The following is a 57671-nucleotide window of genomic DNA, read 5'->3' as shown; positions in this document are numbered from 1 at the left end:
CGATCTCAAGCCGCGCGGCTTCCGCCATTCCATAATGGGTCGTGGAGGCGGGATGGGTCATGAGCGAACGGCTATCGCCAATATTATTGCTGATGTCGATAAGCTGTAGCCCATTCAACAGGCCATGCGCTTCCTTCCGCCCGCCCCCGACGTAAAGCGAGAAGATCGGACCGCAGGCGCTCATCTGGCTCATCGCAAGATCATGCTGAGGATGACTACGCAATCCCGGGTGCAGAATCTTTGCAACGCGCCCCTCAAGAAATCTACCGACCAACAACGCGTTCTCGCTTTGTTTGCGAATACGGAGGTCCAGCGTCTCCAGGCCTTTCAGCACGACCCAGGCGTTAAAAGCGCTAAGGGTCGGGCCGGTGTTGCGCGTGAACGGAAGGAGGGTGTTGATGATGAAATCTTGCGTACCGCAAATGGCGCCGGCAAGTACCCTTCCCTGCCCATCCATCATCTTTGTGGCGCTATATGCAACGACGTCCGCCCCGAAATCGAGCGGGCGCTGCATCACCGGGGTAGCAAAGGCGTTGTCGACCACCGACACAATCCCCTGCTCCTTCGCAAGGCCACATACCGCTTTTAAATCGACCACGTCCATCGTGGGATTGGCCGGGGTTTCAAAGAAAAACACCTTCGTAGTGGGCCGAATGGCTGCCCGCCAGGCATCGATATCGCGGCCGTCAACCACGGTAGTCTCGATGCCGAATTTGGGCAGGAGGGTATCGGTCAGCCAACGGCAAGAGCCAAAAAGGGCTCGCCCTGCAACGACATGATCCCCCGCCTGCAGCTGGCACAGTAGAGCCGCGGTCATCGCCGCCATACCGCTGGCCGTACAGCGCGCAGCTTCAGCGCCCTCCATCAGCGCAATCCGCTGTTCCAGCATTTCAACGGTCGGATTTTGCAGTCGGCTGTATGTCATTCCGGACTGTTCGCCCGCAAAGCGCGCCGCCGCATCCTCGGCACAGTCATAGGCATAGCCGGAGGTCAGGAAAAGCGCCTCGGACGTTTCGCCATATTCCGACCGCGCGGTCCCGCCACGGATCGCCTGTGTAGCCGGCCGCCATTTGGCAGTGATACTCCGGTCCTGACCAGATTTTCTTTTCATGTCTCAGCCTTATACGAGATTATCGCAGCGCTGCCAGAACAGCGTCTCCCATGCCCTTTGTGCTCATCGAGCCACCAAGATCGGCACTCCGCGCACCATTTGCCAATGCCTTGGCTACTGCCGCGTCGATCCGGTCGGCCGCCTCGGCAAGCCCCAGGGAATAGCGAAGCATCATTGCGGCGGAAAGGATAGTCGCCAGCGGATTGGCCATACCCTTGCCCGCAATGTCCGGCGCACTGCCATGGATCGGTTCATAAAGTCCTTTCCCATTAACATCGAGGGAGGCCGAGGCGAGCAGACCGATGGAACCGACACACATGCTTGCCTGATCGGACAATATATCCCCGAACAGGTTGCCGGTGACGATCACGTCGAATTGTCCTGGATTGCGGACCAACTGCATCGCGGCATTATCCACATACATATGCTTCAGTTCGACGTCCGGATATTCCGTCGCGACCTCTATCACCACGTCGCGCCACAATTGCGAGGTTTCGAGGACATTCGCCTTGTCCACTGAACAAAGCTTTCGCCGCCGCGCGCGAGCAGTGCGAAAGGCGCTATGCGCGATACGCCGCACCTCAGCCTCATTATAGGACATCAGATCATAGCCTTCGCGCAGGCCGTCGGCGGTTTTGCGCATCCCTTTTTCGCCGAAATAGACATCGCCGTTCAATTCGCGGACGATCATCAGGTCAATGGCGCTGGCGATCTCCGGACGCAGGGTGGAGGCATCAGCCAGTTCCGGAAACAGCTTGGCGGGGCGCAGGTTGGAGAAAAGCCCAAGTTCCTTTCGCAATCCCAGGATAGCTTGCTCGGGACGCAGCGACCGTTCCAAATTGTCGCAGTCCGGATCGCCTACCGCGCCAAAAAGAATGGCGTCGGCACGCTTCGCAAGCTCCAGCGTCTGGGGTGGAAGCGGATGACCCTGGGCCTTATAGGCAGAGCCGCCCACCGGCGCTTCCTCATAGGTCAGGCCCCACGAACCCATCGCATCCAGCACTCTGCGCGCCTCGGCGACGACTTCCGGTCCGATCCCGTCTCCAGGCAGCAACGCTATAAGCATTCCGTCAACTCCACATTCGTTCGGACTGCCCCTCAACTTCGGGGCTGGGGTCAGGTGAACAGGCCAATGCCGCAGCGAGCGACATCACGCAACCGCTCTTTTTAGCCTTTCCACCAGCCTGTCCCGCGATGCCAGCACTTCATGGCGCCGTTCGGTCATAACCCAACGTTCAAGGAAATGGCCCGTCAGACACAGTCCGTCAAATATATCAGGCCAGTCGGCCATGCCTCCTCCAGTAAGAAAGGGGGGCAGCCGAAGCAGTTGCCGCTCATAGCCTTTTGCAGCATCGGCGTTCACAGCAGCACCAGTCTTTGCGCTGACATAAAGAGGCACACCCTCTCCCGTGATGGCGCAGCGAGTGAGATTCAGCCCAAAGCCCAGCTCAACAAGAATGAGCAATTCGTAACGCACCAAAGCCACCGCCCAACCGCGCGCGGCGGGAGCGGCCTCAATCGCATCCAGCACCGCCCCCAGCGCCTGGTACAGCGAAGGATAAGGCTGCTCCTCGGGCAAGGCGGCGGAAGTGAGCGCGCAGCTCCATTCGATGGCGGCTGCAGGCAGTGGTTCGGCAAGCAAAGGGCCTCGACTATGTTCCAACTCGATGGTCAGGCTTGCAAGCTGTTCGCCGGTCCTGGCGCGAAATTCCGCCTGCACCAGATTGGCGGGCATCAGCACGGGGCGCAGCCGAGTCGACCGGCCGCCACGGACATAGCCCGCGACCAACCCATGTTCGTGCGTCAACAGCCGCGCAATTATTCCATGTTCGCCATGGTGGCGAATGGCGCAGACAATTGCGGCCGTCCTTATATGAGTCACCGACGTATCCAGGGTTGTAGGACAACGGAAACCATCATGTGGAACCGCCGTTTAACCATGAAAATAGTCATACACGGTTTGGGCGACCGCTTTTGAGACTCCGGGTGCGCGTTGCAAATCTTCAAGCGCCGCGTCCCTTACGGCTCGTGCGGTGCCGAAATGCATGAGCAACGCCTTTTTCCGCGCTGGCCCAATGCCCGGCACCTCGTCCAGCGAGCTGGTTCCGATCGCCTTGCTACGCTTGGCACGATGGGCGCCAATGGCAAAACGGTGGGCCTCATCGCGCAGGCGTTGCAGATAGAATAATACGGCGCTGTTCATCGGCAGCGTCAATTCCCGCCCGTCCGGCAAGTGAAACACCTCCCGCCCGGCATTGCGATCCGGTCCCTTCGCCACGCCGACCAGCACGACATCCTCAATTCCCAGTTCTTCCAATACGCCGCGAACGGCGTTCAACTGGCCCCGCCCGCCATCGATCAGCACCAGGTCAGGCCAATCGCCCTTTTCCCGCTCAGGATCCTCCTTTTGAGCCCTGGCGAAGCGGCGTTCCAACACCTCCCGCATCATCGCAAAGTCGTCGCCTGGAACGGTTTCAGCCCGTTTGATGTTAAACTTGCGATAGGCATTTTTGCGAAAGCCTTCCGGTCCGGCCACGACCATCGCTCCCAGCGCATTGGTGCCCTGGATGTGACTATTGTCGTAGATCTCAATGCGATCGGGCGGCCCTTCCAATGCAAAAAGATCGGCCAACTCCTGCAATATCTTACCCTGGGTCGTCGCTTCGGCCAGGCGGCGGTCGAGCGCCTCCACCGCATTACGCTGAGCCTGACGAATGAGTTTCATCCGGTCGCCGCGTTGAGGAACCTCAATACGAACCTTGGACCCGACACGTTCGCACAACGCCTCCGCTAGCAGATCGCATTCCGCCGGCGCGCGATCGGCAAGGATGAGCTTGGGCGGCGGCACTTCTTCGTAAAATTGCGCCATGAAGCTTTCCAAAACTTCTTCATCGGACACGTCGGCCGTATGAACCGGGAAAAAGCTACGGTGCCCCCAATTTTGGCCACCCCGAATGAAAAAGGCCTGGATACAGATCGAACCCGCCTTGCCCGCCATAGCGAAAATGTCCGCGTCGCCCAAACCCTCCGCATTAATCGCCTGGCTGCCCTGGATGAACGTCAGGGCCTTCAGCCGGTCACGATAAACCGTCGCCAGTTCATAATCCATGGCATCGGATGCAGCCTGCATGGCACTGCCCAGCTTGCGCTGCACTTTGGTGGATTTGCCAGCAAGAAAATCCTGCGCATCAGCCACCAACTCGGCATATTCGTCTTGACCAATGCGGCCCACGCAGGGCGCGGAACACCGCTTGATCTGGTATAGCAGGCAAGGTCGAGAGCGGTTGTTAAAGAAGCTGTCGGTGCAACTGCGCAGCAGGAACAATTTTTGAAGCGCATTGAGCGTCCTGCCTACAGACCCGGCGCTTGCGAATGGTCCATAATAAAGCCCTTTGATATTCCGCGCGCCGCGATGTTTCTGAATCCGGGGAAAGGCATGATCCTGGCGTAACAATATGAAAGGGAAGCTTTTGTCATCTCGAAGCAGGACATTGTATGGCGGCCTGAACCGCTTGATGAGCTGCGCCTCCAAAAGGAGCGCCTCTGCCTCGCTGTTCGTCGTGACAATCGTCATCGACCTGGTTTGAGCGACCATGCGCTGCAGGCGTTTTGAAAGGCGCTCTACCTGAACATAGTTGGTCACGCGATTTTTCAGCGCGCGCGCTTTCCCCACATAGAGCACGTCGCCCCGCGCGTCCTGCATCCGATAGACGCCTGGTCGAACAGGAAGGGTTTTCAGCGTTTCCCGAATGGCGGCGACGCCGGCGTCAAGGTCGGGTTGGCCCGACCCACGCATAGTGTAGGTAGCCTTTTCCTCGTTGAAACGGTCAGGAGATTGCGGGGAGGTCATAACGCCTATTTAGGCTCGGTTGACCGACGCGACTAGTATGCGTCGTCCGGATTGCGATGAGCCCGGTTGGATCGGCTTGCGCAAAATCTCCTCCGTTTGCCCCGAGCGATAAATCGAGGCACACTGGCCAAGGGCGAGCGTGTCTCTCGACTTGCCTCGACACGACGGGCATTGATGCAGATTGATGGCACGTCGCTGCAGAGAACTAGAAATGGTCGCACCGGATAGGTTGTGCGGACCGATCTCCTGCAGTCCAGGGTCGGGGACCAAATCGGCAGAAAAGGGTGGGCCCCCGTGTGAAGGGTCCAGCCAGCTTTCTACTAAAGCAGCTAGATCCTAGCTGTCTCGATTCAGTTCAACGACCCGAGCCCCTTGATGGCGCTATCGACAAGCGCCTTGTCGGAGGCTGCATCATGATGCTCGGCAATCAGCGTCTCAGCAGCGGCTGTCGCTGCTTGGGCCGCCCTGGCACGAACCTGGGCGATAGCCGTGCGTTCCGCCGCTGCAATCTTGTCTTCCGCCATTTTTTGGCGGCGGCCGATCAGATCGGTCGCGTCCTGCTTCGCCTGAGCCAGAATGTGATCTGCCTCTTCTTCGGCCCGAGCCCGCATATCTTCGGCTTCCTTGGCCGCTGCCGTCAACTTGGCCTCATATTCCGCCCGCAACGCTTCGGCTTCGGCACGCAGCTTTGCAGCTTCGTCCAACTGCTCACGAATGCCGGCAATCCGCTTGTCTAGCGCACCGCCAATGGCAGAAGGCACTTTCTTCCAAAGCAGGACCGCAATGAAAATGAGCATCGCCAGGCTGACCCAGGCGGTGGCGTCCAGGCCTAGCGCCTTGGGATCGGCATGCCCCTCCGGAGCTCCGGAGGCCTCAGTCGAAGCGGCGTGGCCCGCATGAGGCATATCTTCCGCCGTTACGGCGTGCTCCAGATGCTGTTCGACCTGCTGCAAACCGGCGTCGAGTTGTTCTGCTGCTTCAGCCATTGGCCAGTGCTGCCTTTACTGCCTTGGTGGCCGCGGCTGAATTTGCCTTTGCCCCGGAAACCTTTGAAACCATTTCAAGCGCCGCTTCAGCCGCCATGACTTCAATCTCCGTCATGGCTTGGCCAGTCGCTTCGGCAATGCGCGCCTCAGCCACCGCTAGCCTGTCCGCGATCTCGCCGTCCGCCTTGGCCAACCGCTTCTCAGCGTCCTTTACAGCCTTCCCCTTGGCCGCCAAGGTAATTTTCTGCGCAGCCGCTCGGTTTTCGTTCGTTTTCGCCCGATATTCTTCCTCGATTTGATCGGCGCGGGCATGTGCTGCCTTGGCTGCATCAAGATCATCGGAAATCCGCTTGTCGCGCGCTTCCACGGTCGATTCGATCTTTGGCATCATCCCAAGGCCAATGACCACGAAAACAAAGCCAAAGGTCACGAGCAACCAAAAAATTTGCGAAGCGTAAGTAGCGGCGATCTGGGAAATTTGTGGCATCGGACTGGTCCGTATAATGTCTGCCGGACGGCGAGCCGCCCGGCGGAAAATCAATTCGCTTTCGCTGTCTTAGGCAACGAAGATCAGGATCATGGCGACGACGAACGCCAGCAGACCCAGAAGTTCGGCCGCGGCGAAACCGATAAACAGGCGGCCCTGCTGACCGTCGGCGGCAGCCGGGTTACGCAGCGCGGATTCAAGGAAGGATCCGAATACATTACCCACGCCCAGTGCGGCCATGCCAGCACCGATAGCGGCCAGACCTGCACCGATCAGCTTTGCTGCTTCTGCGTCCATGATTATTAACTCCTTTTCTGAACTTGTTGAAATGTTGAAGAAATTTAGTGAAGGTTGACCGCATCGTTGATATACAACGAGGTCAGAAGGGCAAAAACATAGGCCTGGATCACGGCAACCAGCACTTCCAGTGCGCTGATGCCGATCATCAGTGCGAAGCTCGATACGCCCACGGTCAAGCCATATCCGATTCCGGCGTTGGTGCTGTTGATCACGAAGCCGCCAAGCACCTTCAACAGGACGTGGCCGGCGGTCATCGCAACGAACAGTCGCAGACCAAGACTGAACGGCCGCACCATGAAAGACACCAATTCAATCACGAAGATGAAGGGAATCATGGGCAACGGGGTGCCATGCGGCACGAAAAGCGAAAAGAAATGGAATTTGTGACGCCAGAAACCCACGATGAGCACGATCGAGAAGCTCATGATCGCCAGCACGCCCGTGACCGTGAAGTGGCTGGTGAAGGTAAAGGCGTGGAGGCCGACAACACCCAGCGGAAGCATGCCGAGCACATTGGCGAACAGGATGAACATGAACAGCGAAAAGACATAGGGCGTGTAGCGCTTGCCTTCCTCCCCGACATTTGCCCGCATCATCGAACTGATAAAGCCGGTCATGCTTTCCACTGCGGCTTGCCAGCGGCCCGGGACCAGTTGCCGCCTCATGCCGCCCAACATGAACAGCCACAGCAAAAACGCCGTGATGATCATCCACAAAGCGCTGTTGGTGAAGGCAATCTGATGCCCTCCCAGATTGAAACCGTCAAAAATCGTTTGCACCTCAAACTGGTGCATCGGATCGATCTTGCCTGATTCAGCTGCCACGCGTGAAAACCCCTGACGACATTTGCCCGTACAACAAAAGCGCCCTCATTCCTTCGGGCGTTTTGTGGAAATCCTTATGATGTTCCTGAAAGCCACGACGATCCCCAGGAAGAGGAAGGCCAACAGGAGCCAAGGAGCCGTTCCAATCAGCCGGTCAAGAACCCAACCGATCAAAAGGCCACCGACAATTCCCCCGATCAGTTCAGCAAGAACACGATTGCCGAGGCGGTATCCTTCGTCCACCCCCTGCTTGTCCCTGCCCGTCCTGACCTGTTCGTCCTGGCCAGCCTGCTTAAGCCGCTCTTTGAGCGAATCCAGCCGCTTGTCCTCTTCGATCGGGTCTTGCCCGGATTCACCCTTTTCCATCGCTGCACTCCGTTTCCCGCTGCGTTTAACAGCGGTTCTAGCATGCAAGACGGCGTTGGATCACCCGCCAAGGCGCGGCCCGTTTAGAAAGGGGAAGGAAGTAAGTCAACCGCTAGGTGGCGGTTGCAGGACCAAGGGAAAAAGCGACCGTAATGAGCAATTTGAACTATGTCCGACCAAGGGCCGAGCTCATCCCGCCGTCGCGCAATAATTTGGCAAAGCGATGGGCGCAGAGCCCTTCACTTGCCAACTGCCGTCGTTCAGACGGTAGGCCTGTCCGGATTGCACACGGCTGGACAAGGTCTTGCAACCTGTCGCTGCGGCCACATCGGCAACGGTGACGCCCCGTTTTGCGGCGAGATCCGTATAAGCTGCGCGGCGTTTGATGTTGATCGAGTCGACCTCAGCCTTGACGTTGGCAGGCACAGAACCCTTGATACCAAGATAACCGTCAGCTTGCTCGCCCACGGTACCGTTCGCCATTGCCTGCGCAACTATGGAAGATTGCGCGCTGGCGGATCCAGTCCAGGCAAGCGCAAGGCCACTCACCAGCACCACAGCGCCGGCCAGCATGAGCAAATGTTTCTTGTCGGTCTTCATTGCGGAAACAACTCCGGATTGTTTTCAATTAGCTCTTCAGCGTCCTTCTGCAGCTTTACGATCACTTCCTGCTGCACGCGAACGTTCAGATTTATCTCTATCGGTTTATCGGGAGCCTTAACCTGTATGCATCCCGCCACCAGCACCAAACCCAAGACAGAACTTACTCCCCGGCCATAGCCTTTAATCCTAAAAATCATATTGTTCATTCATTTGTCCCCTGTTCGCATAGTGTCGCTTTCGGCAGGCTGAACGGCAAGAGTGTTTTCGACCGTCGGCTGACGACCCTGGTCCGCCATGTAATTCTTGATGAGCAAGCTTGGGTCAACGAACGACTTTGCGGTATTGAGCAGCCCTCGGAAGGGCGCCTCAATGCGGATATTGAAGATGAACGGGAGCCCGGTGAACTGCCGTCCCAAGCCCATCTGGTCCGTTTCAACTGGGGCCTGGTTTACCCCGTTGAAGGCGACCTGGGTCACCACTTCCCCGTCAATATAGCCATCCATCAATATAGTGAGGCACTTATAACGTAGCGACTTCAGCGCATCGAAAGCCAGCTTCCCAAACATGCCCAGGTCCGCATTGGAGACTTCGCCCACATAAGCAAGTGTACCGCCCTGCCGCATTGTATCGCATGCCACTCGAAGCTGCTTCACATCGTCGACATAGAGCGGCGGGAGACCTTCCTGCCGCGCCACCAGTACCCCGCCGACAATGCGACCGCCGCTGGCATCGAAAACCATTGGCAACAGCCCGTCGAATGTTCCCGTGGCTGATATATTCTCCAGTTCAAGCTTGTTGATGAACTCTGCCGCCTGAAGGCCGATGATACGAAAAGTGAGGTAGCGCGGCTTTTCGGCGCTAAAGTCCAGGACCGTCGGCTCCAAAGTCAGCTGCCCGCCTGAAAATGGCCAAGCCCCAGCTTCTATCCGCACCTGCTGTCCAGGAAGAAGCTGATACCGAATGATACCGTCATTGGCCTCTATGCCGGGGTTGACGTTCGCAATTCGGAAAATTTGCCCTGGCGGCGTCTGCAAACCGAGCAGGTCGGAAAAATAGACTTCTCCCGACAGGCCCGTGACGGGTCCAAAAGCCGCCGCCAGGCTGATATCATCAGTCCGGAACCGGCCATCGCTCGACACGCCATTGGCGTCCCAGCGAATGTGGCCGCGTCCATTCACCACACCTTTGACATTTGCTACCACGCCCAGTGCGATCCGGGTAATATCCTCTGGCTGTAGCTGATTGCCGAAGGACAGCCCATCGACCAGCAGGTCTGCATGGCCGGCGCCAGTGCCCAGATCATGGGCGATACTTACCTTGGTCACCTCCGCGCTCGTTCGAAGTTCGAGCAGCGTGCCATTCGCTAAAAGCCGGCTGTCCTTCAGCGTGAGCGTAAAGTTCTTCGACAGCAGAGGGTTGAACCGATCCAGTTCCGCACGGTCAGCGATGTTGAGGCGACCATCAATCCTCAGGGCGCCACCGGCAAAGGCCCAGCGGCCCGTTGCTTCGGACATTGCAAGCGGTACATTGCCAATATGTCCGGCTCCGCCTTCCATTTCGCCTGACAAACCCGCAGGTGTGAAGCGCCCGGTAAGATGCGCAAGATCCAGGATTGTCGGCGCATCGGTCCCCAGCGCCACCTTTAAATCGCTCGCTGAAAATCCGCCATCGGGCATGCCGAAGCGAACATTGTCCGCCGCCAATAGCAACGGATTCTGTCCCAACCGGCCTCGCAACCGGGGCGCTGGCGATAAAGCCGCAAACACGAACCCTTCCGGACTCGATCGTACCATTGCCCCGCCCTTCGGTGGACAAAGCCGAAGCTGCGTCCGTTGTAGTGACAGGCTTTGATATTTAAACGCGGTGAAGGAGGCCGGTTGGCATTCCACGTTGATCCGCATGGCGCCTCCGGCCAGCCTGCCATCGACGGGCAGGGTCAACCCCTTCACCCCACCTCCCGGCAACGGACCATCGAGCCGCAATGTCGTCGTGAACCGGCTCCCGCCCCGGCCAGCCACAAAGCGCACCGGCGCCAGCCCAAGCCGCGCATTCTCAGCGGCATAATCTCGCATGAAGATTTGCCCATTGAGCGCACCCTGTCGATCACGCTTCAACCGAATGGCGGCTTGTGGAAAGCCGCCGCCCTCCACTCGGACGCTGCCATCCAAGGCGAGTTGCCCCTGGGGCCAAAACCAGGCCAAGCCGCTACCGCCAGTCAAATCGATATGCGCACCACTTCCGCTTTCAAAAGCAAGATCAGTCACTTGCAGTCGACCAATGCCATTGCGCTGTAGGAGCGCGAACGTCGCCTTGGTTTCATTATTCTTGCCAGCCGCTTCAATGGCCGACGCGAATTTGGCGGCTAGTGGCGCCAAGGGCGTTCCGGCTGCCGATCGCCGCAAACCCGCTGTTGGATTATTGCTCGGCAGATGCAATCCCTCAACTTTGGCGACACCTTGCATCCGTGCAAAACTGCCTTTCTTGTCGGATCCCACGGAGTAGCTGCCTTTAAAACCAATGGGGCCTGAATGCACTGACGGGTAGTTGAGGACGTTCGCTGCAATATCCAGTCGGCCCTTCATCGATTTGATGTTTCCATCAAAGGAGATGGCTCCGCCTGCGCCAGCCAGCCGCGCACTCCCGCCATCCAGGAACTGGGAGGAAAGGTCCACCCTCCCCCGCCAATGGTCCAATGCTTCGTTGAGCCGTATATCAAGGTCGGCAGCAGGCTTGACGGCCGACAATGCCGTTTCTGGACAATCAATGGTTTTCGCCCGCAACGGCCCTTTCATACGCGGTTGCCGCGCCGTCACAGAAAGATCGGCGTAGAAGGTCAGGCTGTCGCCGCGACAGCCTTGTACATCGGCCTCCCTCATGACCGCCGCCAGCTTCCCTTTGAAGCCGCCACGAAGATGACCCAATCCGTCCAACTTCATGCCAATGGGCCCTAGGGGCGTGTCCAATCGCATGCGCGCGTCGTACAGGCTCAGCTTCAGGTCCGGCAGGCCAAGCGGCGCCGTGGATTCCGGATCCCGAAATTTGTCCAGTTCGCCAAGAATAAGCTTTCCGTTGGCGATCCGGCCCCGCAGCCTGACGCCACCTGCCCGAACCGCCGTGACTCGGGGACTGAAAGCGCCAACCGCTAGATCCACTTCGACCCAATCGGCCTTGAGATCGGGCCTTTCACTGGGCCCAAGAACCAGATTTTCTAGCCTCTGAGTCCTCAGCCCGATTTGAACGAGGTCATAGCGGGCGGAAACATTGCGCCGTAGAAGCTCCCGGCTGATCAAATTATCGGCAATGGGCGTCCGTTGCGTCCAGACAGCCAGCAGGGCCAGCAGCAGGACGCCAAGCACCACCGCCCACCAGAAGATCCAGCGCCTTTGGGGCTCGTCCGCTTCAGCTTCAGGATTGTCCTGGGTCATCCCGTCATAACGCCCGGTTACCGCCCCTCGTTTCCACAGCGTAAGATTTCACGAGAATGACCTTGCCACAAGATGAACGCACATTTGGCATGACGATATCCCATTGAGCTTCGATCATATTGCGCTTAGCGCCTGAACTCATGGGGGATATCGAACCGAGCGGCAAGCAGGAACATCATGGCGTCGGCCATCGCGAGCGGCTGCGCCGGCGGCTGCTGGACGGTGGGCCGGATGCCCTGCTTGACCATGAACTGATCGAATATCTGCTCGCCTTGGCTATTCCACGGCGCGACACCAAGCCCCTTGCCAAGCAACTTCTGGCTGAATTTGGTGGGATTGGCGGGCTGCTGACGGCGGATGGTGAAGCCTTGGCGCGCGTAAACGGCATGGGCGAAACCAGCATAGCCGCTCTGAAAATTGCGCAGGCAGCGGCGCTGCGGTTGTTAAAGGCGGACATTACCAAGCTGCCAGTCCTCGCCAGTTGGCAGGCGCTGCTCGACTATCTGCGTGCAGACATGGCGCATATGACGGTGGAGCGGGTACGCGTGCTCCACCTAAACAGCCGCAACATGCTGATCCGCGACGAAAATATGGGAGACGGCTCGGTAGACCAAGCTGCTATTTACGTGCGGGAAGTGATCCGCCGCGCCATCGACCTTGGCTCGGCATCTCTGATCCTGGTGCACAATCATCCAAGCGGCGACCCCTCACCCAGCCCGCAGGACATCCAGGTTACCCGCAACATCATCGAAGCCGGCAAAAGACTGGGGATTGCGGTACACGACCACATCATCATCGGCCGCGAAGGCCATAGCAGCATGCGGGCCCTAGGACTTATCTGACTGGTAGAGGCGACGCGCTGTCGCATTCTTAGCGAAAAATGAGCGTCGGTAGCGCTGCCCGTTTAATCTTCGCCGTCACCATTGGCGAGCGGCAGGGTAAATTGAAATTCCATGCCTCCTGCAATGGAAGGCCTGGCGCGGATGCGTCCGCCATGAGCTTCGACAATGGTCTGGCAGATGGATAGGCCCAGGCCCATGCCGCTGCTTTTGGTACTGATGAAAGCTTGGAAGAGCTGATCCGTGATTTCGGGCGCAATGCCCGGTCCTGTGTCAGCGACCGAGATCCCCACGGTTTCGGGACCAAGCACTTCCGACGAGATCAGCAAATTCCGCGACTCGCAATCTTCCATCGCTTCGACGGCATTGCGGATAAGATTAATCAGGACCTGCTGAATCTGCACCCGATCTGCGAGGACAGTCTTGGCTAAAGGATCAAGATTGAACCGAGCTGACACGCCCTTTTCGCGAGCGCCGACCAAAGCCAGCGATGCTGCCTCATCAATCAAGGTGGGCAAATTCTCCAACCGCTTTTCCACTTCGCCCCTGGCAATAAATTCCCGCAGCCGGCGTACAATGCCGCCCGCTCTAAGCGACTGCGCCGCGATTTCCTGGAACAGCTCGTTGAGAATCGCTCTGTCTTCCGCCTCATCGCTGGCGAGGATCGGAACGGCCGCCTCGGCATAGTTCGCAATTGCAGTGAGCGGTTGATTGAGTTCATGCGCCAATGTCGACGCCATCGTGCCCATGGCGCTGAGGCGCGATACCTGAATCAATTCGGATTGAAGTTCCTGCACCCGAGCTTCGGTGCGATGCTTGTCGGTAAGGTCGCGCACAAATCCGGTAAAGAGCCGCTGATCCCCGCTGATGGCCTCTCCCACGGACAGTTCCATGGGGAAACTACTTCCGTCCTTCCGAAGGCCGGTAACTATGCGGCCTATGCCAATGATACGCCGCTCGCTGGTGTCGAGATATCGCCGAATATAGGAATTGTGCCGATCCGAATCCGGAGAGGGCATCAATATGTTCACGTTTCGGCCGACCAACTCCTCCTCATCATAACCAAAAGTCTTCTGCGCGGCCGCGCTGAAGGAAATGATATGGCCACGCTCATCTATCACGATCATGGCGTCAGGCACCGTGTCCAGGATTGACCGCAAGTGACGTTCTCGGCGCTCCACCGCTCGTTCCGAGGCATAGCGATCAGTGACATCCCGCACCACCTTCGCATAGCCGCGAAGATCCCCGCTATTGTCCTTCAACGGCGTCAGCGTCACGTCGGCCAAAAATTCGGTGCCGTCTTTGCGGACATGCCAACGCTGACCCGTCCATCCTTCCCGTGCCAGGGTTTGGACACCGTCATTTTCCGCCCTGACCGACGTTTCTTCCGATGACAAAATTTCTGCTGGCTTGCCTATGATGTCCTCGGCTGACCATCCGAATACACGTTCCGCACCCTTGTTCCAAATGGTGACGTGGCCCTTGGGATCGATCATGAAGATGGCATAATCCGTCGCCCCTTCCATCAGCAGTGCAAGTTCCTCGGCATATTGCCCGGCTCGGTTGGCTTCGGCATCGGCTGCAGTCCGATGAACCAGGGCGAGCAAATCGGCTCGTCCCGCCCGGCTAGCCAGGAGGACAATCCCTGCACATACAAACCCAAAGGTTCCAAGATGGACGACATCGGCGGTACCAAGTCCCCCTTCCCCATCGAAATGGAAATACCCGTAGACAAGCGCCAGGAAAACAGCCGCTATTGCCGGCTTCACACCAACATGCACCGCGCAAAGAAGAACCGGAAGGGTGAAGATGATGAACGGCGCCCTGGCGCCGAGCCACGGGTCCAGAAGCGACCGAAAACCGATGGCCAGAAGTACGGCCATAGCAGCAAAGCCATAACCATAAACTGTCCAAAGCCCGCTTTCCTGTTGCGCGCCAGCCGACGGTCGGGAAATCAGCCTGCCCCTCTTCATCAGCCGGAAGCTAGCCGATGAGTATCAGGCTGTACAGCAATGCCCCCAACAATTTCCGAAGCTTAGTGGTCAGGCGGCCTTCAGGCGATCAGGACGACTTGCCCTCCTCCTTAGCAGCAGGATGTCAGAGCGCGCCGTGACAATGCTTGTACTTCCGTCCCGAACCACAAGGACAAGGCGCATTGCGGCTGATGTCGAGGCCGGCATAGGGATTTTCATCCGTCTTGCCCTGAGCGTGCAGGACTGAGGAAGGGGATAGCATCGTCGTTACATAGCTGCCCAAACCGTCCGCGTCCGCCGTATCGTCTTCACCGGTAAAAGGATCGATATGGGAGGTGATGAAATCCGGCAGGACAGGTAGTTCGGGCAGCTCGGGTTCAGCCACCCGGAACTGCGCACGAGCCATGGTGCGGGTCACATCTTCACGGATGTTGCCCAACATTCGCTCAAACAGGGCGAAGGCCTCCTGCTTATACTCATTGATCGGCGTCTTTTGCGCATAGGCCCGCAGATGCACGACCTGCCGCAAGGCGTCGAGCGTCGCCAGATGCTCTTTCCAATGATGATCCAGCGCCTGAAGAAGGATGTTTTTTTCTACCATCCTCCAACTTGCTTCATCAATCGAGGCGGCCTTCTCGGCTACGGCCTCATTGGCGAGTTGCGCGAGCCGTTCCTCGATGATGTCCGGTTCCAGCGCGTCCTCGTCCATCCAGCTATCGATATCAGGCTCCAAGTCCAATATCTCGCCGACTGCATCCTTCAGACCGGTAACATTCCACTGCTCAGGATATGTGCCGGCCGGGCAATGGTCGGCAACGATGGCATTGACGGTTTCCGTACGCATATCGGTCACCACGTCGTCCACGGTCTCGGCATCCATAATGTCGCTGCGCTGTTCATAAATGACCTTGCGCTGGTCATTCATAACGTCATCATATTCCACCACTTGCTTACGGATATCGTAGTTCCGCGCCTCAACCTTCTTCTGAGCTGTTTCAATGGCTTTCGAGAGCCATTTGGAACCAATCGCCTCTCCATCGGCCATATTTTTGTTCATCATTCTGGCGAACAGAGTGTCAGGTCCGAAGATGCGGAGCAGGTCGTCGTCCAGGCTTAGATAGAAGCGGGAAAGACCGGGGTCGCCCTGACGCCCGGATCGGCCGCGAAGCTGGTTATCAATACGGCGGCTTTCGTGCCGCTCAGTACCGAGTACGAAAAGTCCGCCGGCTGCAAGCACTTCCTGCCGCTCCGCCTCAATCTCCGCCCTGACGCGTTCGATGGCGGCGTCGCGCTCTGCCCCTTCGGGTATGTCGTTCAGTTCATCATTCACCCGGAATTCCAGATTGCCGCCGAGTTGAATGTCGGTGCCGCGGCCGGCCATGTTGGTGGCGATGGTGACCGCCCCTTTCCGGCCCGCCTGCGCGACGATATGGGCTTCCTTCTCATGCAATCGAGCGTTCAGAACCGCATGCGGCACCTTTTCAGCCTTCAGGAACTCGGAAAGCATCTCCGACTTTTCGATGGACACCGTGCCGACCAGCACCGGCTGCCCGCCTTCAGCCTTTTCCTTTATCGCTCTGGCGATCGCCTGAAACTTATCGTTCGTGTTCTTATAGAATTCATCTTCCTCGTCGATCCGCTGCACCGGCAAATTGGTAGGAATCGTAACGACGTTCATCTTATAGATATCGAAGAATTCCGGCGCTTCCGTAGCGGCCGTTCCGGTCATGCCGGACAGCTTGGGATACATGCGGAAATAATTCTGGAAGGTGATGGAGGCGAGCGTCTGATTCTCGGGCTCGATTTGAACACCTTCCTTGGCCTCAACCGCTTGATGGAGGCCATCCGACCACCGTCGACCGTCCATCATGCGGCCCGTGAACTCATCGATAATGATGACCTTGTCATCCTTTACGATGTAGTCAGTGTCCCGCTTGAACATGACATTGGCACGAAGAGCCTGGTTCACATGGTGGACAACCTGAGTATTTTCAAAATCGTAGAGATTAGAGCCGACCAGAAGCCCCGCCTCTTCCAGCATGCGTTCGACCCTTTCGGTGCCTTCCTCCGTAAGGGTAACGGTACGCTGCTTCTCGTCCTTCTCGTAATTGTCGGGGGAAAGGAGCTTCACCACCTCATCGACCGAGATATAAAGCTCTGACTTATCGTCGGTGGGGCCAGAAATGATTAGCGGGGTCCGCGCTTCATCGATCAGGATTGAATCCACTTCGTCGACAATGGCGAAATTGAACGGACGCTGGACCATCTGGTCGCGTTCAAACTTCATATTATCACGCAGATAATCGAAGCCGAGTTCATTGTTCGTCGCATAGGTAATGTCGGCGCTATAAGCGATGCGACGCTCATCCTCCCGAAGATTGGGAACGATGACCCCCGTCGTCAAACCAAGAAAACGATAAACCTGTCCCATCCAATCGCAATCGCGGCGGGCGAGATAGTCGTTTACGGTGACGACATGAACGCCCTTACCTTCCAGGGCGTTGAGATAGGTCGCCAGAGTGGCCACCAAGGTTTTACCCTCGCCGGTCCGCATCTCGGCGATTTCGCCCCGATGGAGGACAATCCCGCCCACCATCTGCACATCATAATGGCGCTGGCCCAAAGTACGCTTGGCCGCTTCCCGAACGGTGGCAAAAGCTTCTGGCAGCAAGTCGTCCAGCGGAACACCGTTGGCCAGCCTTTCCCGGAAAATTTCGGTTTGCTGCCGCAGTTCCTCATCGGACAGTGCGGAAATCGTGGGTTCAAAGGCGTTGATCCGCTCGACGATCTTCATAACGGATTTGACGTAACGTTCGTTGGACGAACCGAAAATCGATTTGGCGATCGCGCCGAGCATGCCTGGTTCCTAAGCCTAAAAGGGGGCGCGGTTATCCGGCCGCCTGACCTGACCTAACCCCCGCACAAATATGGGGTGCGATGTAAGTTGGGGGGGATGAATAGTCAATTGACGAGACGCCATTACGATCGTCGGATGATAGCATGGATTTCAGGCAAATGCGGCCCTTCGAATGGTGAGAGCCTCAGCTCCCAATCCGTTCAGCAGGGATAGGAATGCCTCTGCACCCCATGCCCATTCAGGCGCCTTCACCCATGGTGCTGACAATGAGCTCCGCCCGCGACTTTACGCCCAACTTCTGAAAGATGCTGTGCAGGTGAACCTTCACCGTCCCTTCGGTCAAGCCGCATTTTTCAGCGATCATTTTGTTGCGCAAGCCCGAGCGGATAAGAGCGGCAATCTGCTTTTCGCGCTCAGTCAACACTGACTCAGAGGAAACCTTGCTCTTGGCCACCACCGAATGCAGAAGGGCCTGTTCCATGATGCCAGGATCGATACGATTGTCCCCCATGAGCACCGAGCGGATGCAGGTCAGCAACTCATCCGGATCGCTTTCCTTCAAAACGATGCCGTTGACGCCGAGACGCAGCGCTTCGATCGTTTGTTCCGGCTTGATACTGACGGTCAGGAAAATCACGGGCACGTCATTCCCCTGCTCGCGAATGGCCGCCAGGATCGCCAAACCGCCCCCGTCCTTCATGCTAAGATCAAGGATCAGGACGTCGGGCGCTTCAGTCTGCAGCCTGTACAAGGCGTCGCGCACGGATCGGGCGCAGCACATGATCTGATGACCGCTGGTCTCCAGGAACTGCTGCAACCCGTCCAAAAACAGGGGATGATCATCAACGATAAGAAGATTCGCCATTTCAGACCCGCTTTTCCGCATGTTTTAATGGTATTCTTATGGATAATAGCGCCTTATCGTTAATATTGTCGAAATAGGCGGTTCCCCCAAGCAATTTCAATCTGCGAGACAGGGAATTTGACTGAATTCCGTCGGTTTGCGCATGGCCATTTACCGGATGGTCGGCCTTGCTATCGTTTCTGAAAGCCATCAGCAAGGCGTCATCCTGCAGTGCAGCCGCGATTGTGACCTGCCGGGCAGCGGCATGTTGGACCGCATTGGCCACAGCTTCCCGTATCAGGAATTCCACCTCTATCGCCGTGGACCGGTCGATATCCACATCGGGATGATCGACGCATGCGCGACAGTCGATATTCCATTGAGCCGACAGCATTTCAGCGCAACTGGACAAACTGTCCGCCAGATTCTGCGAAACGCCGTTCGTCCGTTTGCTTTCATTCAAAAGCTGCCGGAGGCGTCCCTGTTCCGCAATGATCATATCCTGCAACCGCGTCAGGTTCTGAAGTTCGGCCGAAGGAAGATAGTTTTGAGCCTTGGGCACCAGCGTGGAAAGGCGCAGCCGCATCGCCGCCAAAGTCTGGAGGACGCTATCGTGCAAGTCGCCGCTCAACGCCAGACGGGCTTCGGCAAAGGCCCGGTCCCGCCAGGCCTGAAGAAAGAAGGACCGTTCAAAAAAGCTATCCACACTGTCAGACGCGACTTCGCAATGCGCCAGCAGATTAGGCGACCAGCCATGATTGCAGGCAACGAAAAAACGTCCGCACAAAGTGCCGGCATTGACAGCGAAACTGACGCCTCGGCGATACTTCAATAGCTGGTTCAAGTTGTCGACATAATCAGGAGCATTTGCGAATTTCAGGCTCCCGAAGCTGTTCCGGAAGAAGAGCCTGTCCGTATAAGAGGCAAAAAGAAAGGGTGCCGCCCTGACGCTGGGCTGCAACAAAAACCGCATTTCCTCCTCAGCGGCGGGAAAAGTTGGCGCTTGCCCGACGATCAGATCAGCGCAGTGCATGGCTCTGCTATCCACATCCTCCCACAGGAAGCATACGCTGCGTGCATGGAAGAACGTCGCCACCTGCTCCAAAAGAAATTCCATCGGCGGATCGCTCAAATTCCCGCCTGCCGCCTGAAGCTGGTCGCTCCAGCTTTTCACGCGAGCCTGATATAAGTGAGAGCCGATAACTGAGAGAGAAATAAGGCTGCCGATGAAAATCGCGGCGCTGTCGGTATAATCAGTAGCAAGTTGTGGCGAATAAGAATGCGCCAACGGCTCGTAACGGTTTCGAAACAGAAATGCTAAAATGAAGATCAGCGCGCCAATAGATGACACCGTCTTCCCCATGCGTTCATGACATGCCCATAATAATAACAGACAACCTAGGATCGCGGGCAATTCCAATAGACGGAATACAATAACAAAGGTCACGCAAACTAGAAAATCGCCGAGCAGGATCAGGGGGCGGACCAGCAGTTCATAGCGGGTGAACACCAAAAGCCCGGCCACGCAGATCAAGGTCCATATGGCATAGCCGGCAACGGCAGCTTGAGCGATACCGCGCATAGCAAGGTCGAGTTCCGCCAGACGAGCCATTTCGTTGGCGAGGGCGATGAGGAGTGCGATCCGGGCAAGGGTCACACTGACAATAGGAGACCGGCCGAGTTGAACGGTACATTTTTCCGCAAACAGGAAGGGTACCTTGGCAACTTCCCGCAAATCCGTTCCCCCCGACTCGAATACAGCTCCTTCGAGAATAGAGACTTTACCAAAAACTGCCGCTCAAACCTATGCTTTTTCAAGAAAAATATACAGTTAACGTCAAGTTGATTTAACCATTTTTGTAAACTTTAAGTAAATGTTCGATTTCAATGTATGAAATGAAATATTATGGTTAATCTGTGTTAAATATAAAAGACGAGATAAAGTAATATTGTGATAACCATAACCCATGTTATTTTTATCTACTAATATCGATATACCGTTCCATTTCAGAGACGAACCGATTAAAGCTATTTCGCGCTTCACATTTTGTTAGAAATTGAGGAACATTCTTTGCTGATGGAGCAAAAAAGGTTCTTCCAGCTTTTCAGCCAGCTACATGGAGCCCGTCGAACAGGCTTCCTGCTGGTGGCCTTGGCCAGTTCAGGCGCCTCCCCTGCGGTCGCCGCATCCTGCGACACGCCTTTTGCCGCTATCCAGCCTGCCGGAGGACAAAGCTCCGCTCCCAAAGTCACCAGCAAAAGCGAGGCCGTTTTACAGGGTGGCGTCAGCCGGCTCGAGCAAATTCGGGCTCAGCAGGGCAGACCAGAAACAGCGCTTCAGCCAGCAAGCTTTGCAACCGTCACCATGGGCGGAAAAACGCCTATGGTCGAGCTAGGTTCGGACTGCGCCGACAGGGAACCGAGGCCTGCCATTTTCATGAAAGAAGGCGGTCCTGCGGCTAAAAGCCAGATACGCCCGGGACAACCGGATGTCTTCGGAACCGTAGCGCTGCCGGTATCGCGCACCGCGCTGGACCAAAGGTGGCGGCAGGCCTCCGGCGGAACGCTGTCGGGCAGCGCTGGACCTTGGTCCCAAGTGATAGCGCAAAGCCGTCATCTATCGCGCGGTGTTCAGATCCAGGCGATCAACAACTGGGTCAACGCGCGGATTTCCTATGTGGAAGACACGCGTCAATATGGCGTAGCCGATCACTGGGCGCCCGCCGCGCAATCATTGGCGCGCGGGCGTGGCGACTGTGAAGACTTTGCCATAGCGAAGATGCAGATGCTCCGCGCCCTGGGCATACCAGCGAGCGCCATGTTCCTGGTCATTGCCCGCGACCTGGTGAGGCGTGCGGATCATGCGGTCCTTGCGGTTGCCGTGGATGGCGACCTGCTGGTGCTCGACAATGAGACCGATAAGGTCCTGTCATCGGATGATGTGAAGGATTATCGGCCCGTGCTGACCTTCAATGCTTCGGGCAGCTGGACGCACGGATACCGGACCGCACCGTCGGCCGCCACCTTGCGCTACGCTTCCCTCGGCCAGTAAACTCAGGATTCGTCAGTTATCACCGCTCCACCAAGGCCTCGGCTCGCGCTTTCATCACGGGTTTCAGCAGATAGGACAAGATGGATTTGCGTCCGGTGATGATCTCGACATCACAGATCATGCCGGGTGTGATCGGGAGACGCCGTTCTCCCGCAAGCAGATACGCCCGATCGGTTTCCACGACCACAGAAAAATAAGCTTCCTTGGCGACCTCATCATAAATGCTGTCTGCTGAAATCTGCACCACGCGGCCCGTAAGCCCACCATAGGTCGAGAAATCATATGCGGTGACTTTTACATTTGCGCGATCGTTCACCTTTATGAAGGCGATGTCGCTCGGCTTCACCCGTGCTTCGACCAGCAGCTTGTCGCCAAGCGGCACGACCTGCATGATCTTCTGTCCCGCCTGCACGAAGCCGCCCACCGTCGTTACCTGAACATCATTGACCACCCCATCGACGGGAGACCTCAGCTCGGCACGCTGCACCCGCCCCGCCGCCCCCCGCAGAGATTGGCTGTTGACGGCGATCTTCGTCTGAAGCTGGCTGCGTTCGTTCAATGCGTCCTGGCGGAATTGGAAATTTGCCTCGGCAGCTTGGGCCATAGCTTCGCGAACACCGGCGCTGGTACGGGAGACCCCCTCCCGCGCGGCGGCGAGGCGTCCTTGCAGGTCGACCAATTCTCGACGCGCAGAGAGCAGTTCGGTCTGGGGCACGATATTCTTGCGGGCAAGCGGCTCGATCATGTCGACCTGACGCTGGGCAAGAGCAACGCTGCTGACCAAGCTGCTGACCGTTGCCTGCGCTTCGCCTAGCTCGCGTCGCCGTTGCTCTACGCCCGCCTGCAATCCGGTGAGGCGGCTTTGCAGCGCGGACTGCCGAACAGCCTGAAGCTGGGCCTCCTCGGCGCAAGCTTCCGACCGCGCACCGTTTGAAGAAGGCGAACAGCCGGTGCTCTTCCCGGAGCCTTCACGGGACAGCCGATCAGCGCGGGCGGAAAGCAAATTGTTCTCGGCGGCGATCTGCCCCAGTTCGGATGCGGACTGAGTATCATCGAGGCGCACCAACAATTGGCCCTTGCGTACATTCTGGCCTGACCGGACCAGAATTTCCTTGATCGTGGCGGGCTCGGCGCTCTGCACCATCTGCATCTTGCTGGACGGTATCACCCGCCCCTGCCCCCGCGTCACTTCGTCGACCCGGGCCAGCGACGCCCACAATATGAAGAGAATGACAGCGGCAAAAGAGGCAACAATGACGCTTTGCGCTCCGTCCAGAGACCGCAGACGATTGAGAGACAGGGCCGGGGTGAGCATCATGGCGCAATTACCTCTGCGGATGTGACCGATTGTGCCGCATACACCTTCGTAAGCGCACTGGACGTGTGCGACGGCGCAGGAATATTGGGTTTCCACCCCTTGCTTATATCGATGCGGCCGCCAACGTCGTCCTGTGCCCGGCGCTCCGGCAGGGCCGCGACGGCCGGATAGTCGATTACCGGTTCCGCCTGTACCGCGGCATTGAACAATGGCACGGTCTCGATCCCGCTATAGGATTGTCCAAAAGCGCGAGGCATTCCCCACCCACCTGGCCAGCGGTAGAATATATGGGCGCCGATCTTGGCGATCTTCGCAAGTTCAGGGGCCCAGCGGGGCAGCACATAATTGGCGTGATAATGGGTCGCGAGGCCCACCGATTTCTCGACATAGCCATTTAGCGCATCATGAGCGACACGGCGCGCTTCAGCCCATGCGGCCGGTGCGGGCCTGCGCCCCAACGCGCCATCGCAGGTGAAGCTGAACTGACAAACAGGTCGAAGGGCGCCCTCATAAACGACGCCACAGACGCTATGCGGGAAGGCGGGATGACGGAGGCGATTCAAGACGGTTTGCGCAACCGCCCGCTTACCAGCAAGCGGTTCAAAACCGGCTTCATAATAGACCGCCTGGGTCATACAAAGTTCAGCCTTCTGCCGCTCCGCTTCCGAAGCGCGAGCCACTGAAAAGGGCGCGGCGGCCAAAATCTTTGCTTCGGAAAAAGGAAGCTTCTCATTGCCCTCAACCGCAGCTTCGCCCTTGCTCACAACCTCGGTTGAGGGTTCATGCGTCAATGCGATGAGGGCCTTGCGTTCGCCGATGTCGGGCATGGTTGCTTCGGCATCCGCTGCGACCGCGTGGGGTTTTGCGATTGATCCGATGCCGCCGACCCGTAAAACGGCCAGAAACAGAGCTGCAACCAACAATAGTCCCAATAGTGCTATGGGTGCACTGGCCAGTTTGTCACGGATGACCACCATTGTCAGCCTCCCAGTGCCTTGCCGGCCAAGGACGACAGGATCTTGTCCTTGGGGCCATCGGCTACGATGCGGCCCTTGTCGATCACGATCAGGCGGTCGACCAGCGAGAGCATCGCATTGCGATGGGTCGAGACGACAAGGGTCTGTTGTGGCGTCAGTGCTTTTTTGAGGTGATCGATAAACATCTGCTCCGTGCCGCTGTCCATCGCGCCGGTCGGCTCGTCCAGGAATAGCAGGCGAGAGGGTTCGACCAATGCGCGAGCGAGGACGAGAAAGCTGCGCTGACCGCCAGACAGCCTGGAGCCACGCTCGCCGACCTGCATGTCAAAGCCGCCCGCGTCCCCAGCGAAGAAGTAGTTCGCGCCCGATTTGGTGAGCGCCTCCACCAACCGACGCTCGTCGGCTTCCTGAGCGCCCAGCATCAGGTTTTCGCGGATCGTGCCGCTAAACAGCACCGCATCCTGGCCCACGAAGCGAAAGGCCGAGCGGACTTCATGGGCATGATATTGACGGCTGTCGAGCCCATCAATGCGGATCGCGCCCTCGGTCGGCTGATAAAGGCCGCAGAGCATTCGGCCCAAGGTCGACTTGCCCGAGGCCACGCGACCGATGATACCGATCCGCTCCCCATGATTGATATGAAGCGAAACGTCGTTCAGCGCCGGCAGAGAGCTTTCGGGATAGCTGAAGCAGGCATGCTCCATGGCAATGTCGCCATTGCGTATTTCGGGAAGAATGCTGCGGGCGCCAGCCTGACGCTCATCATCCATTTCCATCATGCCCTGCAGGCCTTCAAGCGTCGTAAAGGCCTGACGCGCGCGCGTGAAAAGGAAGGCGAATTGACCCACGGGAGCTAGCGAGCGACCAGCGAGCATGACGACTGCAATGATGGCGCCCATGGAAATGATGCCGGCATTGAAGAGGTAAAAGCCGCCGATAATCAGGCTGATGCTTGTCGTCTGCTGGCAGAGCGAGGCAAGGTTGACGCTGATAGCCGTCAGGCGACGCAGCTTTTCCTGCGTTTGCGCGCTCATTTCGGAATAGCGCTGCCAGCGTCCCAACATCCGTCCTTCGGCGCGACAGGCTTTCAGGGTTTCAAGGCCGCTGACTGCCTCTACCAGCGCGGTGTGCTGAAGCCCGGCGTCGGCTTGCGCCTCCAGAGCCGCTTTGCCCATGGCTTTTTGAAGGGAAAAGCCCGCCGTCGCCATGATAGCCATGGCCAGAAGCGGGACCACGGCGAGCCAGCCGGCTATCAGCGTGATCAGCGCCAGGAAGACGAACAGGAAGGCAAGGTCGACGACCAGCACCACCGTCGTTGAAGCAAAGAAATCCCGCACCTGCTCAAATTCGGACACGCGCCGCACAAACGCGCCGGTGCTCCCCTTGCGCGAGGCCAGCGGGATGTTCAGCAGCTTTTCGAATAGCTTTTGCGACAAGCGCGCATCAAGCTTGCGGCCCGTCTCGTCGATCAGTCTTGCCCGCGCAATGCGGAGCGCGAAATCCATCGAAAAAGCGAGCATGACGCCGATGGCCAATACCCAAAGGCTGGAGACCGCCTTGTTGGGAATAATCCGGTCATAGACATTCATCGTGAACAGCGGCAAAGCAAAGGCCAGCAGGTTGATGATTGTGGCAGCCGCGACGACGAACCCAAATGATTTGCGGACGCGCCATACCTCCTGCCAGAACCAGTGCTTCTTTACCTGCTGGTCCCAGGCAAGCTCGGTAGCGCGTTCCTTTCGATGGTCGGGCCAAACCGCCACTGCGTGACCGTCGAATATCCCGGTCAGGGATTCCCGGCTCGCCCACAGCGTTTCATCGCGGCCGGGGACGAAGAGCTTGACGTCCTCGCCCTCGATATCGAGCAACACCGCAGCCCGCCCATTCGTCAACTTCAGGACGGCAGGAACATGCTTTTTGCGCCACTTGGCAAGAGGACGAACGACAGGATCGCAGCCTAGCCCAAGCTGATCCAGCGCCGCCTCTGCCTGGTGGAAGGGCAGTCTTCCGTCTTCCGTCAGAGACAATCCCGCCTGGATGATGGTGGGCGAAGAAGGCCGATCATACAGCGTCGCGATATGCGCAAGGCAGTCCAGAACATCGTCATTGCCGCGATGTTCCTGATCGGCCCACTCCCCCAACTTCATCTTGCTTCTCCGATTTGCCTGCCGTTAGCGCGGATAACGCCGACGATGCAGTTCAGCAGGTTCCGTATCAGGAACGTCGAACCGTTCGCGAGCATAGGTCTTGACGCCCGTTGGCGGCGTGACGCCCAATGTTGCCATCAAATTATCCGTTGCGGCGAGTATCTGATATTCGGCAAAAAGTTGCGCGAGACGCGACGTTTCTGTCCGCACCTGTGCATTGAAGCGCGTATTCTGGGAGTCCAGAACATCGAGCAGCGAGCGGCGGCCAACGTTGAACTGCTCCCGATAGGAAAGCAGCAGGTCGTCCGACACCTTGCTCTGCTGTTCAAGATCCGTCAGGCGTACGCCCTCGATCTGCCAGCGGTTCCAGGCCTGTCTTACTTCTTCTTCGGCTTCACGAGTCAATTGGTGCAGGCGGAACCGGGCCTCACTGGCGCGACGTGTCATTTCCTGGACCTTGGCACGGTTGATTCCGCCATTATAGAGGTCCCAGGTAAGGACAACACGAGCCTGCAGGTCATTGGTGGTGCCGCGAAAACCGTCCAGATCCTCACCGACGCGGCCTCGTCCTTCAAGCGAGACACGGGGACCAAGTTCGGCCTCTGCCTTGTTCACCACCTGATAGGCGGCATCCACGTCCGCCTGAGCCTCGCGCACCTTGGGATTGCGATCACGTGCGGCAGCGACTGCATCGGCAACCGTCGGCGGCAGCGCAGCGCGCGGCGATTCGGGCACCGCGACTTCGCTGATCGAAATACCCGTCAACGTCATGAATGAAATCGCAGCGTTGTTCAGGTCTTCCTGCGCTTCCGTGCGGCGAATCTTGGCGGCCTGGAGCCGTTCCTCAGCCTGCTGCTGATCTGCAATGCTGATCGACCCAGACTTGACGCCTTCGCTCAGATCATTGGTCAGCAACTGGTGGAAGGTGACATTATCTTCTGCCGCCGCAACGATCCGCTGTTGAAGCATATAGTCGAGATACTGACGGGTGACATTGAGCGCGATGAACTCCGACCGTTCCTCGACCCTCAGCGCGGCTCCATCGGTGCGCGCTGCCTGGCGCTTGAGTTCTGCGCTGCGTGAACCGGAGTCGAAGAGCAGCTGTTCGCCAAAAACGCTGGCTTCCAACGGATAGAGCGACTCGTCCTCAAGGTTAAGCGCGCGGCGGGTGCGGTTTTCCAGTCGACGGACACCGGCCGAACCTTCGACCGAGATGCGAGGCAGGAATAGCCCCTGCGCCTGATCGCGCTCGAACTCAATGGCTTCCTTGTTCTGGATGGCCTGGCTGATCTCCGGATGGGAATCGACGGCGGCCTGTACGGCGGTCTTCAGATCCACCGGCTCGGCATGGGCGACCGTGGCGCTCAAAATCAGAGCGCCAGGGACCGCCATGAGCCATTTGTGCTTTTTGCTGACAGTCATCTTATTGCCCTCCCATTACCTGACCGCCTGTGACGGCGACGATTTCCACGCGGCGGTTTTGGGCTTCGCGTACCCCGTCAGCGGTTTCCACCAAGGACTGGCTTTCGCCGAGCGCTTCAGTGGTAACATCGCCAGAGGCAATGCCCGCCTGACCCATGATGGCCGCCACATTGGCTGCGCGACGCATCGAAAGGCCGTTGTTGTAAATGTCGGCGCCCGACTTATCGGTGTGGCCGATGACCTTGAAACTGGTCCATCCACATGATGTCCGCAGGCCCGCGAGCTGGCTGATCGTAGCTCCGGCTTCGGGAAGCGGGGTGTCGAGGTTCCAGTCAAAGAAGACCAGGGCCTTCATATCCGGCGGGCAATCGGCCGACGCCGTAGGCGCGGCAGGCATGGAAGGAGCAGCCGGCGGAGCGGTAAGGCGCGCAGAGGAAGCATCGCAGCGATTGACGCTGTCTTCATCCACTGTGCCCGATTTGAGGAACCCCAGCGCGATGCCGCACTGTGCCTTTGCCTCCGACGCCCAAGTGAATCTGGCATCGTCCGAACGACGCACGTCGTCAGTCTTGCTAGCCGTTACCGCCGCGTCATAACGAGTCTGCACCTCGCCCTTAAGTTCGGCCTTGCCCAGGTCAAGGAGCGGCGACCGTGTAACCGCATGAGCGGCGGGTGCAGCCATGAACAGTGGCGTCACTGTCATGGCTGCTATGCTTAGCAGCTTCATCCTCATTATTTTCCCCCAATCATCGTCAGTTCAAAATGCTAATCGTCATGCATGCGTGGTGGCGGCGACGGCGTCATGGCTCATCATCGCAAGGTCAAAGTGGAAGGCGGGAGCCGCCAACGCGAAGTCGTGAATTGCTTCCGTCGCGGGCGCAGCGGGAGTGGCGCCGCCTACCGGCTCTGCCTGCGGCAGTGCGTTCAGCAGAGCATCAATATCCGGACCATCGGCCGTTCCGCCCGCCAGAGCGTCCGCAAGGATAGCGGGAAGAGCCTTTGGCAAATCCACTGGCTGCTCGCCCTCGGCCACTTGCATTGCAGCCATCATCATAGGCGTCAGATCCACCGGCATTGGCGGCGGCGGAGCATCGGCCGTCACCGCATGATCGTCCTGAACCGGCGCGGAACTGTCCTCAACGCTCGACGTGTCTTGCAGCGAGCTGAGGCTGCTCTCGTCCCCTTCAGACTGGGCCTGATGTGTTTCGGCGGCCGGCGTGCTGACGGAATGATCACTGGCGGGATCGTCCAAAAGGCTGCTCTCCGGCACTGATTCGTCGGATGTGACCGTCGGCGCGCTCGTCTCGACCACAGGCGCCGCCACCGTCGAGTCCTGCTCGACCGCATCGCTCGGGGTCGTGTCGGAACTGTCGGCTGCGGCTTGTTCGACGGTTGCGATCAGGCTGGCCGCGACCAGGGCCTGATTTAGTCCGGTGTTAAGGAGCGTCCTTTCGTCGAGTTGAGTGGCGGTCGGCGTGCTGGTCGTGGCAAACGCCACGTCGGCGACAGCGCCGGTCTCACCATTGATTGTGTATGTCGCCTCACCGTGCACCAGGACATCGCCATTGGCCGCCATATTGCTCTGGCCATCAGAGACAAGACCCACGCTGGTGATGCCAAGGTCTGTCAGCGAATGAAATTCGCCCGCATCGACTACACCGTTGCTGTTGGCGTCCTGCCAGACTCCAAAGCTGGAGAATTCAGCGTCATCCGCGGTCAGGAAACCGTCATTATTGCTGTCATAAGCAAGGCGGATGCCATCGAGGTCAGTGGTGGCCCCCGCCGCGTCATCGGTGAAGACCACGTCATAGGCCTCACCGATTGCGTGAGCCAACAACCCGTCGTCAGGTGCAACCCAGGCGGTGTTGACCTCGCCCGAGCCATAGTCGTGAGTAACCCCGGCCGAGAGAGCGAGATATTCCACGCCGTCATGGTCAAGATCGATAGCAACGGGAGCGACGGGAGCGCTCAAATTGACTGCGATGCTATTGGACACAGTATCGCCGTCAGCGTCGGTCAAGCTGATGGGAACGCTGAAACTCGTGCCGCCGACCACAAAAGCCTCGATGCTGATGAAGCCCAGCTTGAACGTGTCTGTTCCTGCCAGCGCTTCGACCTGAACGGCGTTGAAGGGCGTCGAGGATATGATCTTGAAATCATAGTTATTAGGAAGGTTCAGTATCTGCCAGCCATTCGCCACAGCGGTCACGGAAATTCCCAGCCCGCTGTAATTTGCTGGAGCAACCAGCGTTCCTGCCGCATTGTAGATCTCAATACTGGTGACAGCGGAACTCAGGAAAGAGTCGTTGCCGTCACCATAAAAGACCTTGTCGCCATCGGCTTCCGTAGTCGTGCTGGGTGAAGCCTCACTAACGGTTACCGCCCGCACTACGAAATCGGCACGCTGCGGACCCGAAAGGCCACTCACGTCCTGCCGATAGCTGTTCGCGGTGTAATATTCGCCGAAATGCAATTCGGCATTGCCACCGCTGCCCGTCACGAATGAGTCTTTGACAAAATCGATGCGAATATGTTCGCCAGAGTCCATGCTCTGGCCGCTGCCGACACCGATTTGAGTAGAGTTGGTGTTTACAGTGTTTCCTGCTTGGGTGCTTAGAACCAGGTCATAGGGGGAGCTGGGAACGTCGATCGCCTTGGCTGTGACATTGCCGCCCCCAACGGAGGACAGGCTGGTAATGTTCTGCGTCGAGAGGATCGATATCTGTTCATATTGCGAAAAGGCATAGGTGCCGCTGGGCTGATCAAGATCAATCTTGAAAATGAGCGTCCCTGCCCCTGGCGTCGCGCTGGTACGCGCTTCCAAAATGCTCGGATCGTCGGAATTCACCGTATAATAGATGTTCTGCCCCTCAAAGGTCAGAGCCTTCCCATCCAAGCCCATCGCCTGAGTGCCGTTCGTGACATTGAAGGTCAAGGTACCGAGACCATCCGCGCCAATGCTGGGCAAATGGAGGAGATTGCCGGCGTCGGTGTAATCGGTGCCGGTGTTGACGCCGCTCGCCACCTCTGGAGCAATATTGTAAGCGTTAGGCGTATCGTCATCGAAGCTGATGTTGAGCACGCCATTGGCCGGCGAACCATCGCTGTCCAACAGCGCATAATTCAGTGCGATTGGCCCCGCGTCGTTTTCATTGCCGCCCACCGTGTGCAGGACATTGTCGACCAGCGTCACGGTGTAGTCACCATTGGCAGGGTTCACGGTGACGGTGAACAATATGCCGCGCGGACCTGTTGCGGTCAGCGTGTTCGTGCCCGCGTTCCAGACATAATTGACCGTTTCTGTGCCGACTGTCACGCTGCCATTGGCGAAAGCGAATGCCCCGCTGCCCGCCGCGCCGTCCCCGCCGTAGGAAAAGCCGAGATTGCCCGAGACGACTGCTTCATTGGGAACGCCGGTATAATCCCCCGTGCCGCCGCTGTTGCCGCCGCTGAGGCCTTCGTCGTCGACCGTCACGGACACGTTGCCCCCATTGGGGGTATTTGCGTCACCCTTGAAGACGAAACTCAGCAATGCAGGCTTGGTGTCGCCGTCCTTGTCGACCACCAGATAGGTGAAGTTGTCGACCGAGTTGGTAGGCACCGAGGCGTTTGGCGTGTATTTGTAGCTGCCATCAGCGTTGAGCGTCAGCGTTCCGTAACTGCCGACGATCGGCGCACCAAGGCTTCCCCCGCTCACGCTCGACACGACCAGCGGCCCGTCCGCTCCGGGCTGGTCATTGTCGAGGACATTGCCGGTCGAAAGCGGCCCGCCTTCGACAACGAACGCCAGATCGTTCGTTGCGATAGGGATATCGTCATCAACATTGATGCTCAGCGTTCCGGCGGCCGTGTCGCCATCGCCATCGGTGACCTGATAGTTAAGGACGAATGTCTGGTTATTCTCGTTCTGCGCTGAATCATGCAGAATCGGGGCATTTTGCGTGACGACATAGTCGCCGGTCGCGGCATTGAGAGTCACGGTCAACACCGTCGTCCCGCCCTGCTTCACCAACAGGTTGGAGCCCGACAATTCGTAGCTGAAGCCCGAAGGCGCTCCCGACGTCAGGAAAGCTATCGATCCGCCATCCGCGCCAAACCCATGGCCTAGCGTACCGCTGGTGTTCGCAGCATCCGGGTCATCGCCCGTGCCGCCGTCATTGCCGTTCGCCAATACATCGTCATCGAGTTGAACGACTGCATTGGATGATGCCGAAGGACCGTCATCCTTGAACGTCAACTTGTCGCCCAGGTCGATCGTTGCCGATGCCTGGTCGCCATCGCCGTCCGTGATGGTTGCCGTCAACGTGATGAGGTTCGCCGCCAGAAGCGACTTGGGATCATCATGCGCTGCGGACGCAGAGCCATCGATGTCATGCGCAACGGCACGCTTCTGATCCAGATAGACACCGCCGGCCCCATCCTCGGTCAGGGCGAACACGATTTCTCCATTCACTCCTGCGCGGCCAATGACCTGCTCGCCTTCCAGGCTCAGCACGACTGCCTGGCCGGTAAGGCTATCTACCAATCCGGTCGCACCGGCATTGATGCCAAGGGTGTAGACGATCTTGCCTGCACCATCGGCCCCGAAGTCAGATTCGAAGACATTGACGAAGCTGGCGTTCGCATCGACTGAGAGCGCGCTTTCATCGACGGTTAGGGTCGGGATCGCGCCTGCGGCGCTGATGGAAGGACCATCGTCCGCGAACTGGACGTTACCGCCCAGATCGAGGGCCACGGTCTCCGACGCCGTATCGCCGTCCTTGTCGGTGATCGTCGCGATGCCGACGAGCTGCACCAGGCCCGATGCCAGCGTTGCGAACTGATCGTCATAGGGCGCGGCGGTATCGCCATTGGGCAAGTGATCGATTTCGGCGAACTGCGTCAGGGTAACGACGCCGGTGCCGCTATCCACACCAAGGGTGAAGATCGTGTTTGCAGGATCTACATCACCGAGCGTTGCCGCCGTGGAACCAAACACGACGCCGCCATTCACAAACAGATTGATCGCCGCGCCATTGCTGGAAAGGCCCGCTGCAAGCACGCCGGTCAGGTTCAGCGAGTAGTTCCATGCCGTCGACCCAGCGCCGTCCGCGCCATGGTCGGAAGCTACGAGGCCGAAAGCGCCGCTAAAGTTCGCGGTGGATACAGCCGTGTCGCTCAAACCACCAATGGTCTGAACGTCCTGCGTTGTCAGCAGCACCGTGTCAGCATCCACGACCGAAGCATCGATGGAAGGACCATCATCTTCGAAACGCAGTGCGTTGCCGATGGAAATCGTCGCGCTGTCCGTATCCCCGTCAGCGTCTTCGACCGTCGCTGTCAATGTAAGGATGTTGTCCGCCGTCAAAAACGCGGGCTGATCCGCGCCGCTATCGGGCGAATGGAAGATGGCGCGCTGCTGATCCAGGGTCACAATGCCTGCGCCATCGACGGAAACCGTGAACACCACGAGGCTTGGCTGGGTCGCTACATAGCCTTCGACGACACCTCCCGCGGTGAGACGCAGCAGAACATCTGAACCCGTAGCGCTATCGACCAGACCGGAATTCACTCCCGCAGACACAACGCCAAGGGTATAAACCACCGGGTTCGCCGCAGCTGGGCCATCGGCATTATAGTCGATGGCAAACAGTGATCCGAAATCGGCCGTGTCGTTGCTGCCGAGGTCCGTTTCATCAACGGTCATCGCGTCCTCACCCGGTTGGGACGCCGTAACGACAGGCAGATCATCCGACACTTCGACATTGACGGCACCCGTTGCGGTATCGCCGTCGGTGTCGGTCGCTACAACACCAACCGAACCGAGCGTTTGCAGGTCGTCGGCATTGATGCCCGGGTGGGAATCGTAATTATTGTTCAGCGTCGCGGTCACCTGGCCGGTGTCGCCGACGCGGACCAGATCGAGCGTGACGACGATCGTTCCGCCATCCTTGCCGACGATCTGCGTGTCGGAGACTCGCGTCCAATCCAGGTTCCCGCCAAGGCTGCTTACATCAGCCGCAAAAGCAATTGACGCAATAGCGTCCGAACCTGGCAGGAACGTCACCGTTCCCGTCGCGCTGTCCGCTCCTGCGGGCGTCGAACCGTCGCTGAGATTCTGATCGTCAAGCGTCAAGGTGACCGGCTTGCCCACTTGCGGCTCAGCGCCGTCGAGCACCGTGATCGGCTGCTGCGCCGAGGACGTATCCCCGTCCCCATCGGTGATGGTGTAGCTGAAGGAAGCGTCGATCCCGGCTGCATTGGCCTGGTTGGAAACAGGAGCGAAGGTCCAGTTCCCGTTGGCCGTGAAGGTGTAGGTTCCTAGGGAAGTGGTGACCGGAGTCGTCCCGATGGCCGCCACATTGGTGGTGGTGCCATCGATCGTCACCGACGTCAGGCTGGCCCCATCCGCGCCCCTCACGTCATTGTCGAGCACATTGCCGCCGATCGCTGCATCGGCGTCTTCGGCAACGCTTTGGCTCTGTTCGGCAAAAGCTGTGGGTACGTCATCAACGATATTGATCGTGATCGTGCTGGTCGTGGTGTTACCGTTGGCGTCCGTCACTTCATATTCGAAGCTCTCGGCACCGTTGAGCGGCAAAGCGCCATCATCGGCGGTGATCCCGTCAACAGGGCTGGTCAGCGTATAGCTGTAGCTGCCATTTGGATTGAGCGTCAGGGTTCCAAAGCTGCCCGCGCCATTCCCAGTCAAGGCAAAGGTAAACGGCCCGGCGCCGCCGCTGACATTATCAGTCAGGGTGCCGGTTGCAGTCTCGCCATCGCTGCCGGAATTGCTGCCAACGCTATCGAGCGCAGCTTCGTCCACAGTGATGCTGTCCGTGCGGGCGGCAAGCCCTGCATCGGCAATGTCGATGGTCAAGGTCGCAGTAGAATGATCCCCGTCGCCATCCTCAATGGTATAGACGAACACGTCCGACGCACCGGCAGGCGGCACGACATTGGGGTTCGACACATAGATGTAGCTTCCGTCGGCGTGCAGCGTCAGCGTGCCATAAAGCCCCTCAATGGCCGAGCCAACATTGCCAGCGATCTCGCTGGTAGTGTCGTCTCCCGCTGCGCGCACGCCGACGACGCCGTCCCCACCGGCGAAACCATCTGCGCCATCCGTATCGTTCGACAGGACGCCGGAGGCAGCGTCCACCTCAAGCGTCGCGCCTTCGTCCACAGTGTTTGAATTTGCGGCGGCGGTCGGCACGTCATCGACCACCTGCACGTCCAGGCTGGCCGTATCGGACGACCCGTCGGTGTCGGTCACAACGACCGTATAGCTTTGGGTCAGGCTTCCGCCATTGCCGCCAGTGTGGAGCAACATATTGTCGTTCAGCACATAGCTGTAGCTGACAGTGCCGCCGATCACATCGCCGTCGGAGCCCATCACGGGCGTGAAGCCGGTAATGGTGAGCGATCCATAGGCGTTGCTGATGGGCGCGCCAGCAGTAAAAGTGTCCCCGGTAAAGATTGTCTGACCATTAATGCTTATGGTCGAAACGCCATCAACAGCATTCAGCGTAAAAGTGCCGGTTTGCGTCAACGCCGCCGCATCAGGCGACGAACCATCGCCAAGATTGGCTTCGAACAGAATTTCCTCTGCACCTTGGCCGTCAAGACCACCGATCCTGACGCCGTCGTCCGATCCTGCAATCGTGATCGTCAGCGTCGCGCTGGACATATCACCATCGCCGTCGGTAATCGTATAGCTGAACTGCTCCGTCAGGCTTTCAGTCGAGTCCAGACCCTGGACTACCCCATTTTCCGCATTCAGCGTGTAAACATAGCTACCGTCAGTGTTGAGCGTCAGAGTGCCATAAGCGCCTGGAACAGGCGAACCGATCGTGCCGCCGGTTTGCCCGAAGGATATGGCAGTGACCGTTGCGCCGTCTGCGCCGGGGGTATCAGCGACCCCGTCACTTCCGTTAGCGTCTTCGCCTCCAGAGCCGGTGAAGACATTCCCGTCTGCAACCAGCGGACCATCTTCGGTCACGCTGTCGATGTCGTTCAGCGCTTGCGGCACGTCATCAACGATCGTGATGGTCAGCGTCCCGCTATCCGTGTCACCGTCGACATCGGTCACGGTCACGGCAAAGCTGTCGGTGACATTGTCGCCCGAGCCGTTATCGGTCACCGCATAGCTGTAACCGATCTGCCCGTCCGCGATGGAGGTGATGGTCAAGATGCCGTGCTGGCCCTGGATGGTCTGCCCAACCTGGGTAACAACGACGTTATTGATGCTGACCGTCGCTGGGCCGTCAGGGGCCGTGTAGGTCATGACGCCTTGTGTTGTTTCCACATTCGCAGGCTCATTGGACCCAGGCGTTTCGCCGTCGCGATCGTCAATGCCAAGACCAGCTTCGTCCACTACGGTGCCAGGCTCACCAGGCCCAGGAATGGTTATGATGTCGACTGGCTGATCGTCGTCCTCATCCTCGGGCGCCGCAGGAAAAATCTCCTGCTGCTCGAAGGGCGGAAATGAAAGTTCGGTTGGGGGAAGCAAGTCGCCAAGATTGAAGGGATCGCCGATGTCGCCCTCGGCAGCCACGAAGTTGCCACCCGAACTTTGGGGGGATCCTGCCGCCGGCTGCGGTTCGTTCCCGATCAGCAGTGCAGCGATGTTGGCGGGAGGGATTTGAACGCCGTCGATGACGAGCTGAGGCACGAATATCGCACCATCGAGTATCACCATCTGCGTGCCATCGGGCAAAGTGACAATAAGATCGCGTCCGGAAACCCTGATCTGGTCAAGGCTCACCCCCTCCGGCAGTGCTACAGGCCCCGCAAGAGCGGACACGGCCTGCGCGTTTGCCGGCGGCGGCAACTGGCCAGCCTGGGCGGCCGCTAGCGCTTGCACTTCAGCGGTCGCAGCATATTGCGGCGACAACCGATCATCAGCCGTACGGCCATTATCGCGATCAATGTCCATTTTCCCACCCCTCAGTTCGCGAAGCGACAAGCTCGAACTGCGGTAGGAACGGGCGACTATCCCTGAACACGGCACACAGCCTGTCAGTAATGGTCGGCCGAAGACAGTCTACGACCTCTTCGATCCCTCCACTCAATCCAGCTTGTGAGAAGTGCCAGGCCCCCCCGACGCTTCGCATAAAAAGCGAAATTGGTCAGCGCCCCATGCAACCAATTACATTTCCCTAATATTCCATTAACTGGAGAGAGTCATCTCTAATTAGGGTTAACGAGCGGATTTCGTGGATTTTTCTTCACAAAGTTAAAAATGCTATATCTCATGGTATAGATGGAAAGGATTTTAGCTATAACGTTAGTTATAGTGCATATTAATGGATCTGCTTAACAAAAGGATAGGATCAAAGGCGTAACGAAGCTTAATCCATGAGTCGCTATGTGAAGTAACAGATCATTCGATCAGCTTAGGCTAATCGAGTATGTTTTACCGGCCTAAAGCCATTAGTATTGTCAAGCTGGGCTTCGTATCGCGCTAACGCGGTGGGCACGGCCTGCCTTCGTTTGATCAGCCGAGACCGTATTTCGCCAAATGCCCCATCATGCGGTCACGCAATGCATCGAGCGGGATCTGCTTTACCGCGCCCGCCATATCGGACGATCTTAGAATTTGCGCGAGGCAGGTTTGGCGTTGGCCCAACTCATCAAGGCTTTGAAGTGCAGGCAGATGGGCCTGTGCCAAGTGGGGGTCCAGGCACAGGGCAAGCCCCAGCTGTTCCATGCTGTGCCGCGCTGCTTCAAGCTCCGCCGCGATGGCGTTCATTACTGCAAGATGGTCGGCCGCTGCGTCGGCAGCGGCGGATATGTCGCCGTCATGTTTCATGGTCAGGCGGCCTTGGCCAGCGTCCCGGCGGCGCTCAGCGCGGCGGCCGCAAGCCCGTCGAGCGGAAGCTGCTGCCCTACTGCACCCTGGGCTACAGCGGCGGCAGGCGCTTCGTAGACCATGCAGCTGTCCTTGTCCTGGGCAAAGGTCTTGCCTCCAGCGCCACGCAAGGCCTTCAGACCGTTGGCCCCATCTCGACCCATGCCGGTCAGTATCATGCCGACCGCGTTTGTTCCTGCGGTCTTTGCGATCGTAGCAAACAGGAGGTCAGCAGAAGGCCGGAACCCCTGTACCGGATCATTTCCAAGCAAACGGATCGAGGCATCGGGCCAGCGGTCGATTACAGCATGTTTCGCGGGATCGGCAACGATGTAGACTGTGCCTTGTTCAAGCTTAAGCCCATCGCTTGCCACCACTACATTGGGTTTGATCTTTTCATTCAGCTTGGCGGTGAATGGCTCAGCAAAGCCAGCTTCCATCTGCTGCAGCACAATGGTTGGCGGGCAGTTGGGTGGGAAAGACGCCAGTAATTCCGCTATGGCCTCTACGCCGCCGGTTGATGCGCTCATCGCTACCAGCGCGCCGTTCCATTTATAGGCACGCTCGGAAATCGAGGCGACGGGAGCGGCTTCCTTCACCGCCTTGGCCTTCACCTTGCCACTGGCCGCCGCGATGACCAGCTTTCCGAGCTTGTCGACAATCTTGTCGAATTCTGCAGGTGTCGCCTGCTGGGGCTTGGGGAAGCAATCAACGGCGCCAAGCTCCAGCGCCTTGAAAGAGGTCTGCGCCCCCTTCTGAGTCAAGGTCGAAAGCATCACCACCGGCATGGGGTTGCTTTCCATCAGCTCTTCCAGGAACTCAAGGCCGCTCTTACCGGGCATTTCGACATCCAGCGTCAGCACATCGGGCTTTAGCTCTGAAATCATGTCTCTGGCCTCATCAGCATTCGCTGCGGCGCCGACAACATTGATCCCGCTCGTCCGCTCAAGCACATCGGTGAAAAGCGCGCGCATGGTGATAGAATCATCGACGACCAGAACCCGTGTACTCATTTCAGCTTTCCCCTATCGTTCGGCGCGAACAATTCAATTTTCGATCAGGCGGCTTCGGCGGTGATCATGTGCCGCGTTTCCGCCGCGAGATTATCGAGCGACAACACCATCACCATCCGGTCCTCCACAGCCACCAGCCCCTTCAGGAATGCCGACGCGCTGTCGGTGCTGAGGCTGGGCGGTGCCTGCATTGCATCCTCGTTGACGGTAACGATGTCGTTAACGGCGTCGACAATTAGGCCATGAAGTTGCTCGGCGATGCGAACCACGATAATGACGTGGCGGCCGGTGGGCTCTGTCAGGCCCCAGCCAAGGCGCGCTGCAAGATCGATGACCGGCAGGACATTTCCGCGCAGGTTGATGACGCCGCGCACATAGTCCGGAACGTGCGGTAGGAGCGTGCTGGGCGACCATGCCCGAATCTCGCGAATGGCCATGATGTCGACGCCCAAAAACTGTTCGCCAATCTGGAAGGTGATGAGTTGGTTGGACATTGATTATCCCCTAGCTTTTCGCACTTTGCATTAATGACAGACGCGGCGGACGGCGGCAGCCAGCTTGACCGGGTCGAATGGCTTTACGATCCAACCGGTAGCGCCGGCGGCGCGAGCCCGTGCTTTCTTGTCTTCAGAGCTTTCCGTGGACAGGACCAGTATCGGGCGGTCGCGGTGGCGTCCGTCGGAACGGACAGCGTCTATCAGGCCAAAGCCGTCCATCCGCGGCATGTTGATATCGGTGATGATCATGTCGGGCGTATTGGCCTTCAACCAATCGAGCGCGGCAACGCCATCCTCAGCCTCGGCCACTTCATAACCATGTTCGGTAAGGGCGATGCGCAGCAGCATCCGCATGCTGGGGCTGTCATCGACCGTCAGTATTTTCGTTACGGCAGTCATGGGTTACTCCATTTGTCAGAACAGCTCGACGTCGCCCACGGACGCAGCTTGAGTGATGATAGGCCGGGTTTCGACCGGTACTTCCTCGGCAAGGACACGGCACCTGGCCTGACCTTTCACCGCCCGGAAATCGACCCGCCTGGCCGCATTGCCGCCCAAATTGCTGAAGGTCAGCGGGATACCGTCGCGAGCAAGGAAATTTATCGCAAATTTTGAATTGGCTGAGCCGATTTCCTGCATCCCCGCACGCATATTGGCTCCGCCATAGAGGTGCGCCTTGATGCGGCTGCGGGAGGCGCCTGCTTTCAACATTTCGTTGATCAGCAGTTCCATGGCATAGGCCCCGTAGCGTTCCGACTGTTCCCCGAAGGCAAGGTCCCCGCCGCGAGGTTCGGATAGCAAAAAATGGTTCATGCCACCTACTCCCGCCAAACCGTCGAACAGACAGGCGGCAACGCAGCTGCCAAGCACCGTCGTCAGGACCACGGCAGGATCGCTGGTCACCTGCGTCGTGCCCTGGATGACGTTGATCCGTTTTTCCGTATGGCCGCTGCTGGCTGGCCGAACCGTGGTCATGAATGACATTTTTCAATGATCCTCCCCGCCAGGTTCCCAAGAGGAAGGACATGGTTGGCCGCGCCCATCTCCACAGCGGCGCGGGGCATGCCGTAGACAACGCAGCTGTCCTTATCCTGCGCGAAGGTTTCACAACCTGAGTTACGCATTTCCAACAGGCCTCGAGCACCATCGCTACCCATCCCCGTCAGGATGACCCCAACAGCACGGGAGCCCAACACCTTTGCAACCGAGGTGAACAGCATGTCCACGCTGGGCCGGTGACCGCTGACCGGATCGGAATCGATCAGGCGGCAATAGGGCCGCTGAGCCGAATGCACCGTCAGGTGACTATTGCCAGGCGCGATATAGACATGGCCGTTCTCCAGAAATTGATCGGCTTGGGCCAGGCTGACCCTTGCCGCACAATGAGCGTCGAGGCGGGAGGCGAGAGCCCCTGAAAAGCTGGAGCCGATATGCTGGACTATAAGGGTTGGCGGGCAATTGACCGGCCACCCCTGAAGCAACTGGATCAGCGCCTCGACGCCGCCCGTGGAGGATCCGATCGCCACGATATTGCCGTTGGGACGGAATTCGGTCTGCACCCGCGCGACTTGCTGCCGGGGCTCCAGCCGGCGGATCTTGCTGCGGGCAGCATGCCGGACGATGTAGGAAAGCTCATTGTCGTTGAACGGCCCTTGCGGCTTGGCGTAACAATCGACCGCTCCAAGCTCCAGGGCGCGCATGGTCGTTTCGGCGCCTTTATGAGTAAGGCCCGATATCACCACCACCGGCGTAGGCCGAAGAGTCATGATCTTTTCCAGAAATTCCAGACCGCTCATGCCCGGCATCTCTATGTCCAGAGTGACGACATCGGGATCCAGATCCTTGATCAGCTGTCTGCCCTCAAGTGCGTTCGAAGCCATGCCGACGACCTCGATATCGGGATCGCGGTTCAGGCTTGCGCTCAGCAGCGCCCGCATCGTTGGGGAGTCGTCGACTACGAGGGCTCTGACAGTCATCTCTCAATCTTTCTGTATGTGGTCGGCCCGACCGGCTCGCAAAGCTCGGCCGCTGGTCCTACCAGTCGTTCGCTATGACCGATGTAGAGATAGCCGCCTGGCTCCAGTGCCGCGCACAGGCGGTCCAGAAGCTTTGCCTTGGTGGGTTCATCGAAATAGATCATGACGTTCCGGCAGAAGATGATGTCGAACATCCCTTTTAACGGCCAATCGCCCATGAAATTTAGCTGACGGAAGCGCACGAGGCTTCGGACCATGTCGGACATGACAATATTAGGACCGTCGGCATTTACCCAGTTCTGCCGGAGGCGCGGCGGCATCTCATCTGCTACATGGGCCGGGTACGTCGCCGCCTTTCCGGCCGCTATGACATGATCGGCAAGGTCACTCGCCAAAATGGCAATGTCGGTGGCGGCGATACGCTGAGCCAACGCCTTGTCTTCTCCGAGCAGCGTCATGATCAGGGAATAAACTTCTTCCCCGCTTGAGCAGCCCGCCGACCACATCCGCACCCGCCCCCCCGCCAAGGCGCGTTTGATGAGCCCCGGCCGGACCTGTCGAGCGAAGTGTTCGAAATGATGGTTCTCACGGAAAAATTTCGTGTGATTAGTGGTCAGCGCATTGATCGTGCGCCGCCGCTCTTCCGCATCCGAATTCAATATCCCGATATATTCGGCAAAGGTCCTGCAACCCCTCTCCCGCAGAAACTTGGTGAGGCGCGAATAGATGAGCATTGCCTTGCCCTCTGGCATGACGATGCCGGCGTCGGCATAGACGAGTTTCGACAGAGCCCGGAAATCTTCCTGGCTATAATCGAAATCGACTGCGCCCTCGAACGCGCTCTTGGCGGACAGTGCGTTCATGCCGCCTCGGCAAGCCTTGAACGGCCAAGTTCTGCCGCAACGACGCTTTCAACGTCCAGGATGAGCGCCACCCGGCCATCCCCCAATATGGTCGCGCCCGCGACGCCGCCAATCTGCTGGAAGTTGGTTTCCAGGCTCTTGATGACGACCTGACGCTGGTCCTTGATGGCGTCGACCATCAGTACCGAGTGACCGGCCGTTTCCGATTCGACGACTATCAGCACCGCTTCTGTGGGATCGGTCGCAGCGCCTTCTATCCCCAGACGGCTGCCGACATGTTGCACTGGTAGGAACTGGCCACGAACGTTCAGCATGAACTTGCCACCGCCCAAGCGCCGCACCTCTTGCTGGCTGGGCCGCAAGCTTTCAACGATGTGCGTAAGCGGCACCACGAGCGTCTGGTCGCCGACGCCAACGATCATGCCGTCAGCAATGGCCAGAGTCAGCGGCAGGGCAAGCGTGAAGGTGCTGCCATGACCAGGGCGCGATGAGATGCTGATGCGGCCGCCGAGCGCCTGCACATTCTGCCGAACCACATCCATCCCGACGCCGCGCCCGGAGATGTTGGAGACGACCTGCGCCGTTGAAAAACCGGGCGCAAAGATGAGGTTGTCGATTTCCTCGTCGGATAGCTGGGCGTCAGGTGCAATCAGCCCACGTTCAGCCGCTTTCGCAAAGACGCGCTCGCGATTGATGCCGCGCCCATCGTCCGAAACGCAGATAAGGATGCGTCCACCGCGATGCTCCGCGCTTAACCGCACCACACCTTCGGCAGGCTTACCTGCGGCAATGCGTTCCTCGGGCGTTTCAAGGCCATGGTCGATAGCGTTGCGGATAAGGTGGGTCAGTGGCTCTCCAATGCGTTCGACAACAGTCTTGTCGAGCTCGGTGCCCTCGCCGTCCACGTCCAGCCGCACCCGTTTCCCAGTTTCAGATTCCAGTTCCCGCACGATACGAGGCACCCGACTGAATACCGACCGGATTGGCTGCGCACGGATCGACATGGCGCAATCCTGAAGCTCGCGCGTCAAATGATCGAGATCGGCAACTTCGGCGATCTGGGTCATTCCCTGGATGGAGAGCTGCTGCGCCAGCATGGCCTGCGTGATCACAAGCTCGCCCACGGTGTTCACCAACCGGTCCAGCTTTTCGAGGTCAACGCGAATGGTTTGACCGGCCTTGTTCGAAGGCGGCGGAGGCGCGGCGGAAGCGGATCCCGATATCGGCATCTCTTCCTTCGGCGCGCTTATTGCGGCGGAAGCCTCGATCGCAGGCGCGGAAGCTGTCGAGGTATCCACCGCGGCGGCAACCGGTTCCGGATCCGAAAGGACCATCGTTACGAATTCCGGCTCTTCAACGATGGGCTCGGCATCGACTTCTTCGATACGAAGTTCCACAGCCGGGCCGATAAAATCGAAAATGTCCGCGACGTCGCTGCGGGCGACACTAGAGGGAACGCGATAGTGCCATTCCAGATAGGTTGCTTCCGCGTCGAATGCATCCAGATCCGGTATATCATCGACATCCACGTGAACGCAGCGCGCGCCAATATCCACCAGCCCGCGCAGTAGCAGCAGCGGTTCGCTGCCGTTCATCATGGCAGCGGGCAACGGGCGAACGATGACCAGCCACTCCTTGTCCGTCGCCGCTTCGGCGACTTCCACTTCCGCAGCGGTTTCGGGCTGATCCAGCGAATTAAGCAGGCCGTCGAGGTCGAAATCCAGACCTGTGATTTCCGGCAAGGCGAGCTCGACGGGAACCTCGGCACTTTCCTCCGCCATATCTGCCGGTGCGCCCACCGATTCCGCTATTTCTTCCAGCTGACGGCTCATGTCCGCATCGTCAGGCGTTTCGCAATCGCCCTTGATCGCGTTCACATGGTCCGTGAGAATATCGAAAGACTTGAACAATACGGTCAGGAGTTCGGGCGTCAGCGGCCGGTCACCGTCACGGACCTGAGCCAGTACGGTTTCGAACTTGTGCGTATAATGCTGAAGCGCTGTAAAACCGAAGGCCCCGGCGCCGCCCTTGATGGAATGCACTGCGCGGAAGATGCTGTTGATCGCATCGCTATCCTGCGCGTTTGACTGGCAGGCGATCAGGCCGGTTTCGGCGCTGGCCAAACCTTCATCGCATTCCTGAAGGAAGATAAGCTGGATGTCGTCCTGGTTCATGTCCCTTGGTCCCCTCAAAGCGCCTGAACGGCGTGACCGGAAAGATGACGCTGCAATCCCGCGATCCGCACAGCGCCGGCAAAGGCGTCGCTCGGTTCCGCAATGGCGAATGACTGTTCCCGCCGAACCGAGGTCAGCGCCGCGCTCACCAGAAGTTGCAGGCCGCACTGGCCGATCTGGCGCACCTTGGCAGCGTTGATGATGAGACCGTCATTGCCTCCCAGTGCGTCCGACAGCTCCAGCGCGAGACCGGTCGCAACAGTCCGGTCGATTACGTCGGGCAGATTTATCGTCTTCATGGTCTATCCCCCCTGTTCTTGATTATCCCGCCCGGCGCATACGCGCCGTGGCTGTCCGGCCCGGCATACGGATATCCGGCATCGCGCCGCCGCCAATTTGGAAGCCATTGACGATCTGGGCCAGATGTTCCGCCTCCGACGCAAGGCTTCGCGCAGCCGCAGTGCTTTGCTGCACCATGGCGGCATTTTGTTGAGTGTTCTTGTCCATCTCTCGAACGGACTTGTTCACCTGTTGAAGGTTGGTTGCCTGGCTTTCGGTGGTGGCCGAAATTTCGGACACCAATGAGCGGACCTCACCGATCTTCACCACAATATGGTCAAGCATCTCTCCCGTGCGGCCGACGAGGCGCACGCCATTTTCGACCTGACCCGAACTGGAAGCGATCAGCCCCTTGATGTCACGGGCAGCATCGGCAGAACGCTGTGCAAGCGCCCGAACCTCATTGGCCACGACCGCAAAGCCCTTGCCCGCATCGCCGGCCCGCGCCGCCTCGACGCCTGCGTTGAGCGCCAGCAGGTTGGTCTGGAATGCAATGCCGTCGATGACGCTGACGATATTGGCGATTTCGGCCGACGATTTCTCGATGCCGTCCATCGCGCCGATCGCTTCCTGAACGATTTCGCCGCCAAGAGTTGCTTCGCGTTCGGTTTCCGTCACCGCCGTGCCGGCTTCCACCGTGCTCTGGGCGATCTCCTTAACCGAGCTTGTTACCTGATCCATGGCCGCTGCCGTCTGTTCCAGCGCCGAGGCCTGCTGTTCCGTGCGGCGGGCAAGGTCCTCACTGGCGTCGCAGATTTCCGCAGAGCCGCTATGGACACCTTCCGCGCTATTCGCGACGGAGCCAAGGACGCCACACATCTGTTCGGCCATGGCATTGAAATCGGCGGCGACCTGCGCATAGCCAGCGGGAACATCGTGCAAGCGGACGGACAAGTCTCCATTCGCCATTTTCCTCAATGCGCCGGCCATCTGCTGCATGACATGCTCGCGTTCGGCCCGCTGTGCCTCGAAATAGGCGGTAAGAGCGATGTCCAGGTCGAGCAGCGCGGTCTTCACCAGGGCGGCGATGCGCCTGGCGACGGCCTTCTGTCCCAAGGGACCTGCAACACCACTGCCGGCGGCTGCGGCGATAAGCTGTTCCAGCATCAGGGCATAGCCGCCGATGTACAAGCTCGGCTCCAACCCGATGCTGGAATGGATCGTTCCAATTCTTTCAGCGCCCTCATAAGAATGGACAGATGGAGGGCCAGAAAAAAGCCCGTCCCAATGATCCGCCTGCTTCGTGCTCGCCTGCTGCATTGCTGAGCGGGAGGGGAAATGGCGACTGGCTTCCGGCGTTGCGGAAACCCGGTCATAGAACCGGTCCAGCGCGGCAGGTGCGTGACGCCCGATCAGCTTTCTGATGGCTGGGAACTGATCAAAGTCGTTCCTGCCAAAGCCGTAGAAAGCAAGCCGACGATCCAGCTTCTCCCGGGCACTTGCCTCGCTTGTCATATTTATTCCCTCTAATTTTCAGTCAGCCAGGATAACGGCTGCAGGGGTGAGTTCTTGAAAAACCAGTGCCGAAGGGGGGCGACGTGCACAGGGCACCTCGCCCCTCACTTTCAGAACTCTGTCCAGTCCTCGTCGGCCGGTGCAGCCTTGAGGGCAGCGTTGCCGTTGAACGCGGCGACCGCGACTGGGGCAGCCGCAACCTTGCGGACGGCTTTGGGCCCGGAAACAACCGCTTTGGGCGGAGCGCGGCGGGCGGTGCTTGCGTGCCGTCCGACATTGAAGCTGCTGATGAGCTTCAACAGTTCATTGGCTTCCGAAGCGAGGCTTCGAGCGGCGGCGGTGCTTTCTTCAACCATAGCGGCATTTTGCTGGGTCGAACGATCCATGTCGCCCACCGCGCTGTTGACCTGCTGCAGATTGGCGGCTTGGCTTTCGGTAGAGGCGGAAATGTCGTTGATGAGACTCCGGACTTCTCCGACCTTCGCAACGATACGCTCCAGCATCTGGCCGGTCTGGCCTACCAGGTGCACGCCGCTTTCGACCTGCTCGGAACTGGTAGTGATTAACACCTTGATGTCGCGGGCAGCATCGGCGGAGCGCTGAGCGAGCGCCCGCACTTCGTTGGCGACCACCGCAAAGCCCTTGCCTGCATCACCTGCCCGCGCCGCTTCGACGCCAGCGTTCAACGCCAGCAGATTGGTCTGAAAGGCTATGCCGTCGATGACATTAATGATCTGCGCTATTTCCTGCGCGGACTTTTCAATGCCGTCCATTGCAGTCACAGCTCGCGAGACGGTCTGCCCGCCGTCTGCCGCTTCCTTGTGCGCCTCTGCTACTGCCTGGTTCGCGCTGATCGCACGCTGAGAGATTTCGCGAACGCCGGAGGTCACCTCATTGGTGGCAGCGGCGGTTTCTTCGAGGGACGCGGCTTGCTGCTCAGTACGGCGGGACAGATCCTCGGCCGCAGAGCTGATCTCGTTGGAACCGATGTTGATGCTGTCCGCGGTTTCCCTGACGGCGTGAAGCATCTTGCCCAGCTCTGCGATCGCCTGGTTATAATCGATGCGCAGCTGTTCGAATTCGCTGGGGAACGGGGTAGCAATATTGTGATCAACCTGGCCTTGAGCAAGGCGACGAAGGCCATCGCCCAGCGCCAGGACGACGCCATCGAGCTTCCCGCCTTCCGTGCTGGCTGTGCGTTCCCGATCCTGTGCCAATTCGCGAAACTTCACCATCGCCCGGGAAAGACGCCCGACACAGTCTTCATGATCGGTACGGGAAATCTGGATGTGGAGATTGCCTGCTGCCAGCGCCTCCAGATCTTCGACCGTGGATACATAGGGGTTCGCAATTGCGGCACGCATATACCAGGCGGCGGCAAAGCCACCAAGGACACTCAGCGCACCGAACAACGAAGCCCATCCGGACATCCCGTCATAGATAGCCTGAACCGCACCCAAATCCTTTGTGGCAAGCGCGTCGCCAAGCTGTCCATGACCCAAATAGGCCATTAGCGCCGATACGAAGATGAGCGAGCAGAAAAACCCGAAGGCGACCGTCAGCTTTTGACGAATGGGCGCCTTTGTCGCGAACCATGTTATCATTTATTCATACCCCCTCCGACCGCCTCCCCACCGCGGCGTGGAAAGCAGTTCTCAAAGACAATGGTTAACAGGACGTTAAGCCCTACCGGACGCCCAGCATTCCGGCGTCATCGACAAGATCGGATCAAACTGGGAAAGCTTTAGAGAGAGCACAAAAAAGCCGTTCGGTTTTTCGCCGCGGAAGGCTGTTGTGCTTTGGGGGAGAAGGCGCCGAAGTCTCAGTACCCGGCCAAACAGGGCCATTTATTCAGACGAAAGGCGAGGCCACCTGGCCATCTTCACTCGAACCTTCCGGGATCGTAGAGATCCGAATCGACTGGTGCAAGCGCGGCAGGGCGAGGCATGTCCAGCAGCAGCGATGCTCCGAGCTTCGCCCCGGCCGGAGCCGTCTGGATCCCGAACCCGCCTTGGCCAGCGAACCAGAAAAATCCCCGCGCGAGTGGATCGAAGCCGTAGACCGGCAGACGATCAGGGGCGAAGCTGCGGAGGCCCGCCCATCTGCGTTCGACGGCTTCGACTTTCCAGTCGACGACCTCCTCAAAACGAGCAATCGCCTCCGCAACATCCATCTCCTCGGCGGCAGCGTCGCATGGATCGGTCGGAGACTCATCATGGGGGCTCAGCCACAGACGGCCTGAGCCCTCGACTTTGAAATAAAAGCGACCGGAAATGTCGACGATGAGCGGCAAGTCTGCAGGTGGCGACGGGTTGGTGCGCAGTTGAACCACCGTCCGCCGAAGCGGCTGTATTCCGATGGGAGCGACCCCGCATAGGCGCGCCACCTCGTCGGCCCAAGCGCCAGCAGCGTTGACCAATATGCCTGCTCGGACAACACCTGCCGAAGTCTGCAATTCCCATTCATTGCCGGCTCGCTGGGCGGCCAGCAGACGGGTGCCCGAAGCAAGCTCCGCCCCCGCCTTTTTCGCGGCGCTCAGATAAGCCGCATGTAGACCCGCTACATCGATGTCGCTCGTACTTGGTTCGTCAATCCCGTGAATCCAATCGGGACGAATGCCTTCAATGCGCTGTTTGACAGCCACACTGTCCAACGGAGCAAGATCTATGCCCAGACTGCCATATTCCCGCAAAAAAGCTGAGATCGCACCCGCATCTTCTTTCCGGCCGATGTGAATGGCACCACGCGCACCAAGGAAGGATTGCGCCGAAAAAGCAGGCTCGGGCGCACGCAGAAAAGCACCCGAAGCAGTGGTCAGGGGCTGAACGCCGGGACCTCCATAGCTCTCGCTCCAGAAAGCAACAGATCGCCCGGTCGCATGATAGCCCGGCAGCGCCTCCATCTCCAGCAGCAGCATCGACACATAAGGCGCCACCTCCGCCGCAAGGCTCGCTCCGGCCATTCCCGCGCCTGTTATGACCACATCATAATATTTCATCGGGCCGGAGCCACTTCGTCAAAAAAGGCATCAATGCGAGCCAGCGCGTCGGACCGTATCGGATCCGCCTCCCGCAATATTTCATGTGCCGCCATCGCCCCATAGACATGAAGGCGGCTCTGCCCGATCCGGGCAGCGGCGCGACGGATGGAGCGAATGTCGACCAGCCGATCCCTTTCCGCCGCCAATATCAGCAGCGGCGTCGTTATGCGTTCCAATGCGTCCGACTCTTGCAGTATCGACAGGGAGCTATAGGCTTCATTCAACCAATGCCAACTGGGCGGACCAAGTTTGAGGTCCGGCCTTTCCTGATGCCAGAACATCTCGTCCGCATAGCGTTCATCGCAATGGGTGAGCAATGCCTGCCGGCCGGATATTCCCACCCCGGGCTTCTCCATATCCTTCCAGGCTCGTCTGCCAGGATCACCGAAGGCGCACATCAGTCTAGCAATGCAGGCGCCGAGCCAAACAGGGACGGGACCGCTGTTTATACCGAGCATTGGCGCCACAGCGACGGACGCATCTGGCTGCACACGCGTATTTTCAGACAGGCCCCGGATCAACAAATGTCCGCCCATGCTGTGCCCGATCATGACATGCGGGCCGGCGCGCTCAGAAATCCATTGGCGGAAGAAAGCAGCCAAATCTTCAAGCAGCACATTAAATCCGCACTTCGAGCGATTGCCGGAGGAGGAGCGGCCCGATCCCCCTTGTCCGCGCCAATCGAAACTGCTGATGTCCCATCCCGCGGTATGGAAGTGCCCGAAGGTCTCCAGATATTTTTCGAACATGTCGCCCCGGCCCGTGAGGAACAGTAACGAACCACGCCCTGCAGCAGGCCAGGTGAAACGACGCAGAGGCCATCCATCTGACGCCTGCCAATAATCAATGACGGTGCCTTCGGGATAGAACCGGCCAGCCGGCGTAAAGGGATTCATAAAATCATGGTTACGGTTTGGTAAGGCAAATCGTCTAGTCCATTCTCGCCATGGACCGTCAGTTTTTCATCCTGACCCTCGTAGCGGCGCTTTCCGCATTGTTGGTCATAGCCGCCTTTACGGACATTAAAAGCCGTATCATCTCCAATCGCCTGAATATAACCGTAGCCGCGCTCGCTCCCTTATTCTGGATCGCGACCGGGCTTCCATTGTGGCCAGGCATGTTCATCCAGATTGTGCTGGCCACCATAATCTTCATTTCATTCGCGCTCATGTTTGCTTTGGGCTTCATGGGTGGCGGCGACGTCAAGCTGTTGGGGGCGCTTGCGCTGTGGCTCCCGCTCCAACCAATGATGACCCTGTTGCTGGTCATGTCGATACTGGGGGGGGCGGTAACCGCTGTCACCGTGCTGCATCACAAGATCGGCCGCCATACTGGCCGCCCTGAGATACCCTATGGGGTTGCGATAGCACTGGCCGGCCTGTGGGTCGTTGGCGAACGTTATTTTAACCATTTTGCGTAAGAACGGTCGGCAAAGACATATCGACCCGTCTTTAGGAGGCGAAATTCGTCATGGATGGTAAGAAGATCATTTTGCTGGCCGGCGCGCTGATCATTGCGATCGCGACCGCGTTCATGGCTCGGAGCTTGCTGGGCAATTCCGGCGCGCCTCAGGCGACCGCCGCTAACATGCAGCCTGCTCTGGATGGCCCGCAAGTATTGGTCGCAACCCGAGCGCTGCCTGTAGGCACGATCATTGAACCGGACAGCTTCCGCTTCCAGCCGTGGCCGAAGGAGTTGGTCGAGCAGGTCTATTTCTTGAAAGGCGAGGCCGATCCGGCGACGCTTACTGGAACGGTCGTCCGCAATGCGATTACGGCCGGTCAGCCTGTAACGCAGGGATCGCTCGTAAAGCCCGGCGACCGCGGCTTCCTTGCGGCAGCGCTTGGCCCTGGCATGCGCGCCGTTACGGTTCCAGTCTCCGCCCAAAGCTCCGTGGCGGGTTTCGTCTTTCCCGGTGACAGGGTCGACCTGGTGCTGACGCAGACGGTCGCAGGCGGCGGCGATGGCGAACCTCTCAAGGTCTCCGAAACCATCATGCGCAACCTGCGTGTGCTCGCTACCGATCAGCGTACCAACGCTGTGGGTGAGGATGGCAAGCAGCAGGTCGTCACCTACTCCAACGTGACGCTGGAAGTGACCCCTAAAATCGCCGAAAAGATTGCAGTCGCGCAAACCATTGGTTCGCTTTCCCTGTCGCTTCGTTCGATCGCGGACAATGCGGCTGAACTGGAGCAGGCCATAGCCGCTGGCGATGTAGATGTCCCCGAAGGCGACGACCCCGCTGCTGAAAAGCGTATGATGCTGGCAGTCGCCAGCCGCCCCGTCGACAAGGGGTCCACCTTCGCAACCGGCGCCGACGTGTCACGCTTCCAGCGCCGCTCGGTCCCAGGCAAGTCCGCCGAGGGTAGCGGCGGTACTGCAACAAGCGATGCCACAGGCATGATGGCCGTCGCCGGTCCCGTCGTTCGCGTCGCACGCGGAACCGCAGTCACTGTGGTTCCGGTCGGAGGGAAATAAGATGAATGTCATGAAGACCAAAATTGGCCGCGTCAGCGGAACCGCACTGGTCGCCACTCTGGCCTTCGCCTCCGGGCAGGGAACGCCGGTGCAACTCGCCTCCGCCCAGACGCGGGCGAGTATCGGTCAGGACGCTCTGGTGCTCTCTGTCGGCGGCAGCCGGGTGGTGAACCTATCCGCTCCGATGTCGGACGTGGTGATCGCCAATCCCGAAGTCTTGGACATTCACGTTCGCTCGGAAAAGCAGCTCTACCTTATTGCCAAAGCGCCGGGTGAAACCAACCTGTTCGTCACCAGCAAGACCGGCAAGATCCTCTATTCGGGTACGGTCCGGGTTGGCAACAACCTGTCCAGCGTGGATCAGATGCTTGGCCTCGCCATGCCGGAAGCCAACATCCAGGTAAGCACGATGAACGGCCTCGTTCTTCTGACTGGCACGGTCAAGGCGCCCGAGGACGCAGCCGAAGCCGAACGTCTGGTGCAGGCTTTCGTCGGCAAGGATGTGCAGGTCGTCAGCCGCCTTCGCACGGCCACACCGTTGCAGGTCAACCTCCAGGTCAAGATTTCCGAAGTAAGCCGCAGCTTCGCGCATAAGATCGGCACGAACTTCATGAGCGCCGATAGCAGCGGCGGCAAGGTGCTGGGCAATATTGGCTCGGGCACGCGCAATTTTGCAAGTTTCGACGCGGATAGCAATGTTTGGACATTCACCAACCCCACCGATGGCACCACCTCCATTGGCGGCGTCGCGCGCCTGCTCGGCATGGACATCGCGGGCGCGCTTGATCTTGCCGAAACCACTGGTCTCGCCACCACACTGGCGCAGCCCAACCTGACTTCGCTTTCGGGCGAAACCGCCAGCTTCCTGGCGGGCGGTGAATATCCTTATTCGGTTTCGAACGGCCTTCAGGGCAATACGATCGAATTCAAGCAATATGGCGTGCAGCTTGCCTTCACGCCCACCGTCCTGTCTGACGGCCGCATATCGATGCGCGTCCGGCCAACGGTGTCGGAACTGGATTTTTCCATCAACTCCAACGTCCCCGCGCTCAAGAGCCGGTCGGCGGAAACTACAGTGGAACTGGGTTCAGGCCAAAGCTTCATGATTGCCGGACTGCTGAACAACAGCACGGCCAATAATGTCGACAAGGTTCCGGGGCTGGGCAACATTCCCATCCTGGGTAGCCTGTTCAAGTCCAAAAAATTCCAGCGGAATGAAACCGAACTGGTGATTGTGGTCACGCCTTATCTGGTGAAGCCCGTGAACGCGCAGGACATACGCTTGCCGACCGACGGCTTCCGCAACGCAACGGATTTGCAGGGCCTGCTGCTTCAAAAGCAAAGCGACGGGGTCAGCGGCGCAAAGCGTCCTGAACCGACGGTCGAACCTGTTGCTCCGGCCGCTCCACAAGTCGGATCGGCCCCGCCCGCCGCCGTTGCAAGCGAACGCCGCAAGCAAACCGCAGACACCGGCAAAGTTTCGCCCGGCTTCAGTTTCTGATGGGAAGGACCTTTTTGATGTACAAGCCTCTCCTAAAGCGGGCTGCGGCCCTGCCCCTCCTGGCGGTATTCATTTTACCGATGGCAGCATGTCAGGCGCCCATCAATCGCGGCATGGATTCGGTCCATCAACCGGTGGTCAGCCGCTCCGATTATGTGTTCGACGTCTACCCCACCCCTGGCGGCGACTTGCCTGCAAGCGAGCGGGAACGGCTGGACGGCTGGTTCACTTCAATCGATCTGACCTATGGCGATCGCGTTTCCATCGATGGTGAGAGCAGCACCGCAGCCAGGGCTAGCGTGTCCCAGTTGCTGGGCAATTACGGCCTGCTGTTGAGCGACACGGCCCCAGCCACCGCCGGTTCAGTGCCGGGCGGCGCGATCCGTGTCATTGTCAGCCGTTCGACGGCAAGCGTCCCTGGCTGCCCCGACTGGCGCAGCACGCAGGAAGGCGACCTTATCGGCGGAACGTCCAGCAATTATGGCTGCGCTACCAACGGCAATCTGGCGGCCATGATCGCCAACCCCCAGGATCTGGTGCTGGGTCAACCCGGCGCGATCAGTCGCGCACCCACTGCCGCGACCAAGGCTATCAAGACCTATCAGGACAAAGCCAGCACCGGCGCTGGCGATCTGAAGACTCTGACAGGAGGAAGCAACTGATGAACGCTCCCTGGAGACCCGGCGGCACGGCGGCATTGCGTGATGCGTTCAGCGCCTTTGTGTGTGACGACGCCAGCTTCGACCTTGTCCGCAGCGTTTGTGTCGAAATGGGATGGCCGCCCGAAAAGGTGCACAAGGGCGGGCTGCGAAACGCGGTTCAGTCGCTTTCCGTGTCGGCCAGCCCGAACATCCTGTTCGTGGATATGTCGGAATCGGGTGACCCGCTCAACGACATTAACGGGCTTGCCGAAGTGTGCGAGCCAGGGACGGTGGTTATCGCTGCTGGTCAGGTTAACGACGTACGCCTTTACCGCGACCTCGTGGCCAGCGGGCTGCAAGATTATCTGCTGAAGCCCTTTGGCCCGGACCAGCTTCGCGAAGCCTTTGCGCAGGCACAGGCGGTTTTCAATGCACCCAAGATCGTTGACGTCTCGAATGAACGTCCGCATCTCACCACTGCCGTGATCGGCGTACGGGGCGGTGTCGGCGCTTCGAGCATCGCCACTTCGCTTGCGTGGCTGCTCAGTGGAAAGGCGGATCGCCTGACAGGCCTTTTGGACCTGGACGTCCATTTCGGCACCGGGGCGCTTGCCATGGATCTTGAGCCCGGACGCGGTCTTACCGACGCCATTGAAAATCCCAGCCGCATCGACGGACTGTTCATCGAGCGGGCAATGGTGAAGGCCAGCGAGAAACTGGCCATCCTTTCAGCAGAAGCGCCAATCAGTCAGCCGATGTTGACCGACGGCGCGGCATTCTTCCAGCTTCAGGAGGAATTCCGTGGCGCCTTCGAATGCAGCGTCATCGACCTGCCGCGCAACATGCTGATCCAATATCCGCATCTTATCAACGACGTGAACGCGACAATCGTGGTGACGGAATTGACTCTTGCGGCTGCCAGGGACGCAATCCGCATCCTGTCCTGGTTGAAATCCAACGCCCCCGGCACCCGCGTGATTGTCGTCGCCAATCGCGTGCACGCAACCGCGCTGGAAATCAGCCGCAAGGATTTCGAACAGTCGATCGAGCGCAAAATCGATATATTGATCCCGGCCGACCCCAAGCTGGCCGCGCAGGCGGCAAAACTCGGCAAGACGCTGGCCGAAATCGCCAAGGCATCGAAGGTCGGCCATGCTTTGGAAAGCGTCATGGCGTTGGCGCTGGACTCGATCGACGAGACCAGCGCGCCCACGGCTTCTGAAAAGAGCGGAAAGTCGCTTCTAGGCAGGATCACAGATCTCAAATCGATCATTCCCGCCAAGACAAAGAAGAAGTGAACTATAGTGGCCCTACGACCGGAAAATAGCGGGACCTGAGCATGTCGAATGTGCAATTCATCCTGTTGATAGCGGCGTTGACGAGCATTCTTTCGTTGCTCGTTCTAGCGTTTTCAGGGCCATCGGCTTCGAAAGCGCAAGTCCGTCGGCTGGAGGTTGTGCGGATTCGTCACAGCGAGTCAGGAACGGCCTTTGTCGAAGCACAGATGCGCAGGGCAATATCCAACATGCCCAAAACAGACGGGCTGCTGACGTCGCTGATCCCCAATCCAGAAACGCTGCATAAGCGGATCAAGATGACAGGCAAAAGCTGGACCCTGACACAATATGCAAGCGCGAGCGCAGGCATTGCGGCGGTTGTCATGTTGCTCCTGCTACTGCGAGGGTGGGCACCGCTGCTGGCGATCTTCCTCGGCCTTTTTGCGGGCCTCGGACTTCCACACATGGCTGTGGGTCATCTCATCGGCAAGCGGACCATGAAGTTCACGGTCAATTTTCCAGACGCCCTGGAATTGCTCGTCCGTGGCCTCCGTTCCGGCCTGCCTATTTCCGAAACGCTGGGGGTCGTCGCCAATGAGCTTCCTGGACCTGTGGGTGAAGAATTCAGGATGATCACGGAGCGGATCAAGATCGGCCGAACGATGGATGCAGCACTTCAGGAGACAGCCGACCGCCTTGGCACGCCGGAGTTCCAGTTTTTCGTGATCTCTCTCGCTATCCAGCGCGAAACTGGCGGTAACTTGGCCGAAACGCTCTCTAACCTGGCGGATGTGTTGCGCAAGCGGGCGCAGATGAAGCTGAAGATCAAGGCGATGTCTTCGGAGTCGAAGGCCTCCGCTTACATTATCGGCGCTCTGCCTTTCATTGTCTTCGGGCTGATCTGCTACATAAACTACGACTATATGGCTCCCTTCTTCACAGGGGATCCCCTGGGGTTGTTCGGCCTCGGTCTGATGCAGATCATCGGCCTTGGCGGCCTGATGTGGATGTCGATAGGTGCCTTTATCATGGCGCAGATGATCAATTTCGAGATCTGAGGGAGAGGAAAAAACATGCAAGCCACCCCTCCCCCCGGGACCACGATCATGGGTCTGACCGGCACTGACGTCGGTACGATCCTTGCCGCCCTGGCGACCTTTGCGGTCCTTGTCGCCATCTATGCAGCGTCCACGGTGCGCGATCCCATGGCACGGCGGGTCAAGTCGCTCAACGAGCGGCGTGAACAGTTGAAGGCTGGCATTACCGCTTCAACCGCGCGCCGCCGCGCAAAGCTCGTCAAGAAGAACCAGACCACCGACACCATGCGGTCATTCCTGCAAAATCTGAAGGTGTTGCAGGACGACCAGTTGAAGGAGGCTCAGGTCAAACTGGCCCAGGCCGGCATCCGGTCCAAGGATTGGGCCATTGCCATTATTTTCGGACGCATGGTCCTACCCATCTTTTTTGGCGGCACCGCTGCCCTGTTGATTTATGGGGTCGATTTCTTTCCGGATTGGACCACCTTCAAGAAGTTCGGCGCTTTCGCAACCATATTGATTCTGAGCTACAAAGCGCCTGATCTGTTCATTGACAACAAGGTTTCAAAGCGCTCCGCCGCCATCCGCAAGGGCTTGCCTGACGCCCTCGACCTTCTTGTCATTTGCGCCGAAGCCGGCTTGACCGTCGACGCAGCGTTCAACCGCGTCGCAAAGGAACTGGGCAAGGCCTATCCGGAATTGGGTGACGAATTCACCCTGACCGCGATTGAGCTGAGCTTCCTCACAGAGCGGCGGCAGGCATTTGAAAATCTCGCGACCAGAGTAAAGCTCGATGCAGTGAAGGGCGTGGTTACGACCATGATCCAGACCGAAAAATACGGCACGCCGCTAGCCTCGGCTCTCCGCGTGCTTTCGGCCGAATTCCGCAACGAACGCATGATGCGTGCGGAGGAAAAGGCGGCACGCTTGCCAGCCATCATGACCGTGCCGCTGATCCTGTTCATTCTGCCGGTGCTCTTCGTTGTGATTTTGGGGCCTGCAGCCTGCTCGATCTCAAAGGCCTTTTCCTGAGGGCAGCTGACGCGAAGTCAAGACAGGGTTGCACCGCCCTGTTTTGACTTCGCACAACAACGGCATGCGGCATTTCGACGCGAACTCGCCTAGGAACTCAAACTTGCCGCATATTCCTCAAGCTGAGTGATGCAGGTGTTCCATCCGTCGAAGAATCCCATTTCTTCATGACTATCGCGCGCGGCTTTATCGCTGTGCATAACATGCGCCACATAACGGGTGCCCTCCCCTTCATCCGACATCGTGAAAATGGCCGTCATGGGCATCCACGGGGTTGTCGGCCGCCAATTTTCGACCAACATGCTGGTCATTACAATCCGCTCCATCGGCTTTACTTCAAGAAAGGAGCCGGGATTATCGCTCTCCCCTGCGTCGGGTCCCCGCATGAAGGTATGAAATGAACCGCCGGGCTTCATATCAAAAGCCCGGACTTCGGTGGTCCAGGGCTTTGGACACCACCATTGTTTCAGATGTTCGGGGTCTGACCAGGCCTGCCAGATCAAGCGGCGTGGCGCCTTCAATAGTCTGGAAATGACCAGGTCCAGTTCCTTATCGATCACGGCCATCATGCTACTCCTTTTCCTTTGCAGCCAGAGCCTCGACATAGTCTGCAAGCCGTTCGGTCCGCGCCTCCCACAGCGCGCGCTGCTCTACGACCCACTGTTCGGCGGCCGCGAGCGGCGGTTTCTTGATCCGGCACATCCGGACCCTTCCTGACTTTTCGGACTGCAGAAGCCCGCTTTTCTCCAGCACTGTTATGTGCTTCATGAAGGACGGAAGCGCCATATCGAAGGGCGCGGACAGTTCCTTTACCGATGCAGGCCCCATACCCAATCGCTGTATCACCGCGCGGCGGGTCGGATCGGCAAGAGCACCAAACACATGGTCGAGAGACGGATAGTTTTCCATTTGGCTAACTGTCTTCCAAAGACCCGACTTCGTCAATACACATTTACAAACGGCGGAACCCTCCTTGAGTCCGCCCGTTGATCCTGCACCCCTCAACGCCAATCACTGGACATTGTCATGATCAGGAAACTGCTTTTCACCGCCGCCGTCGCTTATGTAGGAAAGAAAATCATGGACTCGCAAAAACGCCATAGCGGCGGCAGCAGCGGCAATAATTCGAGGTTCA

General features: G+C 58.6%; 46 protein-coding genes (1 of these 46 running past the window's edge). 9 read left to right on the top strand and 37 right to left on the bottom strand.

What is annotated here, in order from left to right:
- The 12 genes from HNQ99_RS12215 to HNQ99_RS12160 all read right to left on the bottom strand — a co-directional run.
- Positions 1–1111, bottom strand: the 5' portion of a protein-coding gene (locus tag HNQ99_RS12215) for a trans-sulfuration enzyme family protein (protein WP_184475938.1). The gene continues 98 nt to the left of window position 1, outside the view; the window shows 1111 of its 1209 coding nt (coding positions 1–1111); it begins with the start codon at positions 1109–1111; the stop codon falls past the left edge of the window.
- 19 nt (positions 1112–1130) lie between these two features.
- Positions 1131–2177 carry a 3-isopropylmalate dehydrogenase gene (leuB, locus tag HNQ99_RS12210; protein ID WP_184475937.1) on the bottom strand — a complete coding sequence of 349 codons (1047 nt, stop codon included), beginning with the start codon at positions 2175–2177 and terminating at the stop codon, positions 1131–1133.
- 84 nt (positions 2178–2261) lie between these two features.
- Positions 2262–2993, bottom strand: a complete 732-nt coding sequence (gene recO, locus HNQ99_RS12205; protein ID WP_184475936.1) for a DNA repair protein RecO — start codon at positions 2991–2993, stop codon at positions 2262–2264.
- A 51-nt stretch (positions 2994–3044) separates the two neighbouring features.
- A complete protein-coding gene (gene uvrC, locus HNQ99_RS12200; RefSeq protein ID WP_184475935.1) occupies positions 3045–4961 on the bottom strand; it encodes an excinuclease ABC subunit UvrC in 1917 nt (638 codons plus the stop codon).
- Positions 4962–5311: 350 nt separating this feature from the next.
- On the bottom strand, positions 5312–5866 hold the full coding sequence (locus HNQ99_RS12195; protein ID WP_246414938.1) for a F0F1 ATP synthase subunit B family protein: 555 nt from the start codon (positions 5864–5866) through the stop codon (positions 5312–5314).
- A 73-nt stretch (positions 5867–5939) separates the two neighbouring features.
- Complete coding sequence (locus HNQ99_RS12190; RefSeq protein WP_184475933.1) at positions 5940–6434, bottom strand: F0F1 ATP synthase subunit B family protein; 495 nt, start codon at positions 6432–6434, stop codon at positions 5940–5942.
- Between the two features lie 69 nt (positions 6435–6503).
- On the bottom strand, positions 6504–6731 hold the full coding sequence (locus HNQ99_RS12185; protein ID WP_184475932.1) for a F0F1 ATP synthase subunit C: 228 nt from the start codon (positions 6729–6731) through the stop codon (positions 6504–6506).
- A gap of 44 nt (positions 6732–6775) precedes the next feature.
- A complete protein-coding gene (locus tag HNQ99_RS12180; protein WP_184475931.1) occupies positions 6776–7558 on the bottom strand; it encodes a F0F1 ATP synthase subunit A in 783 nt (260 codons plus the stop codon).
- A 45-nt stretch (positions 7559–7603) separates the two neighbouring features.
- The gene (locus HNQ99_RS12175) at positions 7604–7924 is read right to left on the bottom strand and encodes an AtpZ/AtpI family protein (protein ID WP_184475930.1); all 321 of its coding nucleotides are present in this window, start codon (positions 7922–7924) and stop codon (positions 7604–7606) included.
- A 189-nt stretch (positions 7925–8113) separates the two neighbouring features.
- On the bottom strand, positions 8114–8524 hold the full coding sequence (locus HNQ99_RS12170) for a YdbL family protein (protein ID WP_184475929.1): 411 nt from the start codon (positions 8522–8524) through the stop codon (positions 8114–8116).
- Positions 8521–8724 (bottom strand): YnbE family lipoprotein, encoded by a 204-nt coding sequence (locus tag HNQ99_RS12165; RefSeq protein ID WP_184476024.1) that lies wholly within the window; start codon positions 8722–8724, stop codon positions 8521–8523. The genes HNQ99_RS12170 and HNQ99_RS12165 overlap by 4 nt, the downstream gene beginning before the upstream one ends.
- A 9-nt stretch (positions 8725–8733) precedes the next feature.
- Entirely contained in the window at positions 8734–11952 is a 3219-nt protein-coding gene (locus tag HNQ99_RS12160) for an intermembrane phospholipid transport protein YdbH family protein (protein ID WP_184475928.1), read from the bottom strand.
- A gap of 140 nt (positions 11953–12092) precedes the next feature.
- Between HNQ99_RS12160 and radC the strand changes: the two genes are divergently transcribed.
- Entirely contained in the window at positions 12093–12794 is a 702-nt protein-coding gene (gene radC, locus HNQ99_RS12155; RefSeq protein ID WP_184476022.1) for a RadC family protein, read from the top strand.
- Between the two features lie 62 nt (positions 12795–12856).
- Here the strand turns inward: radC and HNQ99_RS12150 are convergent, their stop codons facing one another.
- The 4 genes from HNQ99_RS12150 to HNQ99_RS12135 all read right to left on the bottom strand — a co-directional run bounded on the left by HNQ99_RS12150 (position 12857) and on the right by HNQ99_RS12135 (position 20200).
- Positions 12857–14764, bottom strand: a complete 1908-nt coding sequence (locus HNQ99_RS12150) for a PAS domain S-box protein (RefSeq protein ID WP_246414926.1) — start codon at positions 14762–14764, stop codon at positions 12857–12859.
- Positions 14765–14888: 124 nt separating this feature from the next.
- A complete protein-coding gene (gene secA, locus HNQ99_RS12145; RefSeq protein ID WP_184475927.1) occupies positions 14889–17621 on the bottom strand; it encodes a preprotein translocase subunit SecA in 2733 nt (910 codons plus the stop codon).
- Between the two features lie 238 nt (positions 17622–17859).
- Positions 17860–18486: a response regulator gene (locus HNQ99_RS12140; RefSeq protein ID WP_184475926.1), complete on the bottom strand. Its 627-nt coding sequence runs from the start codon at positions 18484–18486 to the stop codon at positions 17860–17862.
- A gap of 1 nt (position 18487) precedes the next feature.
- Positions 18488–20200: a sensor histidine kinase gene (locus tag HNQ99_RS12135; protein ID WP_184475925.1), complete on the bottom strand. Its 1713-nt coding sequence runs from the start codon at positions 20198–20200 to the stop codon at positions 18488–18490.
- Between the two features lie 342 nt (positions 20201–20542).
- Between HNQ99_RS12135 and HNQ99_RS12130 the strand changes: the two genes are divergently transcribed.
- Complete coding sequence (locus HNQ99_RS12130; RefSeq protein WP_184475924.1) at positions 20543–21517, top strand: transglutaminase-like cysteine peptidase; 975 nt, start codon at positions 20543–20545, stop codon at positions 21515–21517.
- 19 nt (positions 21518–21536) lie between these two features.
- On the opposite strand, the gene HNQ99_RS12125 is transcribed toward HNQ99_RS12130, so the two are convergent.
- The 19 genes from HNQ99_RS12125 to HNQ99_RS12035 form a co-directional block, all read right to left on the bottom strand.
- On the bottom strand, positions 21537–22835 hold the full coding sequence (locus tag HNQ99_RS12125) for an HlyD family type I secretion periplasmic adaptor subunit (protein ID WP_246414925.1): 1299 nt from the start codon (positions 22833–22835) through the stop codon (positions 21537–21539).
- Positions 22832–23812 carry a cell wall hydrolase gene (locus HNQ99_RS12120; RefSeq protein ID WP_184475923.1) on the bottom strand — a complete coding sequence of 327 codons (981 nt, stop codon included), beginning with the start codon at positions 23810–23812 and terminating at the stop codon, positions 22832–22834. Before HNQ99_RS12120 ends, HNQ99_RS12125 begins: the two co-directional genes overlap by 4 nt.
- Positions 23813–23814: 2 nt before the next feature.
- The gene (locus HNQ99_RS12115) at positions 23815–25959 is read right to left on the bottom strand and encodes a type I secretion system permease/ATPase (protein WP_184475922.1); all 2145 of its coding nucleotides are present in this window, start codon (positions 25957–25959) and stop codon (positions 23815–23817) included.
- 24 nt (positions 25960–25983) lie between these two features.
- The gene (locus HNQ99_RS12110) at positions 25984–27381 is read right to left on the bottom strand and encodes a TolC family protein (protein WP_184475921.1); all 1398 of its coding nucleotides are present in this window, start codon (positions 27379–27381) and stop codon (positions 25984–25986) included.
- A gap of 1 nt (position 27382) precedes the next feature.
- Positions 27383–28108 carry an OmpA family protein gene (locus HNQ99_RS12105; RefSeq protein WP_246414924.1) on the bottom strand — a complete coding sequence of 242 codons (726 nt, stop codon included), beginning with the start codon at positions 28106–28108 and terminating at the stop codon, positions 27383–27385.
- A gap of 45 nt (positions 28109–28153) precedes the next feature.
- Positions 28154–36298, bottom strand: coding sequence for a DUF5801 repeats-in-toxin domain-containing protein (locus tag HNQ99_RS12100; RefSeq protein ID WP_184475919.1), 8145 nt, complete (start codon positions 36296–36298; stop codon positions 28154–28156).
- 561 nt (positions 36299–36859) lie between these two features.
- Positions 36860–37174 carry a hypothetical protein gene (locus tag HNQ99_RS12095; RefSeq protein ID WP_184475918.1) on the bottom strand — a complete coding sequence of 105 codons (315 nt, stop codon included), beginning with the start codon at positions 37172–37174 and terminating at the stop codon, positions 36860–36862.
- Between the two features lie 2 nt (positions 37175–37176).
- Positions 37177–38226 (bottom strand): chemotaxis-specific protein-glutamate methyltransferase CheB, encoded by a 1050-nt coding sequence (cheB, locus tag HNQ99_RS12090; RefSeq protein WP_184475917.1) that lies wholly within the window; start codon positions 38224–38226, stop codon positions 37177–37179.
- Positions 38227–38270: 44 nt separating this feature from the next.
- Positions 38271–38720 (bottom strand): chemotaxis protein CheW, encoded by a 450-nt coding sequence (locus HNQ99_RS12085; RefSeq protein ID WP_184475916.1) that lies wholly within the window; start codon positions 38718–38720, stop codon positions 38271–38273.
- 30 nt (positions 38721–38750) lie between these two features.
- Positions 38751–39122 carry a response regulator gene (locus HNQ99_RS12080; protein ID WP_184475915.1) on the bottom strand — a complete coding sequence of 124 codons (372 nt, stop codon included), beginning with the start codon at positions 39120–39122 and terminating at the stop codon, positions 38751–38753.
- A 15-nt stretch (positions 39123–39137) separates the two neighbouring features.
- Entirely contained in the window at positions 39138–39698 is a 561-nt protein-coding gene (locus HNQ99_RS12075; RefSeq protein ID WP_184476016.1) for a chemotaxis protein CheD, read from the bottom strand.
- Positions 39695–40699, bottom strand: a complete 1005-nt coding sequence (locus HNQ99_RS12070; protein WP_184475914.1) for a protein-glutamate methylesterase/protein-glutamine glutaminase — start codon at positions 40697–40699, stop codon at positions 39695–39697. Before HNQ99_RS12070 ends, HNQ99_RS12075 begins: the two co-directional genes overlap by 4 nt.
- Positions 40696–41562 carry a CheR family methyltransferase gene (locus HNQ99_RS12065; protein ID WP_184475913.1) on the bottom strand — a complete coding sequence of 289 codons (867 nt, stop codon included), beginning with the start codon at positions 41560–41562 and terminating at the stop codon, positions 40696–40698. The genes HNQ99_RS12070 and HNQ99_RS12065 overlap by 4 nt, the downstream gene beginning before the upstream one ends.
- Positions 41559–43736, bottom strand: coding sequence for a chemotaxis protein CheA (locus HNQ99_RS12060; RefSeq protein ID WP_184475912.1), 2178 nt, complete (start codon positions 43734–43736; stop codon positions 41559–41561). Before HNQ99_RS12060 ends, HNQ99_RS12065 begins: the two co-directional genes overlap by 4 nt.
- 14 nt (positions 43737–43750) lie before the next feature.
- Positions 43751–44035 (bottom strand): STAS domain-containing protein, encoded by a 285-nt coding sequence (locus HNQ99_RS12055; RefSeq protein WP_184475911.1) that lies wholly within the window; start codon positions 44033–44035, stop codon positions 43751–43753.
- Positions 44036–44057: 22 nt separating this feature from the next.
- Complete coding sequence (locus HNQ99_RS12050; protein ID WP_184475910.1) at positions 44058–45530, bottom strand: globin-coupled sensor protein; 1473 nt, start codon at positions 45528–45530, stop codon at positions 44058–44060.
- Between the two features lie 110 nt (positions 45531–45640).
- Positions 45641–47134, bottom strand: a complete 1494-nt coding sequence (locus HNQ99_RS12045; RefSeq protein ID WP_184475909.1) for a methyl-accepting chemotaxis protein — start codon at positions 47132–47134, stop codon at positions 45641–45643.
- Positions 47135–47412: 278 nt separating this feature from the next.
- A complete protein-coding gene (locus HNQ99_RS12040; RefSeq protein WP_184475908.1) occupies positions 47413–48528 on the bottom strand; it encodes an NAD(P)/FAD-dependent oxidoreductase in 1116 nt (371 codons plus the stop codon).
- Positions 48525–49466, bottom strand: a complete 942-nt coding sequence (locus HNQ99_RS12035; RefSeq protein ID WP_184475907.1) for an alpha/beta fold hydrolase — start codon at positions 49464–49466, stop codon at positions 48525–48527. The genes HNQ99_RS12040 and HNQ99_RS12035 overlap by 4 nt, the downstream gene beginning before the upstream one ends.
- A gap of 50 nt (positions 49467–49516) precedes the next feature.
- On the opposite strand from HNQ99_RS12035, the gene HNQ99_RS12030 reads away from it, so the two are divergent.
- From HNQ99_RS12030 to HNQ99_RS12000, 7 genes are read left to right on the top strand one after another with little or no spacing between them, the layout of a single operon-like run.
- A complete protein-coding gene (locus HNQ99_RS12030; protein ID WP_184475906.1) occupies positions 49517–49990 on the top strand; it encodes an A24 family peptidase in 474 nt (157 codons plus the stop codon).
- A 50-nt stretch (positions 49991–50040) separates the two neighbouring features.
- Positions 50041–51048, top strand: a complete 1008-nt coding sequence (gene cpaB / locus HNQ99_RS12025; protein WP_184475905.1) for a Flp pilus assembly protein CpaB — start codon at positions 50041–50043, stop codon at positions 51046–51048.
- 1 nt (position 51049) lies between these two features.
- Positions 51050–52549: a type II and III secretion system protein family protein gene (locus tag HNQ99_RS12020; protein WP_407692318.1), complete on the top strand. Its 1500-nt coding sequence runs from the start codon at positions 51050–51052 to the stop codon at positions 52547–52549.
- Positions 52550–52566: 17 nt separating this feature from the next.
- The gene (locus tag HNQ99_RS12015) at positions 52567–53211 is read left to right on the top strand and encodes a CpaD family pilus assembly protein (protein WP_184475903.1); all 645 of its coding nucleotides are present in this window, start codon (positions 52567–52569) and stop codon (positions 53209–53211) included.
- The gene (locus HNQ99_RS12010; protein WP_184475902.1) at positions 53211–54488 is read left to right on the top strand and encodes a P-loop NTPase family protein; all 1278 of its coding nucleotides are present in this window, start codon (positions 53211–53213) and stop codon (positions 54486–54488) included. Before HNQ99_RS12015 ends, HNQ99_RS12010 begins: the two co-directional genes overlap by 1 nt.
- Positions 54489–54529: 41 nt before the next feature.
- Positions 54530–55525 (top strand): type II secretion system F family protein, encoded by a 996-nt coding sequence (locus HNQ99_RS12005; RefSeq protein ID WP_184475901.1) that lies wholly within the window; start codon positions 54530–54532, stop codon positions 55523–55525.
- Positions 55526–55540: 15 nt separating this feature from the next.
- Positions 55541–56536, top strand: coding sequence for a type II secretion system F family protein (locus HNQ99_RS12000; protein ID WP_184475900.1), 996 nt, complete (start codon positions 55541–55543; stop codon positions 56534–56536).
- An 89-nt stretch (positions 56537–56625) separates the two neighbouring features.
- Here the strand turns inward: HNQ99_RS12000 and HNQ99_RS11995 are convergent, their stop codons facing one another.
- Both HNQ99_RS11995 and HNQ99_RS11990 read right to left on the bottom strand, forming a co-directional pair.
- A complete protein-coding gene (locus tag HNQ99_RS11995) occupies positions 56626–57105 on the bottom strand; it encodes an SRPBCC family protein (RefSeq protein WP_221232677.1) in 480 nt (159 codons plus the stop codon).
- A gap of 1 nt (position 57106) precedes the next feature.
- Positions 57107–57445 (bottom strand): ArsR/SmtB family transcription factor, encoded by a 339-nt coding sequence (locus tag HNQ99_RS11990; protein WP_184475898.1) that lies wholly within the window; start codon positions 57443–57445, stop codon positions 57107–57109.
- Between the last annotated feature and the right edge of the window lie 226 nt (positions 57446–57671).

This window comes from Rhizorhapis suberifaciens (assembly GCF_014200045.1).
Classification (GTDB): domain Bacteria; phylum Pseudomonadota; class Alphaproteobacteria; order Sphingomonadales; family Sphingomonadaceae; genus Rhizorhapis; species Rhizorhapis suberifaciens.
The sequence above is the reverse complement of the archived record's forward strand: the minus strand, read 5'-3'. Positions and strand labels throughout refer to the sequence as shown.

What these genes read in the sequence shown, in the direction of transcription:
- leuB (WP_184475937.1), bottom strand. Translation starts at nt 2,177, where the DNA reads ATGCTTATAGCGTTGCTGCCTGGAGACGGGATCGGACCGGAAGTCGTC.
- uvrC (WP_184475935.1), bottom strand. Translation starts at nt 4,961, where the DNA reads ATGACCTCCCCGCAATCTCCTGACCGTTTCAACGAGGAAAAGGCTACC.
- HNQ99_RS12195 (WP_246414938.1), bottom strand. Translation starts at nt 5,866, where the DNA reads ATGCCTCATGCGGGCCACGCCGCTTCGACTGAGGCCTCCGGAGCTCCG.
- HNQ99_RS12190 (WP_184475933.1), bottom strand. Translation starts at nt 6,434, where the DNA reads ATGCCACAAATTTCCCAGATCGCCGCTACTTACGCTTCGCAAATTTTT.
- HNQ99_RS12185 (WP_184475932.1), bottom strand. Translation starts at nt 6,731, where the DNA reads ATGGACGCAGAAGCAGCAAAGCTGATCGGTGCAGGTCTGGCCGCTATC.
- HNQ99_RS12175 (WP_184475930.1), bottom strand. Translation starts at nt 7,924, where the DNA reads ATGGAAAAGGGTGAATCCGGGCAAGACCCGATCGAAGAGGACAAGCGG.
- HNQ99_RS12170 (WP_184475929.1), bottom strand. Translation starts at nt 8,524, where the DNA reads ATGAAGACCGACAAGAAACATTTGCTCATGCTGGCCGGCGCTGTGGTG.
- HNQ99_RS12165 (WP_184476024.1), bottom strand. Translation starts at nt 8,724, where the DNA reads ATGATTTTTAGGATTAAAGGCTATGGCCGGGGAGTAAGTTCTGTCTTG.
- HNQ99_RS12160 (WP_184475928.1), bottom strand. Translation starts at nt 11,952, where the DNA reads ATGACCCAGGACAATCCTGAAGCTGAAGCGGACGAGCCCCAAAGGCGC.
- radC (WP_184476022.1), top strand. Translation starts at nt 12,093, where the DNA reads ATGGGGGATATCGAACCGAGCGGCAAGCAGGAACATCATGGCGTCGGC.
- HNQ99_RS12150 (WP_246414926.1), bottom strand. Translation starts at nt 14,764, where the DNA reads ATGAAGAGGGGCAGGCTGATTTCCCGACCGTCGGCTGGCGCGCAACAG.
- secA (WP_184475927.1), bottom strand. Translation starts at nt 17,621, where the DNA reads ATGCTCGGCGCGATCGCCAAATCGATTTTCGGTTCGTCCAACGAACGT.
- HNQ99_RS12140 (WP_184475926.1), bottom strand. Translation starts at nt 18,486, where the DNA reads ATGGCGAATCTTCTTATCGTTGATGATCATCCCCTGTTTTTGGACGGG.
- HNQ99_RS12130 (WP_184475924.1), top strand. Translation starts at nt 20,543, where the DNA reads ATGGAGCAAAAAAGGTTCTTCCAGCTTTTCAGCCAGCTACATGGAGCC.
- HNQ99_RS12125 (WP_246414925.1), bottom strand. Translation starts at nt 22,835, where the DNA reads ATGATGCTCACCCCGGCCCTGTCTCTCAATCGTCTGCGGTCTCTGGAC.
- HNQ99_RS12120 (WP_184475923.1), bottom strand. Translation starts at nt 23,812, where the DNA reads ATGGTGGTCATCCGTGACAAACTGGCCAGTGCACCCATAGCACTATTG.
- HNQ99_RS12115 (WP_184475922.1), bottom strand. Translation starts at nt 25,959, where the DNA reads ATGAAGTTGGGGGAGTGGGCCGATCAGGAACATCGCGGCAATGACGAT.
- HNQ99_RS12110 (WP_184475921.1), bottom strand. Translation starts at nt 27,381, where the DNA reads ATGACTGTCAGCAAAAAGCACAAATGGCTCATGGCGGTCCCTGGCGCT.
- HNQ99_RS12105 (WP_246414924.1), bottom strand. Translation starts at nt 28,108, where the DNA reads ATGAAGCTGCTAAGCATAGCAGCCATGACAGTGACGCCACTGTTCATG.
- HNQ99_RS12100 (WP_184475919.1), bottom strand. Translation starts at nt 36,298, where the DNA reads ATGGACATTGATCGCGATAATGGCCGTACGGCTGATGATCGGTTGTCG.
- HNQ99_RS12095 (WP_184475918.1), bottom strand. Translation starts at nt 37,174, where the DNA reads ATGAAACATGACGGCGACATATCCGCCGCTGCCGACGCAGCGGCCGAC.
- cheB (WP_184475917.1), bottom strand. Translation starts at nt 38,226, where the DNA reads ATGAGTACACGGGTTCTGGTCGTCGATGATTCTATCACCATGCGCGCG.
- HNQ99_RS12085 (WP_184475916.1), bottom strand. Translation starts at nt 38,720, where the DNA reads ATGTCCAACCAACTCATCACCTTCCAGATTGGCGAACAGTTTTTGGGC.
- HNQ99_RS12080 (WP_184475915.1), bottom strand. Translation starts at nt 39,122, where the DNA reads ATGACTGCCGTAACGAAAATACTGACGGTCGATGACAGCCCCAGCATG.
- HNQ99_RS12075 (WP_184476016.1), bottom strand. Translation starts at nt 39,698, where the DNA reads ATGACCACGGTTCGGCCAGCCAGCAGCGGCCATACGGAAAAACGGATC.
- HNQ99_RS12070 (WP_184475914.1), bottom strand. Translation starts at nt 40,699, where the DNA reads ATGACTGTCAGAGCCCTCGTAGTCGACGACTCCCCAACGATGCGGGCG.
- HNQ99_RS12065 (WP_184475913.1), bottom strand. Translation starts at nt 41,562, where the DNA reads ATGAACGCACTGTCCGCCAAGAGCGCGTTCGAGGGCGCAGTCGATTTC.
- HNQ99_RS12060 (WP_184475912.1), bottom strand. Translation starts at nt 43,736, where the DNA reads ATGAACCAGGACGACATCCAGCTTATCTTCCTTCAGGAATGCGATGAA.
- HNQ99_RS12055 (WP_184475911.1), bottom strand. Translation starts at nt 44,035, where the DNA reads ATGAAGACGATAAATCTGCCCGACGTAATCGACCGGACTGTTGCGACC.
- HNQ99_RS12050 (WP_184475910.1), bottom strand. Translation starts at nt 45,530, where the DNA reads ATGACAAGCGAGGCAAGTGCCCGGGAGAAGCTGGATCGTCGGCTTGCT.
- HNQ99_RS12045 (WP_184475909.1), bottom strand. Translation starts at nt 47,134, where the DNA reads ATGATAACATGGTTCGCGACAAAGGCGCCCATTCGTCAAAAGCTGACG.
- HNQ99_RS12040 (WP_184475908.1), bottom strand. Translation starts at nt 48,528, where the DNA reads ATGAAATATTATGATGTGGTCATAACAGGCGCGGGAATGGCCGGAGCG.
- HNQ99_RS12035 (WP_184475907.1), bottom strand. Translation starts at nt 49,466, where the DNA reads ATGAATCCCTTTACGCCGGCTGGCCGGTTCTATCCCGAAGGCACCGTC.
- HNQ99_RS12030 (WP_184475906.1), top strand. Translation starts at nt 49,517, where the DNA reads ATGGACCGTCAGTTTTTCATCCTGACCCTCGTAGCGGCGCTTTCCGCA.
- cpaB (WP_184475905.1), top strand. Translation starts at nt 50,041, where the DNA reads ATGGATGGTAAGAAGATCATTTTGCTGGCCGGCGCGCTGATCATTGCG.
- HNQ99_RS12020 (WP_407692318.1), top strand. Translation starts at nt 51,050, where the DNA reads ATGAATGTCATGAAGACCAAAATTGGCCGCGTCAGCGGAACCGCACTG.
- HNQ99_RS12015 (WP_184475903.1), top strand. Translation starts at nt 52,567, where the DNA reads ATGTACAAGCCTCTCCTAAAGCGGGCTGCGGCCCTGCCCCTCCTGGCG.
- HNQ99_RS12010 (WP_184475902.1), top strand. Translation starts at nt 53,211, where the DNA reads ATGAACGCTCCCTGGAGACCCGGCGGCACGGCGGCATTGCGTGATGCG.
- HNQ99_RS12005 (WP_184475901.1), top strand. Translation starts at nt 54,530, where the DNA reads ATGTCGAATGTGCAATTCATCCTGTTGATAGCGGCGTTGACGAGCATT.
- HNQ99_RS12000 (WP_184475900.1), top strand. Translation starts at nt 55,541, where the DNA reads ATGCAAGCCACCCCTCCCCCCGGGACCACGATCATGGGTCTGACCGGC.
- HNQ99_RS11995 (WP_221232677.1), bottom strand. Translation starts at nt 57,105, where the DNA reads ATGATGGCCGTGATCGATAAGGAACTGGACCTGGTCATTTCCAGACTA.
- HNQ99_RS11990 (WP_184475898.1), bottom strand. Translation starts at nt 57,445, where the DNA reads ATGGAAAACTATCCGTCTCTCGACCATGTGTTTGGTGCTCTTGCCGAT.